Source organism: Parvularculales bacterium (assembly GCA_036881865.1).
Lineage (GTDB): Bacteria > Pseudomonadota > Alphaproteobacteria > JAPOUT01 > JBAJNM01 > JBAJNM01.
The window spans coordinates 1-54,741 of record JBAJNM010000004.1 but is presented as its reverse complement, the minus strand read 5'-3'; the positions used below and the strand labels follow the sequence as shown (position 1 = coordinate 54,741).

The window sequence follows — 54,741 nt, the reverse complement described above, 5'->3', positions numbered from 1 at the left end:
TTTTGCCATGCGCAAAGTGTGGACTGACGCTCACTAATCTGGCGTAATCGTCATTGAAGGTAGCGGCGAGTTTAATGTGGGCCATGGATGGAAGTATAGACATGGTCACCGGAAATATAGGTATCATGATTTTTCAGCTATTTTATAGTTGAGATTGTTGTTTTCCCCTGTATCTCCTTAACACTTACAACATGCTGCGCAATATCAGGAACTGAATAGTCAACGGTCAATTCTACCACCCATGGTTTTCCTGCTTGGTCTTTCTTCTTCATCTCCCCATATGGGTAACAACAGATTCTTGAAAAAGTATTATGGTCTCTTCTGTTGTGAAATTTTGCAAATCCGCTATTTATAGGACAAAGCCATATTTTACTTCGGTGTGCTTCGATTAGAGAGTGTGTGCATATTTCGAGGACATCATGTTTTCTATTTCTGTAGGCTCTTGCTGAAGTCAGTCTAAATAATCTTTCTTCTGTTAACCAAAAGAAAACCTTTCTATTTAGCGTCCTATACCAGTCGGCAGGTGTAATGTCCTTAGGCAAGCATTGCTGAAGATCTTCCTCGCTCATGGGGCCTTGGTCTCTTATCACCACACCTCTTGGTAAAGAGGGATTGTTAATATCAACACATTCTTGGCGATGCTGTTCTTCTATGGGTTTTGATTTTGATCGCCATCTCTCTTCTATGGCTTATCGCTCTTCCCCTGTATAACCATACAGGTCAAGGAGTGCACTTGTGCTGAATAAACCTTGTTTTTCTATTGAAGACCAAGAGCCTCTTTCGGCCATATGATAAAGTTTAGGACAGTTCTCGATAAGTTCTTCAAGTTCTTCTTCGGTCATCACGCCCTCCTATTAATAACATTCCGCTATGACTGTTGTGGCCAGATATGGACGTCTCTAATTACCTGTGCGAAACAAAACAACGTCACCATCTTGCATGACATACTCCTTGCCTTCCAATCGAAGTTTGCCTGACTCCCGTGCGGCGTTATAGCCGCCAAGAGAAACATAATCATCATAAGGAATAATCTCGGCGCGGATAAAACTTTTTTCAAAATCGCTGTGAATAATGCCTGCCGCTTGAGGCGCTAAACTTGTTGAGGGCGATGTCCAGGCGCGAGCCTCTTTGGGTCCTGCGGTAAACCACGTAATCAGACCCAAAAGAGCATATCCTGCACGAATAAGACGCATTAAACCCGGTTCCTCAAGGTTAAGGGCTGCAAGATATTCTATCTGTTCTTCGTCATCAAGAAGAGCCAGTTCTTCTTCTGTGCGCACGGCAATCACAAGAGCACCTGCGCCTTCGGATTGCGCTAGTTCTGTGACTGCCTGCGTGTGGTTATTGCCGGTTGCGGCGTGTTCTTCAGCCACATTGCAGATATACAAAACAGGCTGTGTGGTCAAAAGTTGTAACCGCTGCCACAAGGCTTGTTTTTCGGGGGTGATGACAGCATCCCGCGCCGGCTTGCCTTCTCGCAGCAGGGCCAGCGCGTCATCTACAAGAACTAACGTTTCTTTGGCCTCTGCATCTTGTCCACGTACTTTTTTCTCTAACACTACCCGGCGTTTTTCCAGACTTTCCATATCCGCCAACATGAGTTCCGTAGTGACAATTTGAGCGTCCGCTACCGGGTCAACCCGTCCTTCCACATGGGTAATATCATCATCTTCAAAACAACGCAGAACGTGAATGATGGCATCTACCTCACGTATGTTGGCCAAAAACTGATTGCCCAATCCCTCGCCCTTGGCGGCCCCTTGCACCAGACCGGCAATGTCAACAAACATCAAACGCGTTGGCACAATGCGCGCCGATTTTGCCAGTGTGCCCAAAGCCTCAAGGCGATCATCTGGCACGGCCACATCCCCGACATTGGGTTCAATGGTGCAAAAGGGATAATTAGCCGCCTGAGCGGAGGCCGTTTTGGTAAGAGCGTTAAAAAGAGTAGATTTACCTACATTGGGCAAGCCAACAATGCCGCATTTGAAACCCATGGGATTTATTCTCTTGTCTGTTGCCGGGGAGTATTGCCGTGGTTAGGTGATAGTATAGAGTGTATGCGGCTGGCAAAGGCATCATCTCGTCCCTCTTCAGCCAGCAGAGGAGCGGCTTCCGACATGGCATCCAGAAGCGGGGTTAGCCATTCGGTTTCCACTTTATTAAAGTTACTTAAAACGTGGGCATTGACCTGCTCTCGTGTACCCGGATGCCCCACGCCAATTCGTACTCTGCGAAAATCGGCGCCTATGTGGGCTATAACAGATTTAATACCGTTATGACCGGCAGCTCCTCCGCCTTTTTTTATACGTATCCGGCTTGGTGCAAGTGCTATCTCGTCATGAAATACCACAATGTTCCCTGGTTCTATACGATAAAATCTCGCTGCCGCCGCTACCGATTGACCCGAAAGGTTCATCCAAGTGGTAGGTTTAAGAACTAGTGCTTTATGGCTGCCTAATCTGCCTTCGCTTACAAGACCCTGAAATCGGTCACGCTCGTTACCAAATATATGGTGCTGGCGAATGGTATCCACAGCCATGAAGCCTACATTGTGACGATGGGTAGCATGAACTGCACCGGGATTACCAAGACCCACAAGCAAAATCATGGGAGCGTCCTCCCTATCCCCAAAATTGTTGCAAGGTTATGTTAAGCCTAGTCGCTATTTTCTGATGAAGCCTCTTCGCTTGCCTCATCTTCTGTGGCCTCTGTGTCCTCTGCTGTTTCCTCTTCTTCGCCACGCAAAGCAGCAGGAGCAGCCACGGTGGCGATGGTGAAATCTCGGTCGGTAATGGTAGGGGTTACGCCATCGGGCAGAGCAACGTGAGATATATGAAAAGAATCGCCAACATCACCCCCTCCCACGTCAACGACGATGTATTCGGGAATTTTATCTGCCGGACAGAGCAACTCCACTTCATGACGGACAATATTCAACACGCCGCCACGCTTAAGACCAGGACTTGCCTCTTCATTGATAAACTGCACGGGCACTTCAACGGTAAGAGAGGTATCTTTATTGAGTAGCATGAAATCTACGTGCATGACGGAATCACGTATAGGGTCTCTTTGCATGGCGCGGGGGATAACCCGTATTTCTTTACCTTCCAGAGTGAGCGTGAGGGGTGTACTCATAAAGCTTCCAGTCTGGATAAGGCGGTTGAGGGTTTTAGGCTCTAGACTAATAGATTCAGAGGCCACCGTGCGACCATACACAACGCCCGGTACACGACCTGACCGCCGTAATGCACGTGCGGCACCTTTGCCTTGAGTTTGTCTTGGTTCCACCGCCAAGGCTGGGGTGTCTGCCATAGAGGTCTCCTGTGAGTTTTTCAGATTTCGAGCGTTTTGGTTAAGGGATGGTTATAGCGCTCATGGCCAAAAAATTCAAATGCTTAGACTTTAACGGCCTGCATTTTTTCTATAATGGCCTCGGCCTCGGTGATGGTACGGTTAATAATATCTCTACATGGCAGGACATCATGGATCGCCCCTGCTCCCTGGCCCATGGCAAAGCAACTTTTTTCCTTGTCCAACCCTTCTATTTGACCGCCAATGCCGCCCATCACATTGGCTTTATGAGAGATAATGGCTTGTTCGGGGAAGGGTTTTATCTCTTGAGGGCGATTCTCCCAATTATCTACGTAGGGGTTTCGATGCACACGCATGGGCTTGCCGGAATAACACCGCGTGATGATGGTGTCTCTGTCGTCCGCGTCCAGAACAACCTGCTTGTACATATCGGCGGCGTGGGCTTCTTCCGAGGCAATAAAACGTGTACCCATCCACACGCCCTGACAGCCAAAGGCTAGGGCTGCGACGAGGCCGCGTCCGTCTACAATAGAGCCTGCCGCAATGACGGGAATATCCACTGCGTCAGTAATTTGGGGGATGAGTGCCATACCGGCAACACGGCCTGTATGTCCACCGGCTTCTGTGCCTTGGGCGATGACGGCGTCCACACCGGCAGCAGCACCGGAAACTGCATGACTCACCGCTCCACATACATTCATGACCAAGATGTCGGCACTATGAAGGCGCTCCAGAATATTGACCGGTACACCAAGACCAGAAACAAAAGCGGTGATGCCTTCTTCAATCATGATGTCTGCGGTGCGTTCCAGAGATTCAGGCACGGCGGCTAGCAAATCTAACCCGAAGGGGCGGTTTGTAAGTTCTTTGACCTTGCGTACTTGTGTTTGGATTTCATCGACAGAAAGCCCTGCCATACCGAGGCAGCCAAAACCACCGGCTTCTGATACGGCAGCGCATACTTCTGCGTAAGAGACACCACCCATACCTGCTAGCATGATGGGATGTTCAATGCCGAGCATATCGCAAAGAGGTGTTTTCAGGCTCATAGTAGTTTTCCCTAAATTTAGAAGATAGCGTAGCCACCATCTATAATAAACACATCACCGGAGTGATATGATGATGCATCGCTGGTGAAATAAACCGCCGCACCGCCGAAATCTTCCGGCGTACCCCATCTGCGTGCTGGAACGCGGGGGATAACTTTTTCGGCAAAGGCGGTTGAGTTTTGGGCACCTTCTGTCATGTCGGTTGCAATCCACCCGGGCAGAATGGCATTGGCCCGTATGCCATAGCGGGCGTGTTCTACAGCGATGGATTTAATCATGGAGATAACCGCACCTTTGGTGGCAGCATAATGCTGATTACGGGCAGCTCCTTCAATGGCGGCGAGGCTGGAGATAGACACCAGCGAGCCTCCTGTGTCACCTCCTTTGGCGCGCTCTACCATGTGTTTTGCGGCCTCTCTTAGAGTGAAGAAGACGCCATCCAGATTAACACTTAACACTTTCCGGTATTGTTCGGTAGGCATGTCTGTAAACGGGCCGCTAAGGGCCCCGATTCCGGCATTGGCAAAGACGGCGTCCACGCGTCCCATCTCGGCGATGGTAGCCGCCATGCCATCGGCCACTTCTTTTTCTTCTGCAACATTGATGCGTCGCGATACTACACGTCCACCATGGACGGCGAGTGCTTCTTTTGCCTTGACATTGCGCTCTTCGCTGGTACCCCAAATGGCAACATCTGCGCCTGCCTGAGCCAGCGCTTCCGCCATACCAAGGCCAATACCGCGATTGCCACCGGTGATAAGGGTTACTTTCCCCTTAAGGTCAAACGGTTTATACATAAATACCCTCTTAGAGTTTTCTGATAGTGGCCCATTATAGAGGGCGGGGGGGTAAAGTGCTAGCCGGGCGCTCACTGGTGCGGATATGGAGGAGAATTTAAGTCATGTGTGGACGTTATGCCTTGATCCAATCCTCGGAAGATCTTGCGGCGCTATTTGAGTGCAAGGGTGTGGCAACTCATAATATCCCTCAATATAACATAGCCCCTACTCAAAGTGCACCGGTTGTCTGCCAAACGGCTGGAGAGCGCCGTATGGTGATGATGCGTTGGGGGTTGTCAAATGTGGGGAATATTGAAAGGGCGCCGCTTATTAATGCGCGGGCGGAGACAGTGGCGGACAAGCCTTCTTTTAGGCAAGCGTTTCGTAGGGGGCGGTGTTTGGTTCCGGCGGATGCTTTTTATGAATGGCGCAAACAATCAGGTGCGGAAGGAGAGCCTTTTGCTGTTGCGCGTCAGGATAGGTGTCCTTTTGCCATGGCTGCTGTTCGGGACAGGGTTTCTTTTACCATTGTTACTACTGAGGCTAACAAGACTTTACGGCCGTATCATCATCGAATGCCGGTCATTATTGATGAGGCTGGTTGGGCGTCATGGCTAGAGACGCCGGAGAGTGAAGTGCTTTCTCTGCGGGAGTTTTTGGTGTCTGCGCCGGATGATTTTATGGAGGCGTGGCCTATATCTAAGCGGATCAATCGGGTTGCAGAAGATGATCCAGCTTTGCTGGAGCGCGTTGTGCCACAACCGGTCTTGCGGCAGACATCTTTGTTTTAGGTTTCCTCTTGGGAGGGTACGATTTTGCCCGGGTTTAATATGCCATCAGGGTCAAGAGCGCGTTTAAGACGCACCATGAGATCTAGTTCTACGTCACTTTTGCGGGCAATATTTTCGTCACGCTTCATAAGACCGATCCCATGCTCGGCGCTGATGGAGCCTCCCATAGCATGAACTCTATCATGAACGAGAGTCTGAAAAGCAGGGGCCATGGCAAGGAAGTCTGCCGCTTGCATATTCTCTGGCTGGCTTAGGTTAAAGTGAATGTTACCATCTCCCATGTGACCAAACGGAACAGGCCGCACACCAGTCAAATAATCAACAACGGCTTTGGTGGTGGTGTCAATGAAATCAGGCACATAGGATAGAGGGACAGAAATATCATGCTTGAGGCTTGCCCCCTCCCGCTTTTGGGCCTCTGACATGTTCTCCCGCAAGCGCCAGAATGCCTCGCTTTGGGCAAGGGAGTCGGCCACGGCAGCATCGACAATAATACCACGTTCAAGAGCGTTCTCTAAAAGAGAGACCATGACGGAGCGTAAAGCGGCAGACTCCATGCCACTTGATAACTCAACAAGTGTATACCACGGTGTATGAGTTGAGCAGGGCGCACGACTTTCAGGATGGTGCCGCAAAGTCAGTTCAAGCCCGATGCGGGGGATGAGTTCGAAGGCGCTCACAAGACCACCGCTTTTTTCTAATCCCAGAGTAAAAAAATCTAAAGCGGCACTGACAGAAGGTAAGGCTGCAAAGGCCGTCACCATGGCACGGGGTTGGGGGTAAAGCCTCAAGACCGCTGCCGTGATAATGCCCAGCGTGCCTTCAGCTCCCAGAAAGAGTTGTTTGAGGTCGTAGCCTGTGTTGTCTTTGTATAGATGGGTCAGGCCGTTCCATATATGTCCATCCGCCAGCACCACCTCAAGGCCCAGAACAAGGGCGCGCATGGAGCCATAACGCAAGACGGCTGTCCCTCCTGCATTGGTGGATAGCAACCCCCCTATCTGAGCCGTGCCTTCAGAAGAGAGAGAGAGAGGAAACAAACGCCCTCCTTGAGTGGCGGCCTCTTGAACATTGTGCAACACACACCCTGCTTCAACGGTGATGGTGTTGTTGGCCGCATCAAGGTTGAGAATGTTGTTCATCCGGGTAAGAGAGACAATAATCTCTCGTTCCTCGTCAAAAGCAATCTGCCCTCCCACCAGACCCGTATTGCCCCCTTGGGGTATAATTTTGATTGAATTAGCGACTGCACATGCTACAACATCAGCCACCTGTTGGGTGGAGGCTGGACGCACCACCGCCAGTGCTGCTCCATGCCAGACGCCACGCCACTCCTCGAGATAGGGAGTCATGGCTTTCTGACCTGTCAGCACATGAGATTCCCCCACAATAGATTGAAATTCAGAAAGCACCGCTTGCTTGTTGGGGGTATCGGGTGTTTTAAGTTGGCGCTGGGTCATGGCATCTTTATGATGGGGGGCGTTGGAGGCTCCTATGATTAGCACGCTTGACCATATTATCGTAGCCGTTCATGACCTTGAGGCGGCAACTCTCTCTTGGGAGAGGCTGTTGGGGTATAGGGCCTCATGGCGGGGAGGCCATGAGGCGTACGGTACGGTAAACAGCCTGTTTCGGTTGGGGAATACGTATTTGGAACTGCTGGCCCCTGTGGGAGAAGACAGCGTTTTGTTACACCGTGGTGAGTGGACGCCTGGGCTTACAGGATTGGCGTTCGGGACGGAGAATATTGAGAGTGCTGTCAGAGATTTGCGGGAACGGGGCATTGTGATAGCAGACCCCCAAGAGGGTGAAGGCCGTGATGAGGCAACTGGAGCGGTTCGGCGTTGGCGCAATGCCATGATTGACAGTGAGAGTGCCAACGGGATTTTTATGTTTTTAATTCAGCACGATACCCCTGATGGTTTGCCAGATGCACCGGATGCGTTGATGGGTGCGGCGGGTTCGCCCGTTCATGCTCTTGACCATGTTGTTGTGCAGACGGGGTTTTCAGAGAGGGCTCGAGAATTTTTTGGGCCCGAGGGGTTGGGGTTGCGGTTAGCTCTTGCACGGGATGAACCTAAGTGGGGTGGCATGATGTTATTTTTTCTGGTTGGGGGCACAACGGTGGAAGTTATTGGTAAGCGGGATGACAACAAGGTGCATGATACATTGTGGGGCTTGGCGTGGCAGGTTAGGGATTGTGCCGCCGCACAGGCGCGGTTGAGTACGGCGGGGTTTGATATGTCTCCTGTGCGCGCTGGACGCAAGTCTGGCACTCAGGTCTGTACGGTGCGTGATGCCCCTGAAGGGATTCCCACGTTAATTATTAGTCCTGATAAGGGGTAGCCGCTCGCATAAGTCGATCGTTGATGGCTTCGCCTAACCCGTGGTGAGGAATAGGCATAACGACAATGACAGGAGAGGCTGCGGATTTATCCTGTTCGATTTTGGCCTCTCCCCTTCTATCTCCAACTCTCCTATCTTTTACGATGACATCTAATGTATGTAGATAGTCGAATAGATGCATAGCGGCCTCCCGCACGTCTCCTGATGGGCTGAGGTTAAGATAAGGTACGTCCTCAGATAAAGGATGAGGGCCAAACGCCAGCAAGACATCGTCCTTGCCAAGAGCATCGGCATTCAGACGCAAGGGGGTGTCCGGTGCGTAGTGACGCACCAGTCGTCCGGGTGCTTGTCGGGCAGCTTTGTCTGGCTCGTTAGGGGGAATGACAAGAGAACGCCCGAGGATGGTTTCTATTTGTTGTTGCTCTATAGCACCGGAACGCAGCAAATAAGGCGTATCATCGGGTGCAAAACCGATAATGGTGGACTCAATGCCAAAGGATGAGGGGCCACCTTCTAGAATACCGGCGATAGTTGTAGCGTTAGCAAGGTTGGTTGCGACGTGGACGGCGCGGGTGGGGCTAATTTTGCCAGATATGTTGGCGCTAGGTGCGGCTAGGGGTCGTCCCGTAGCTTTGATAAGGTTAGTAGCAATAGGGTGAGAGGGAACTCGCAGAGCGATGCTATCGAGTCCGGCGCACGCGAGGGGAGGTATAGGACATGATGACAAGCGGGGTACCACTAGCGTAAGAGGGCCGGGCCACACGGCTTCTGCAATCTCTAGGGACGCTCCCTCAATCCAGCCTATCTGTGCGGCCTCCTCAAGGCTGGCGGCATGAATAATGAGAGGATTAAAACGTGGGCGATTTTTGGTTTCATAAATACGGGTAATAGCCTCAGCATTGGTGGCATCCGCTCCCAATCCGTAGACGGTTTCCGTAGGAAATACCACCAACTGCCCTGCAAGGAGCTCTTGGGCACATAGCTCAAGGTTTGTGGCATCAGGGGGCAGAATAGAGGGAGAAGTCATGAAAATGAACTATGGTTGCGCTTGCCCGTAAGTCAGGTGTGTGCCAGTTTATCCTGACTGAGCTACTACGTCATCCTGCAACGGTGCTGGACTAAAGGATATTGATATGCCCCGCAAGACTCCCCCCCTTCCCGATGATATTCGCGCCTTGAGTTTTGAAGATGCTCTCAAAGCGCTGGAGGATATTGTAGATAGCATGGAACGCGGAGAAGTGGCGCTAGAGGAGTCTATTACCTCTTATGAGCGGGGCGTATTGCTAAAGACCCATTGCGAGACATTGTTGGCGAACGCCCGCAGTCGCGTCGAAAAAATAACGATCTCTTCATCTGGTGCTCCATCGGTAGAGGCACTGGATGAGGTTGACGATGATGGGTGATGTCCTTGAAAGATGATGAGACGTTTGTTCGTCAACGATATGAAGATGTAGCGGCGGTTGAGCAAACCCTTGGAAGCCTGTTGCCTCATCCTGCTGATATGCCGGATGCTCTCAATACATTGTTTGAGGCTATGCGCTATGGGGTGCTTGGAGGGGGCAAGCGGTTTAGACCCCATTTGACTTTGAGTGTGGCGCGTTTGTTTAGGGCGCCGCCCATGCGGGCTCTTCGGGTAGCTGCTGCCGTTGAATGTGTCCACGCTTACTCTCTTATCCATGACGATTTGCCTTGTATGGATAATGATGATGTCCGTCATGGGCAACCCACGGTGCACCGCCAATACGGAAAAGCGGCAGCATTGTTAGCAGGTAATGGATTGCTTACGTTGGCATTTGAGGTTTTAGGTGAGGAGGCAACCCATGATGATGCCTCTGTTCGGTGCGCTTTGGTATCTGGTCTAGCGGTAGCCTGTGGAGGTTACGGCATGATGGGTGGACAGATGCTGGATATAACAAGTGGTGGTGCGGAGAGGGTCAATGATTCTCGTATAGGGTCTTTGAAAACCGGTGCTCTTATGGGATTTGCCTGTGAGGCGGGAGCGATTGTGGGGGGAGCGGATGAGATAAACCGCATCAGAATGAGAGATTTTGGCCTTTGTGTTGGTCGGGCGTTTCAGATTGCCGATGATAGGCTGGATGCTGACGGCACAACGCCCTTTGAGCGGGCGGTTGAGTTGGTGAGCGAGGCTGTAACGCATCTTGAATGTTTTGGTGCGCGGGCGGATATTTTGCAGGCCGCCGCCCGTTTCGCTATAATGCGTGAGCAATAAACCAAGTCTCTTCATCTATGTATACTCAAAAACCTCTTCTGGATAAAATTGCCTCGCCTGCTGACTTGCGTGAGGTGTCAGCAGGTGATTTGCCGCAATTAGCCGATGAACTACGTCAGGAACTGATAGACGTTGTTTCTCAAACCGGCGGTCATCTAGGGGCTGGTTTAGGGGTTGTGGAACTGACGATCGCACTTCATTATGTGTTTGACACACCAACAGATAGACTTGTGTGGGATGTCGGACATCAGGCTTACCCTCATAAAATTTTGACCGGACGGCGCGAAGCCATGACCAGTTTGCGTCAGGGTGGGGGACTTTCAGGGTTTACCAAACGTGCGGAGAGTATCTACGATCCTTTCGGGGCGGCGCATTCTTCTACGTCCATATCGGCAGGCCTTGGTATGGCGGTGGCGCGAGACTTAAACCATGAGGAAAATAATATTATCTGTGTGATAGGTGACGGAGCCATGAGTGCTGGCATGGCGTACGAGGCCATGAACAACGCTGGTGCGATGGACTCACGCTTGGTCGTTGTGTTGAACGACAATGATATGTCTATAGCACCGCCTGTGGGAGCTATGAGCGCTCATTTAGCGCGGTTGTTGTCGGGTCGTCCTTATATGGGGTTTAGAAGTTTTGCTAGACGCTGGGTGGACAAATTGCCTTATCGCTTGCGCGAGACTATGCGCCGTCTGGAGGAATATGCCAGAGGTCTCGCTACAGGCGGCACATTGTTCGGCGAGTTGGGCTTCTATTATGTAGGGCCGGTGGATGGTCATAACCTAGATCATCTATTGCCGGTTTTGCGCAATGCCAAACTCTCTAAAGAAGGCCCTATCTTGGTTCATGTTGTCACTAAAAAAGGTAAGGGTTACCCTCCTGCCGAGGCCGCAGATGATAAATATCATGGCGTTACACGTTTTGATGTTGTTACCGGCGCACAACACAAAGCAGCTGCAAAAGCGCCAAACTATACGCAGGTGTTTGCGGATAGTTTGATTGAGGAGGCTCGCCGTGATGACAAAATTGTAGCCATTACGGCAGCTATGCCATCGGGCACGGGGCTTGATCGTTTTGCAGATGTTTTTCCTGAACGTTGCTTTGATGTTGGTATTGCCGAGCAGCATGGTGTTACCTTTGCAGCCGGTCTGGCAACAGAAGGGCTGAAACCTTTTACGGCGATTTATTCAACGTTTTTGCAACGAGCCTATGACCAAATCGTACATGATGTAGCCATACAAAAATTATCGGTACGGTTTGCAATTGACCGGGCTGGTCTTGTGGGGGCTGACGGTCCAACCCATGCGGGGTCTTTTGATGTGGCTTTTTTGTCCACTTTGCCCAACTTTGTGTTAATGGCTGCCGCCGATGAGGCAGAATTATGCCACATGGTTGCTACCGCCAGCTTATTTGATGAGGGTCCGTGCGCTTTTCGATTTCCCCGTGGGGTGGGCACAGGTGTGGCGTTGCCAGAGAGAGGAAAGCCGCTTGAGATCGGCAAGGGCCGCATTTTGCGAGAGGGTATGTCAGTGGCCATTGTTAGCTATGGGGCACGATGCGCAGAAGCGCTTATGGCAGCTGATATGTTGGCAGCCCATGGGGTGAGTGCTACGGTGGCGGATGCCCGTTTTGCCAAACCTTTGGATGAAGAATTACTGATGCGTTTGGCGCTTCATCATGAAGCGCTGATTACCATTGAAGAGTCAGCGTCGGGGGGCTTTGGAGCTCATGTATTGCAGTTTTTTGCAGCCCAAGGGATTTTGGATGGTGGTGCGGCCAAAGTGCGGACGTTATATTTGCCAGATAGGTTTATTGACCATGATACCCCGGCACGTATGTATGAGGAGGCAGGTTTGACAGCATCCGATGTTGTTCAGTGTGCCTTAGATGTGCTGGGTCGCAACACAGATACACTCCCTTCCATTGCCTAGGGTGCCTATTACTTAAAGCGCGTCAGACCCCATTTGTCCGCGATGGCGCAACAAATGATCGGCAAGAACACAGGCTACCATAGCCTCTGCTACTGGTACTGCACGAATACCAACACACGGGTCATGGCGGCCACGAGTGGTGATGGTGGTTTCCTCGCCATTACGGGTAATGGTACGCCGTGGTGTTAGAATAGAAGACGTGGGTTTAACTACAAGACGGGCTACAATATCCTGACCTGTTGAAATACCCCCCAAAATGCCTCCGGCGTGGTTGGACAAAAAGACCGGCTTGCCATCGTCACTCATGCGCATCTCATCGGCATTTTGTGTGCCGGTAAGGTTCGCTACGGCAAAGCCATCGCCAATTTCAACACCTTTCACCGCATTGATGCTCATCAGGGCCGCGGCAATGTCCGTATCCAGTTTGCCGTAAAGGGGAGCGCCTAATCCTACTGGTGCACCGGAAGCTACAACTTCTATTAAGGCCCCACACGACGAACCGGCTTTTCGGGTTTCATCTAGAAAAGTTTCCCAATCCGGTACAGCGATAGCATCCGGACACCAAAATGGGTTGCGCTCGATCTCGGTCCAGTCCCAATTATCGCGATTGATTCTGTGGGGCCCGATACCAACCAGTGCAGCGCGAACAACAACCTCAGGGATAATTTTGCGCGCAATGGCGCCCGCCGCTACCCGTGCGGCTGTCTCTCGCGCCGAGGCACGTCCGCCACCGCGATAATCACGGATGCCATATTTTTTCAACCATGTGTAATCGCCATGCCCGGGACGAAACTTATCGGCAATCTCGCTGTAATCTTTTGAGCGTGGGTCTTCATTGCGAATAATAAGAGAGATGGGCGCGCCGGTTGTGAGAGTTTCACCGGTTTTATCGTCGGCAAACACCCCTGATAGGATTTCTACCTTGTCAGATTCTTGGCGTTGGCTGGTATGGCGAGATTGCCCTGGGCGACGGCGCTCAAGCCAGAATTGAATATCATCCTCGCTAATAGGCAGACGGGGAGGTACGCCATCCACCACACACCCGAGCGCGATCCCGTGGGATTCACCCCATGTGGTAACTCGAAAAAGATGCCCAAAACTGTTATGCGACATGATGAATAGGGAGTGTGAGGTTAGTTGGAGCAACGTACCTTAACATACCTTAACACAAGGAAGTATGGGGCAACCACTGGCCAGAATCGTTGTTTTTTACACGGTGGAGATATCAGGTGCGTCTTCGGCTTTCATACCGACAACATGATAGCCGGAGTCCACATGGTGAATTTCCCCTGTGACCGAACGGCTTAAATCGCTTAACAGATAAACACCAGCATTGCCTACGTCTTCTATGGTGACTGTGCGTTTTAGGGGAGAGTTATATTCGTTCCATTTCAGGATGTAGCGAAAATCGCGAACACCGGACGCCGCTAGTGTTTTAATTGGGCCCGCAGAAATACCATTAACGCGGATGCCCTGAGGCCCTAAGTCGGTAGCCAGATACCGTATGCTGGCCTCTAGGGCTGCCTTGGCCACGCCCATGACGTTGTAGTGGGGGATAACTTTCTCGGCACCATAGTAAGATAAAGTGAGTAGGGAACCTCCCTCAGACATCAACGATTGCGCACGTTGGCACACAGCCGTGAATGAATAACAAGAGATATGCAGGCTGGTAAGAAAACTATTCAGGGTTGTGTCCACATAGCGGCCCTCAAGTTCATCTTTACCCGCATAAGCTATGGCATGGACAATGAAGTCAATCTCGCCCCATTCCTTTTTGAGCGTTTCAAAGGTTGCATCCAACGCATCATCCTCGGTGACATCACACGGTAACACGAGGCTCGTACCCATGCTTTCTGCAAGAGGTCGCACCCTCTTACCTAGTGGTTCACCTTGATAGGTAAAGGCTAGTTCGGCACCTTCTTGAGCGCAAGCGTTAGCAATGCCCCAAGCGATAGAGCGATTATTAGCAACGCCCATCACTAGTCCACGTTTTCCGGTCATTAAGCCGTTTTGTCGGCTCATAGGATACTTCCTTCTGTATTAACTTATGATTTTCCACTCTCCACCCAGCTGATGGCAAGTGGTGCCATAGGCGCTTTGTGTTTCTCCGGTAGTGGTGGTCTGGGTATATAGAGTCTGTCTTCTTTATCCAGAGATTTACCGTTTTTGCTGCTTGTCACATATCTGACCATAGGTACATAATAATATTATCGTCCACTCCTTGCTTGTATGGGTGAAGATGGACGCATTATATAGGAACAGAGCGGCCGCATCAATCATGAGAAGCAGAAATGAGTGAGCAAAAAACGTCTATATCGTCGCCACCGGACGAGAAGGTAGAGGCGGATAATCCCTTTACCTTGTTTCGGTCTTGGCTGTCGGAGGCGGAGGCTTCTGAGCTCAATGACTCTGGAGCCATGACCCTTGCAACGGTGGATGAAGCAGGCATGCCTGATGCTCGCATGGTGCTTTTGAAAGAGGTAGGTGAGGGAGGGTTTGTTTTTTATACCAATCTAGAGAGCGCTAAGGGGGTTCAGTTGGGGCATATACCACGGGCGGCGTTGTGTTTTCACTGGAAGAGTTTGCGCCGACAGGTGCGGGTGCGAGGTCATACGGTGTCGGTGAGTGATGGAGAGGCAGATGCGTATTTTGCTACTCGTCCCCGTGGTAGCCGAATAGGGGCGTGGGCTTCTCCTCAATCCCGTCCTATTGCCAAGCCGCTGGAGTTAGAAAAGCAGGTTGCTCTTTACACTGCCCGCTTTGCGGTGGGTAATATTGCGCGTCCCTCATACTGGTCCGGTTTTAGGCTTGTACCCACCTCTATTGAGTTTTGGGTCGGCAAGCGGCATCGTCTTCATGATCGGCTACTGTTCACCCGCGACACTGCTGAGCAGCCGTGGTACAAAACACGGCTTTATCCATAATATCCTCATGACGTCTTATCCTGCCAGCCCTGCCAATTCTGTTAGTTCGGAAAAAGCTGCCATCTTGATGCGCCGCGCAACGGTGTTAGCGATCTTGGTGGCTTGTTGTTTGATTACATTTAAGGCGCTGGCGTGGTGGTTTTCAGATTCTGTCGCTATTTTGGCCTCTCTGCTGGATTCGGGGTTGGATATGGCAGCCTCTGTAGTCAATTTGGTAGCGGTGCGTCATGCCTTAACACCGGCTGATGAGGAGCATCGTTTTGGTCATGGCAAGGCAGAGGCCATGGCGGGGTTGGGTCAGTCTTTGCTGGTAGCTCTGTCAGCCATCTGGATTATCGGTGAGGCAACAGAGCGTCTTCTTAACCCTCACCCTGTTGTCTATCCCGGGTTGGCCCTTGGGGTTATGGGGGTGTCAACTTTAGCCACTTTGGGGCTGGTGTTGTATCAGCGCCATGTCATCCGTTTGACCCGCTCGTTGGCCATCGGTGCTGATCATCTGCACTATATGAGCGACTTTATGGTTAATATTGCGGTGATTGTTTCTATCGTCTTGTCCGTCTGGTTCGGTCTGACGCTGGTAGACCCGTTTTTTGGTCTTGTGATTGCGTTTATTATCATCTGGGGGGCGTGGCGCATTATAAGTCAATCGTGGGATGAACTCATGGACCGCGAACTGCCTGATGATGATCGAGCGCAGATTAAATCTCTTGTGCTGGGCCATGGCGATGTAAAAGGCTTGCATGATTTGCGCACTCGGAGTGCGGGTCAACGGCAATTTATTCAGTTTCATATAGAGTTGGTGCCGGATCTTTCTATTTTGGAGGCGCACCAGATATCGGACGAAGTTGAAGAGAGGGTGATGGCAGCGTATCCCAAAGCGGAGGTGTTGATACACCAAGACCCTCTGGGGGTGGAGCATATTTCTGGTCTAGAGAAAGTATAGGTACAACAGATAACGGGTTATCCATTATACAATGTGTGGACCCTGACCGATGCCTTTGTGCGGTATCGCATCAACCTCATCAGCCTTGCGGCAAACTTCCTCAGGACAGTGACAATAACAGCTTCTAGGGCGTCTTTTTTCTCTTCGAGGCGGGCCAGCCATGCCCTAGCAGTTTGCGAGATATCGTCTGTTCCGTCGCAAACGGCCCGCGCTAGCGTCGCTTCGCTCCAATAATACCACTCTACCCCATAAGTTGTCCTCCGTTCTTTCTGCAATCTAAGGCCCATTGTGGGAATATTTGCGGGAGATTGTAAATGGCGATACACTATTGGGAGGGTTGCCCTTTTCAGGTGAGATACCCAAAAGCGGGTAACCACGGGAGAAGAAGAGCAGGAGAGAGATCATGAAAAGCTTAATGCAGGATTGGCCATTACGGGTGCATACTATTCTGGATCATGCACATCTTCATCATGGCACAGGAGAAATTGTAACTCGTTCTCTGGAGGGGCCGATACATCGTTGCTCATACGCCGACATGCATCTGCGTGCTCGGAAGGTATCGCAGGCCTTGGTCAGGCTTGGTATCAATAAAGGGGATGCTCTCGGCACCATGGCTTGGAATACCTGGCGTCACATGGAAGTCTGGTATGGCATTATGGGAGCGGGGGCTGTCTGTCATACGCTGAACCCGCGGTTGTTTGCTGATCAGCTGGTGTACATTATCAATCATGCTGAGGACAAAGTTATTTTTCTGGATGCCAATCTGACGGCTATTTTTGAGGGATTTCAAGACAGGCTGACGGCTGTCAAACATTATATCATCATGACAGATAAAGAACACATGCCGGAGACAACGCTCCCCAATGTGCTGTGTTATGAAGATCTGTTGGCGGCGGAAGACGGCAATTTTGACTGGGTGACGGGGGATGAAAACGATGCCTGTGGCATTTGCTATACATCGGGAACAACAGGTAACCCCAAGGGGGTTGTGTATTCTCATCGCTCTAATGTCATTCATACTCTGGCGGCCAATGCAGCAGATGCTATAGGTCTGCGCAGCGTGGATTCTGTGATGCCTGTGGTGCCTATGTTTCATGCTAATGCTTGGAGTATTGCGTTTGCGGCTCCTGCTGGGGGCTCCAAACTGGTAATGCCAGGAGCCAATATGGATGGTGCCAGCATTTATGAACTCTTGGATACAGAACAAGTCACCATGACCGCTGCTGTGCCAACGGTATGGATGATGTTGATGCAGCATCTGGAGGCCAATAATCTCAAATTGCCCCATCTTGGTCGGGTAGCGATTGGGGGATCAGCCATACCCCGCTCTATGTTGGAGGCTTTTGAGCGTAACTATGAAGTGGAAGTGCGTCATTTGTGGGGCATGACGGAAATGTCTCCCATTGGTACTATGGCGGGCTTCAAGCGGGGCATGGAAAACCTATCTTTTGATGAGTGTATGGATGTCAAATTAAAGCAGGGCCGCGCTATGTATACGGTGGAGATGAAAATCACCGATGATGATGGTAAGGAACTGCCTTGGGATGGCAAGGCTTTTGGGCATCTTATGGTGCGTGGGCCGGCTATTTCTGGAAGCTACCTAAAAGGTGAGGGTGGTCAGATTCTAGATGAAGATGGCTGGTTTGATACTGGCGATGTGGCAACCATTGATGAACTTGGCTTTATGCAGATTACGGACCGCTCTAAGGATGTAATTAAGTCTGGTGGTGAGTGGATTTCCTCCATTGAGTTGGAGAACCTCGCCGTGGGGCATCCTGATGTGGTTGAGGCGGCGGTTATTGGCATCTTACATCCTAAATGGGATGAGCGGCCTTTGCTGATTGTTGTCCGCAAGGAGGGCTCTAACGTCTCGTCGGACGATATTCTCGGCTACATGGAGGGTAAAATCGCCAAATGGTGGATACCAGATGACGTAGTTTTTGTAAATGAAATCCCTCATACGGCGACAGGCAAGATACAAAAGACGGCCTTGCGTGAGCAATTTAAGGACCATCAACTTCCCTCCGCTAAGGCGGCAGAATAAGCTGAGATGAGGGGTGCATAATATATGAGAGATACAAGCAAGATGAACTTCAGCGCGCAATGGTCTTTGAGGAGTGCTATTATGGCACTTCTGTTAGGGGTGCTGGTGGTAGTGCTAATGCGCACGGGGGGAGTAGGCCTCGGAACGGTGCTAGGGTTGGCAGCAGGTGTTTTTGTGTTAGCACTTGTGGGTCTGGTTTTGGGCCTATGGGGATTGGTGCATGACTCAGCGAACCGTCGTCGGGCAGTGCTTGCTATTATTTTAGCGATGGTGGTTGGGTTCGTGCCCGCTCGCGCTGTGGTGCGGGGGCTTGATGTGCCCCCCATACATGATATTTCTACAGATCTTGCAGAGCCGCCCGAATTTGTTACTGCCCGCACCATGCGGGGGCCAGCAGACCATGAGGTCGTCAATACTATAACGCCAGAGGATGCCGCTTTGCAGATGGAGGGTTATCCTGATTTATCTCCGCTTTTTATTTCTCGGCACCCGGGCATAGTCTTTGATGCTGCATTGGAGACCCTTGCAGATATGGAGTTGAAAATCATTGCGACGGAGCCGTCGCGGGGCAGCATTGAGGCGGTAGCTATCACGCCGATTATGGGGTTTAAGGATGATGTTGTGGTGCGGGTGCGAGAAGGAGACAATGGCGAAGCCATTGTTGACATCCGTTCTGCCTCCCGTCAGGGGGAAAGTGATTTAGGAACTAATGCGAGGCGTATTCGGGACATCTTTGCGGCTCTCACCATGCGTTTAGGGACGTAGGACAATAGAAACCGGTTATCCAATCTCATAGATTAAAGCTCCAATAGAAAGGAAACGTCTCCGATGAAGTCCAGTCACTATCAGCAATCATTTCAGAATGCTGTTGACGATCTGCATAATGAACGCCGCTATCGTACCTTTGCCCATATTGAACGTATAGCGGGAGATTTCCCTCGTGCCCGTAATCATGGGGCCGGTCCGGACAAAGTCGTAGTCTGGTGCTCCAACGATTATCTGGGACAGGGACAAAATCCAATCATCATGGACGCCGCCTGTACAGCAGTGCAGTGCATGGGGGTAGGCTCCGGTGGCACCCGCAACATTTCCGGTACTCATCATATGATTGTAGAATTGGAGCAAGAATTAGCGTCTTTACATGACAAAGCAGCGGCGTTGGTTTTTACGTCGGGCTATGTTTCGAATGTGGCTAGCTTGTCTGTGATAGCCAAACTGTTGCCGGATTGTGTTGTCTTTTCTGATGAATTGAATCACGCTTCTATGATTGATGGCATTCGTCGTTCAGGTGTGGAAAAACACATCTATCCCCATCGTGATATGGGGGCGTTGGAGCATCTTTTGATGCGAGTACCGCCGGAGCGGGCAAAGTTGATTGTCTGCGAGTCGGTTTATTCTATGGATGGGGATATATCGCCCTTGCCGCATATTTGTGACTTGGCTGACAGATATGGAGCCATGACATACTTAGACGAAGTTCATGCGGTTGGCCTTTATGGAGAGCGTGGTGGCGGGGTTTCAGAGCGGGATGGGGTGGCGCACCGTTTTGATGTTATTGAAGGCACGTTAGCCAAGGCGTTTGGCTGCATGGGGGGATATATTACCGCATCAGAGGTTTTGGTAGATGCTATACGCGGCTATGCGCCGGAGTTTATTTTCACAACATCTCTGCCACCTTCGGTTGCCGGTGCGGCTCTGGCCAGTGTGCGCTATGTGCGTGAGAACCATGGGTTACGTCTTCAGAATCAGGAGCGGGCAGAGCGCTTAAAAGAGATGCTCCACGAGGAGGGAATACCCTTTATGAGGGGGGATACTCATATCGTGCCGGTTATTGTGGGTTGTCCTGAACGTACCCGACTTATCTGCGATAGGTTGATGATGAACCATGGCATTTATGTGCAGCCTATCAATTATCCAACAGTGCCAAGGGGCACAGAACGTATTCGTTTAACGCCCTCGCCTCTCCATAATGATGGACTGATGGAACATCTGGTAAATGCTCTGGCATCACTATGGCACGAGATGGGGTTGTGGGAGGTTAGCGAAGAAAGCAGTGCGGTGTGTGTGCCCCTTAAGGCAACCGGTAGTGGCTTTTAAGGCCGAGGCGCGTGTCTTCACATAACACTTGTTGCTTGGCTACCAAATGTTCCATGTGGGCTAGAACCGAATAGGCGGCAGCGCCATGGAGGCGTTTGTCTACGTGCTGATAGAGGGCAGCTACAATATCGGTGATGAGATTATCGCCTGCCTCAAGGCGCGCCATGATTTGAGCTTCACGCTCTTCACGATGAGCAATAAATGCTTGCACAAAGTTTTTTGGGTCGGTGATGGGCGGGCCGTGAGTGGGCCAGAAAATAACATCATCACGTAACAGCAAGCGCTGAAGCGAGGCCATATAGTGCTGCATATTGCCATCTGGCGGGCCAATGACGCTTGTTGACCAGCCCATAACATGATCTCCTGAAAACAGAGCCTTTTCTTCACGCAGGGCAAAGCACAAATGATTGGATGTATGACCTGGTGTGTGGACAGCTTCTAACGTCCAACCCGCACCACTTATGCTATCGCCATCCTGCATAATCACGTCAGGTGTAAACTCCCCATCAATCCCTTCTTCGTGAGTGCTCACAGTTTCATCGCTGCTACGCTTTTGACCATGGGCACCGAATCCACAGGTCAAAGCACTGGTGCGCTCTTTAAGGGGCGCTGCCGCCGGAGAGTGGTCGCTATGGGTATGAGTGATAGGAATATGCGTGATGCGCTCGTTAGGGCCGAGGGCAGCCATAATAGCGTCAATGTGTTCATCAAGAAGCGGGCCCGGGTCAATGACGGCAACCTCTCCCTCGCCAATAATATAAGTGCCGGTTCCTGTATAGGTAAACGGGCCGGGATTGTTGGCAATCACTCGTCGAATGAGAGGTGATAGCCTATCGCATCGGCCATATTCAAAGTTAATGTCACGCACGAAAGGAATGGAGGCGACCATGGTGTATATACTCCTCTATTTGCCTGTGAGTATGGCATGGATAGGCCACGTAAACACCTATCTCTGGGGTGTAAGGTGAGAGGTATCCAAAGGAGTCTTGAAGTGAGAAGGTTTTCGCTGTATAAACAGTTTGAAAGTGGGAAATAGTATAATTAACACTAATAATGTGTAATAATGTTTGTAGAGGATCATGAGCATGGATGCAAAAAAACCTACAACGACAGATGTTATTATCCTTGGCGCTGGACCTGTGGGGATTTTTGCTGTCTTTGAACTGGGGCTTTTGGATATGAAAGCCCATGTAATTGATGTTCTGGACAGACCTGGCGGACAGTGTGCGGAACTTTATCCGGAAAAACCTATTTATGACATTCCGGGCTTGCCGGTGGTAACGGGTCAGGAGTTAACAGATCGGTTGTTGGAGCAGTCCGCGCCGTTTAATCCGGTCTATCATTACCATCGCATGTTGACAGAGCTTACGGAAAAACCCGATGGCGGATGGCGGGTTGTGACCGATGAGGGAGAGGTCTTTGAAGCACCGGTGGTGGTTATTGCGGCGGGTGGAGGTAGTTTTCAGCCTAAGAAGCCACCTATTGTGGGCATTGAAGAGTATGAAGGGCAGTCGGTTTTTTATGCGGTGCGCCAAATTGAAGCCTTTCGGGGGAAGCGTATTTTAATTTCCGGTGGTGGTGATTCAGCACTGGACTGGCTCCTGACCCTGACACCGGTGTCTGAAGAGATAACACTGTTGCACCGGCGGGATGAGTTTCGGGCTGCGCCTGATTCCATCAATAAGATGAGGGCGCTGGTTGAGGCCGGAAAAGTTGCTTTGCACATCGGTCAGATTAAAACTCTGAATGGAGAAGGGGGCGCGCTTACAGGGGTGACGATTGCCACAAAAGATAGCGGAGACGTGACCCTTGAGTGCGATACTCTGTTGCCATTTTATGGTTTGACCATGAAGTTGGGGCCAATTGCTGACTGGGGTATCAACCTTCATGAAAACCTTATCCCTGTAGATACGGCAGCCTTTGAAACCAACCGCTCCGGCTTGTTTGCTATAGGTGACATCAATACGTATGAGGGCAAACTCAAACTCATTTTAAGCGGTTTTCATGAGGCTGCCCTTATGGCGCAGAAGGCATTTTCTTATGTTTATCCTGATAAGCGTCTTACTTTTCAGTACACAACATCGTCTACCAGCCTCAAGAAAAAATTAGGGGTGGCTTAGAGTGTCTCTATTGTTTAGCCTTCCGGACTTGTACGTGTTCTAAAGAGTGCACTGAAAGACAGAAAAGGAGACGGGACGATGGGGATTTATCAACGCTGGATATTACCGCATGTTCTTGATTTGGCTTGTGGTAGCAAGCCGGTGCGCTATCAACGTCAGAAAGTTGTACCTCTGGCAGAGGGGCTAGTGCTGGAGGTTGGTATTGGGTCGGGGCTTAATTTGCCGTTTTATGATGCGGCACGGATTAATCGGGTTATAGGTCTTGACCCGTCTGGTGAGTTAAGAGCGATGGCCAAAAAACGTGCAGAGGAGCTTTCTTTTGACGTGGAGTTTATAGGTCTTCCGGGAGAAGAAATTCCTCTGGAAAACGACAGCGTTGACACCGTAATGCTAACCTACACCTTGTGCACTATTCCGGAACCTGAAAAAGCCCTTGATCAAATGCGTAGAGTGTTAAAGCCGGGCGGTCGTCTGGTTTTTTGCGAACATGGCCGTGCACCGGATGAAAATGTGCGTCGTTGGCAGTCTCGCATAACGCCTTTATGGCGTCGTATTGCGGGCGGATGTCATCTTAATCGAAATATTCCTAATCTTATAGAGGGCAATGGCTTCAAAGCAGAGTCCATGGAGACTATGTACCTGCCCTCAACACCCCGCTTTGCCGGATTTAATTATTGGGGAGTGGCTATGGCTCGTTAATGTAGTAAATATTTTAGTGATGGTTGGCATACGCTAAGAAGCATGTATGACACTATAATTAAAATCTAAACTGGATCAAACCATAGGGACAGATTATTGAGCGGTAGGCATATTCCTACAAAATTCTAAAACTCTTTGATTTCGTCCATTTAAAAGTTTTATAACTCTATTTCTATACTCACGATACTCTGATGCATTTTGGGGCAGTGGAGAATCTTGAAAACCAGTAAAAGGATGCCAAAACTTGATTGAGGCATAATCTTGATCAACTAAATCTTGTAAAAGAAAAAAATCCACATACCCTTTAAAATTATCAAAGAGTAAAAAGAAAGAGGAATAACGCTGAAATACGTCACTTAATGGACTGCTTTTTTTCATATAAAAAAGTCTGATACATTCTAAGGTAAGATCAAATCTATCTTGTATTTTACGATCCCATCCTCTAGCGCCATTAATTGTCATTTTGTTATCAATTTTTTTTGATGGAAAAATCATATGTCCTGCAATTGTGGCACGAATAGAAGAAAAACTATTGATTTCATCATGCGTGAGTTGATTGATTATATGTGACATCTTTTTTACGTCACTATAAGTATTTGTGATCTGATCACTTGATAAATAAAATTCCCCTAAATCTGATTTGTGGTGAAGTAATTTTGGGGTATCAAGATCTAATTTAAAATTCTTACCGTTAGGTAATTTTTTATTCCATAGAATTTGATGATACTTTCTAAGTGTAGGACTATGAGAATCCGGATCTTTTCCCTCAGGCGTATCAGAAAAAACATTAAAATTAATATCTATCATATGAAAGTACTTCTTCAGATTTATCCTAAAGTGTTATGGCGGCGTAGTTCTCGCATGGCTTCATCCAGACCACCAAGGGTGAGAGGAAACATGCGATCTCCGATCAGTTGCTGGATTAGCTGAATGGACGGCGTATGATCCCAGTGTTTTGTCGCCACCGGATTAAGCCATACAACGCTTTCGTAAGTCTGGGCAACGCGGTCAATCCATAGGCCGCCCGGTTCTTCATTCCAGTGCTCTACAGAGCCTCCTGCGTATGTGATTTCATAGGGGCTCATACTGGCGTCGCCTACGAAGATTACTTTGTAGTCGGACGGATATTTGTGGAGCACATCCCATGTTGGTATTTTTTCCGAATATCGCCGTCGATTATCCTTCCAGACGTCTTCATAGAGGCAGTTGTGGAAGTAGAAATACTCCATGTTTTTGAATTCCATCCGCGCAGCAGAAAAGAGTTCCTCACATAGTTTGATGTGGCCATCCATGGAGCCGCCGATATCAAAAAACAGCAAAACTTTAATAGCATTGCGCCGTTCCGGTATAAGTTTGATATCCAGATAGCCCGAGTTGGCAGTTGAGCGGATGGTATCATCCAAATCCAGCACTTCCGGTGCGCCTGCCCGTGCAAATCGACGCAAATGACGCAGAGCCATTTTGATGTTGCGGGTTCCGAGTTCCACTGTGTCGTCAAGGTTGCGGTATTCCCGCTTGTCCCAAACTTTAATGGCCTTGCCGTGACGGCCTTTCTCCTGACCGATGCGCACACCTTCCGGGTTATAGCCCTGAGCGCCAAAGGGAGAGGTGCCGCCGGTTCCTATCCATTTATTGCCGCCTTCGTGACGTTTTTCTTGCTCTTCAAGACGCTTGCGCAGAGTCTCCATGATTTTTTCCCAGCCACCGAGAGATTCAATTTCTGCTTTTTCTTCTTCGGTAAGAAATTTTTCCGTGAGGGCTTTGAGCCATTCTTCAGGGATTTCGGCAACTTCATCATTATCCGGGGAGTCCAGCCCTCGGAAGACATGGGAAAACACTCTGTCAAAGCGGTCTAGGTTGCGTTCGTCTTTTACCAGTGCCGAACGGGAGAGATAGTAGAAGTCCTCTACGTTGCGGTGAATGATATCGGCGTCTACCGCCTCCAGCAGGGTTAGGTATTCCCGCAGGGAGACCGGCACACTGGCACGACGCAATTCATGGAAAAAGTCAACAAACATAGGATACCCCTACGCCATAATCCAAGCTATATACGAACCATCCACAATAATGATGATTTCTCTGGTTCTGTGTCAAGTTCGCTCTTCCATGAATGGTGCGTTGCTTTAAAACTTCAACAGTTTTCTAATTTCTCTCCCTTCGGGCGAGAAAGGCAAGGCGTTCAAACAGGTGAACGTCTTGTTCGTTTTTGAGCAGAGCACCGTGAAGAGGTGGTATCAACTTCGTGGGGTCCCGCTCGCGCAAAATCTCCGGAGAAATATCTTCGCTGAGTAGCAGTTTAAGCCAGTCTAGTAGTTCTGAGGTGGAGGGCTTTTTCTTAAGGCCGGGCGCTTCACGGATTTCATAAAACACCTTGAGGGCTTCGGCTACAAGCCTGGATTTGAGTCCCGGAAAGTGGACATCAACAATCTGCTGCATGGTTTCTGTATCGGGAAATCTTATGTAATGGAAGAAGCACCGCCGCAGGAAGGCATCCGGTAGTTCTTTTTCGTTATTGGAGGTGATGATGACAATGGGACGTTGACGGGCGTGGATAGTCTCGCCTGTCTCATGGACGAAAAACTCCATGCGGTCCAGTTCTTGTAGCAAGTCGTTGGGAAACTCAATGTCTGCTTTATCAATTTCGTCAATCAGTAAAACGAGGCGTGAGGAGGCATCAAAGGCATCCCAAAGGCGGCCACGATGGATATAGTTCTTCACGTCCTTGACGCGTTCGTCGCCTAGTTGCGAGTCCCGCAGACGCGTGATGGCATCATACTCGTAAAGACCATGCTGAGCCTTGGTAGTGGATTTAATATGCCAGGTGAGGAGGTCAAGACCCAGCGATTTGGCGACCTCTTCTGCCAGTACGGTTTTACCCGTTCCCGGTTCACCCTTGATGAGCAAGGGCCGCTCAAGGGTGATAGAGGCGTTTACTGCAACGCGCAGGTCTTCTGTAGCAATGTAATTTTTTGTACCTTCAAACTTCATTGAGATTTCCTGTTAATGGTCATTTTAATGGTCATTTAGCCGTATGATTATTATCAGGCGGCACTTTATCCTAGCCTGCTCCCTCCGCCAAGGAGAAATCGTGTGTGTGGGTTGTGTGGGTGCTACTATCCGGTGCGGGAGGAGAGATTACAGAATCCGAACGTATATATTATATACAATCAGCACATGGGTGTTGGAGTCTTAAATGTTTGGGAGAGTTTTCCAATTTTTTCGGACGATGATGAGTGGGGGGTGTCTTTGTTATCTAAACCGTTCAGTCTCCGATGTTCAAAGTGAACGTGGGGTATGCCGGAAAGTGAGGGGTTGGGAATCAGATAATTGGCCAGGGGCGTAAAATCTCCGTCCGGATGCAGCATAACAAGAACATATCTGGAACATTTTTAATTACTTATTTTTTTTCAATAGGTTAGGCGTGTTGACAATGGAGAACAAAAAGTGTACAAAAAGCTCATGCGGAGATAGTTTTACGCATCGTCCCAGCTATGTAATAAGAGGAGAGACCCCATGTCCCGTTCTAGCACTCGTACAGATTTACACCTTGTTGATGATACAAACATGAATGACAAAAAGAAGGCTCTGGATGCCGCTTTAAGCCAGATTGAACGTGCTTTTGGCAAAGGCTCTTTGATGAAACTTGGACAGAGTGGTTCTCAGATAGAGATTGAAACCATACCAACCGGCTCGCTGGGGCTTGATATAGCCTTAGGTATTGGAGGTGTGCCACGAGGGCGTGTAGTTGAGATTTACGGGCCGGAGTCATCCGGCAAAACAACACTGGCTCTGCATATCGTAGCAGAAGCGCAAAAGACTGGCGGCGTGTGCGCCTTTGTAGATGCCGAACACGCGCTGGATCCGGCTTATGCCCGCAAACTTGGCATTGATTTGGATGAATTACTGATTTCACAACCAGATCACGGCGAGCAGGCACTGGAAATCACCGACACGCTGGTACGCTCAGGTGCGGTGGACGTTGTCGTTGTAGATTCTGTTGCCGCCCTCACACCACGGGCTGAACTAGATGGCGAAATGGGCGATAGCCTCCCTGGTTCGCAAGCGCGGTTGATGAGTCAGGCCTTACGGAAACTAACTGCCTCTATTTCAAAATCCAGATGCACCGTTATTTTCATCAACCAGATTCGCATGAAAATTGGTGTCATGTTTGGGAGCCCGGAGACCACCACAGGAGGGAACGCTCTTAAGTTTTACTCTTCTATGCGGCTGGATATTCGCCGCATAGGTGCCATCAAAGAGCGCGATGAAATCGTCGGCAATCAAACCCGCGTGAAGGTTGTGAAAAATAAATTGGCCCCTCCCTTTAGAACTGTTGAGTTCGATATTATGTACGGTGTAGGCATCTCCTTTGTCGGTGAACTGATTGACTTGGGCGTTAAGGCCGGCGTGGTTGAGAAATCCGGCTCTTGGTATTCTTATGATAGTCAGCGCATTGGTCAGGGGCGTGAGAATGCTAAGACTTTCTTGACGGAAAATCCGGAGATGGCGGAGCGGTTGACTGTGGCTATTCGCCAGAATGCGGGTCTTTTAGATGAGACAATCCTGGAGGCTCCTGCTACGGAGGAAGAGACTGGCGAAGGCGAAGAAGAGAAAACCTCCATCGCCTAGCAAGGTTCCTGGTTCTTGGAAAACCTGACTTAGACCAGTAAATGGTTTAACGTAGGCTCTGCGCCTATTGAATGGTGCGGGTAGGCTTCCTGATGGGGTCTGTCTGGTATCCTTATGCGTAAAGCATAAACTTAATTTTCGGGTCAAGAACCATGACAAGCGTTAAGGACATTCGCACGGCTTTTTTGAATTATTTTGCCGGACGCGGGCATGAGATAATCCCCTCATCTCCTTTGGTACCTCGTGACGACCCCAGTCTTTTATTTGTCAATGCGGGTATGGTGCCATTCAAGACAATTTTTACCGGTGGCACAGAACCTCCCTCTCCACGAGCTGTATCTTCTCAAAAATGCGTACGCGCCGGAGGTAAGCACAATGATTTAGATAATGTGGGGTATACGGCGCGACATCACACGTTTTTTGAAATGTTGGGTAATTTTTCCTTCGGGGATTATTTCAAAGAAAATGCCATTGATTTGGCGTGGACACTGATAACCGGAGAGTTTGGCCTGCCGGAAGAGAAGCTGTTGGTGACGGTCTACTCTGACGATGATGAGGCGTTTAACTTATGGAAAAAGCGGGCGGGTCTACCTGATGACAGATTGTTGCGCATTGCCACGCAAGATAATTTTTGGTCTATGGGCAAGACGGGTCCGTGTGGGCCGTGCTCGGAGATTTTTTATGATCACGGGGCGGATATCCCCGGGGGGCCACCAGGCAGCCCCGATGGAGAGGGTGACCGTTTTGTTGAAATATGGAATCTGGTCTTCATGCAGTATGAGCAAAAGAGCGAAACGGAGCGTATTACCTTGCCTCGACCTTCCATTGATACGGGCATGGGGCTTGAGCGGATAGCAGCGGTCTTGCAGGGTGTCCACGATAATTACGATATAGATTTAATGCAGGCGTTGATTGGCGCTTCGTCTGATTTATCCGGTATTACCTCTAAGGGAAAGCATACGGTCAGTCATCGCGTTATCGCGGACCATTTAAGGGCTGTCGGATTTCTGATTGCAGATGGTGTATCGCCCGGCAATGAAGGCAGGGGTTATGTTTTGCGTCGCATTATGCGCCGTGCCATGCGCCATGCTCATATTTTGATGCCTGAGGATATTTTCATGTGGCGGTTAACACCGTCACTTGTATCACAGATGGGGGAGACCTATCCGGAGTTGGTGCGTGCTGAGCCTGTCATACGTGATACGTTGGAACAGGAGGAAACGCGGTTTAGGGAGACATTGGCCCGTGGACTTCGGCTTTTGGATGCTGCGGTGGATGATTTGGCATCCGGTGCGGCTTTACCGGGAGAGGTTGCGTTTACTCTTTATGATACGTATGGGTTTCCTCTTGATTTGACGCAGGATGTATTGCGGGAGCGTGATATTGCGGTAGATATAGTGGGCTTTGATAAGGCCATGGAGTGTCAACGTGAGGCAGGTCGTTCGCATTGGGTTGGGTCGGGTGATAGTGCAGGTGCACCCGTTTGGCTTGAGTTGGCGCAGGAGCATGGCGCAACAGAGTTTCTCGGCTATGGGACAGAACGTGCAACAGGCGTCGTTCAGGCCATTGTGCAAGAGGGTGAGAGCATCACTCAGGTTGATAGCGGTGCGGAGGTGCTGGTAGTTATGGAACGCACACCTTTTTATGCTGAATCTGGTGGTCAGATTGGTGATAGGGGCGTGATAAGTGGGCCTGCGGGCGAGGGGTCGCTGATTTTTGAGGTTTGCGATACCCAAAAGATGGTGGGGACTGTTATTGCCCATGGGGGTATTGTGAGGCAGGGGACATTGCGGGTTGGTGATGAACTCGCCATGGAAGTTAGTAATGACTGGCGGCGTCCGACACGGGCTAATCATTCCGCCACCCATTTGTTGAATGCAGCATTGCGTAGGGTTTTGGGTGTTCATGTTGCACAGAAGGGATCTTTTGTGGGACCGGATCGGTTACGGTTTGATTTCAGTCATGGCAAGCCGGTAACGGCTATGGAAATAAAGGAAATAGAAGAACAGATTAATAAACAGATTCGTCAAAACGGTATGGTAGGAACACGCGTTATGCCGTTGGAAAAAGCGGTTGAAGCCGGTGCCGTATCGCTTCTTGGTGAAAAATATGACAATGATGTTCGGGTATTGAGCATGGGAGAGGAGCAGACGGGAGAAGAGTCACAAATCTATTCTATGGAATTATGCGGTGGCACTCATGTTAAGCGTTTGGGTGATATTGGTTTGTTTTGCATTGTGGGGGAGAGTTCTGTTTCAGCGGGAGTCCGCCGCATTGAGGCTCTTACAGGAGAGGCCGCCCGTCTTCATCTTACCCGCTACAAGGATGCGCAGCAGGAGGTAGCACAGCTTCTTAAAATCACGCCCGAAGGGACGTTTGACCGGGTGCGTTCCTTGCTGGAGGAGCGTCGTCAGTTGGAGCGAGAGTTAGCAGAGGCTCGCCGTACTCTGGTTACCGGGGGGGGCGAGGGTGAAGCGCTGGCTGTACGTGATGTTGAAGGTGTTTCGGTGATTGCCCGTCAGTTTCAGGGTATTAACCCCAAAGAGTTGCGCGGCATGATGGATGATATGCGGCAAAAACTAGGCTCTGGAGTTGTAGCGTTAGTGAGTGTTCACAAGGGTAAGGCGGCTCTGGTGGTGGGGGTAACAGAAGATAAGATAGGGAGTTTGAGCGCCGTGGATTTGGTAAAAGCCGGTGCAGAAGCTCTGGGGGGTAAGGGTGGAGGAGGTCGACCGGATATGGCACAAGCGGGCGGTCCTGATGGAACACGGTCGGAAGAAGCACTGGAATCTATTATAGGCATTATTCGGTCACGGGAAGACGCAAAATAAATGTACAGGCAGTGCTGGGAGGTGTTAGCTATCTGAAAAAGGAAAAACCGGATGGCGAGGACCCTACGGCGCAAATATCCGGATATTACCTTTATGCTTAAGATGATAAAGCCGCTTCAAGGTTTTCGGCAATTTTGTCCAGAAAACCCGTGGTAGACAGCCAAGTTTGCTTGTCGCCTACCAAAAGGGCCAGATCTTTAGTCATAAAGCCGCTTTCTACTGTGGTCATGCAAACTTTCTCAAGTGTTGTAGCAAATCGGGACAGGGCTTCATTACCATCCAGACGGGCGCGATGGCTCAAGCCTCTGCTCCATGCAAAAATAGAAGCAATGGAATTGGTAGACGTCTCATCACCGCGCTGATGTGCTCGGTAATGGCGGGTGACAGTGCCGTGGGCGGCTTCGGCTTCCATGATCTTACCGTCCGGCGTCAAAAGTGCGCTGGTCATAAGACCAAGTGATCCAAAACCTTGTGCTACCGTATCTGACTGCACATCACCATCATAATTCTTGCAAGCCCAGATGTAACCCCCACTCCATTTAAGAGAGGCTGCTACCATGTCGTCAATGAGTCGGTGCTCATAATGAATACAGGCTTTCTCAAAATCTTTTTTAAACTCGGCATCGTAGATTTCCTGAAATAAATCTTTAAAACGCCCGTCATAGGCTTTGAGAATAGTGTTCTTGGTTGAGAGATAAACGGGCCATTTACGCTCAAGGCCAAAGTTCATGCAGGCGCGGGCAAAATCGCGTATGGAATCATCCAGATTGTACATCGCCAGTGATATACCGGATCCCGGAAAATCAAAAACTTCATGTTCACGGACATCAGAGCCGTCTTCCGATTCCCATTTGATAGTTAGTTTGCCTTTACCCGGCACGAGAAAATCGGTCGCCCGGTATTGATCACCAAAGGCATGGCGGCCAATGACAATAGAACTCGTCCAACCTGGTACCAGACGGGGAATGTTCCGGCAAATAATTGGCTCGCGAAACACTGTACCTCCCAAAATGTTGCGGATAGTGCCGTTAGGAGAGCGCCACATTTGTTTAAGGTCAAACTCCTCCATTCGCGCTTCGTCCGGGGTTATGGTGGCACATTTAATGCCCACGCCATGTTTTTTGATGGCGTTGGCGGCATCGATGGTGATTTGGTCATCGGTCTTATCGCGGCTTTCCATGCCCAGATCATAATAATCCACGTCTAGCACTAGCCACGGTGTGATGAGTTTATCCTTGATCATTTTCCAGATGATGCGTGTCATCTCGTCGCCATCCAATTCAACAACCGGATTATCCACTTTGATCTTGGACACTCTATACCTCCTGTTTGGCTTTACTTTATGCTTGGCTTTCCCGCTTGTTTGGGAAACGGTAAGACGAATGGCTGGTGATGACTGGCTGAAGAACCATAAATGTAACTATGGCTTTGATATAACATTTGAGCCTCTATGGTTAAAGGCGGAAAAGTAAAATAAAAAGGAATAAGGTGCTAAAAGTAACAAACAAAAAGGATAGAGGGTAGTGGCGATGAACGGGGCATATTCTGGTGATACGGCTCCTGAGATACCTGAGGGGCCGGAAAACGTAGCGCCGGTCATTATACTAACGCGTCCCCAGTTGGGTGAGAATATCGGCACAGCGGCCCGTGCCATGCTGAACTTTGGGTTGGAGGAATTGCGGTTGGTTAATCCCCGTGAGGGGTGGCATAAGGATAAAGCCTATCAGGCGGCCTCCGGTGCGGGCAGTGTTATTGATAACGCCCAAGTGTTTGCGTCTTTGGAAGAGGCGGTTGCTGACCTCCAGTTTGTGCTGGCAGCGACAGCCCGGCGGCGGGATATGGCCAAGCCGGTGTTCACACCGGAGGAATCTGTACGTCGGTTACGAAGTGAGACCACCCATGGAATGCAGTGCGGTGTTGTGTTTGGTCCTGAGCGTACGGGTCTTACCAATGACGAAGTGGTCTGCGCTGATGGCATTATGCGTGTTCCGGTTAATCCTTCTTTTTCGTCTCTTAATTTGGCCCAGAGTGTTGTGCTTGTGGCTTATGAATGGCGCAAGGCGTATGACTCTACGATACCTGCGATATGGGTTATTCCTCCGGAAACCCGCCCGGCCAACCGGGATGAACTGATAGGATTTTATATACATCTGGAAAGTGCGTTGGATGAGGCAGGATTTTTGCGCCCGCCGGAAAAACGCCCCTCTATGGTGCGTAATATTCGCAATTTTTTCCAGCGTGGACGGCCAACCGAGCAGGAAATCCGAACCTTAAGGGGTATTATTTCGGCACTTACCCACCAATAGGGTTTTTGGAGACAAATTTTGGTGACAAAATGGAGGTTTTAGCAGGCTAGTTTGACATAAGAGGCCTTATGGGTATAGTTTGCTTGTTTCCGGCGATATTGTGCCGGTATTTTTTTTATATGTCGTTTTTGTACACAATGGGAGTTCCGCCGTATGTCAAAGCGGATTCAGGCGAAACATAAAATTGATCGTCGCATGGGTGAAAACATTTGGGGTCGCCCTAAAAGTCCTGTAAATCGGCGTGAATATGGTCCGGGCGAACACGGTCAACGGCGCCGCTCCAGACCGAGCGACTTCGGCATTCAGTTAAGTGCCAAGCAGAAGCTAAAAGGTTATTACGGCAACATCACCGAGAAGCAGTTTCGGGGGACTTATACCAGAGCTGTTCGGATGCGCGGCGACACCAGCGAAAATCTGGTGGGGCTGCTGGAGCAGCGTCTGGATGCCGTTGTTTACCGGGCTAAGTTTGTGCCCACGGTGTTTGCGGCGCGGCAGTTAGTGAGTCATAACCATATAAGTGTCAATGGCAAGCGGGTGACCATTCCGAGTTATCGTTTAAAGGTGGGCGATGTGATTGCGGTGCGGGAGAGATCGCGCCAGATGGCTCTAATTCTGGAAGCACGGGAAAGCCCTGAGCGTGAAGTGCCTGATTATCTGGAAGTGGATGATAACAAATTAACCGCAAGCCTTGCGCGTATCCCCTCTCTCGCGGAAATTCCTTATCCGGTGCGCATGGAGCCTAATCTGGTGGTGGAGTTTTACTCCCGAAATTAGCTTTTAGGCGTTGTGGGTGGCAATATTTTTTTCTACCAGTAAGGTCTGTAATTCACCGGTTTCATACAAATCGCGGACAATATCGCACCCACCGATAAACTCACCCTTTATGTAAAGTTGTGGAATAGTAGGCCAGTCGCTATAGGCTTTGATGCCTTGCCGTATATCTTCATCTTCCAGCACATTGACGCTGTTGAAGGGAACGCCCAAAAACGTCAGCAGTTGGGATATCTGGCTGGAGAATCCGCATTGGGGAAAGTCTGGTGTGCCTTTCATGAATAACACTACGTCCTCGCGATCCACTTCTTGCTGGATGCGTTGATGAGCGGGCGATGTTTGGGTCTCCGGTGTTTGAGTCATGGTGGATTTCCTATATTGTTATTTTTCTTTTGGATCATCATCAGGGATGGCCGTTTGTAAGGCAAGAGCATGAAGAGCATCGCCCATAGCGCCCTGAAGGGCTTTGTAGATGAGTTGATGTTGTTGCACACGGGTTTTACCCTCAAAGGCGGTTGATACAACACGGGCTGCATAATGATCTCCATCACCTCTGAGGTCGGTAATCTCAACGTGAGCATCAGGCAGGGCAGCCCGAATACGCTGTTCAATTTCGCTTGCACTCATGGGCATGAAATAAATCTCCTTGATTAAGAGCGTCCCATATAGGCTGGCAACCAGCCTCTGTGAGTTTGAGCCAGTTCCCTCCATGATATGGGGGGATAATCCGCTATTGTCAATTCATCCCCACCGGTCCTTCCTAAAAGAACCGCCGGAACGCATTGGGAAACGGCGTTTTTTAGGACTTCCTCAGCCTGTGCCATAGGGCAGGTGAGGAGATAGCGGCTCTGGTCTTCACCAAATAAAAAGGCGGCGGTAGGCAGATCTGTTGCGGGGAGTGTCAGGCGTGCGCCCATAGCACCCGCCATAGCCATTCTGGCGATGCCTACCAGTATCCCGCCGGCGGTTAAGGCATGAACTGCCGTTGCAATATTGTTGTTAATCTCGGTGCGTACAAAATTGCCGTTGCGGCGTTCACTCTCCAGATAAACTGGAGGTGGTGCGCCATCTTTGCAGTTGTGAATGAGGGCATGGTAAAGTGAACAACCTAAATGCCCGCGACTTTCTCCGACGAGAATAATGGCCTCTCCGGCATCCTTAAAAGCCAGACTCGTCATAGAGACAAGTGTGTTAATCAACCCAACACCGCCAACCGTCGGTGTGGGCAACACGGAAACACCACTGGTTTCATTGTAAAAAGAAACATTGCCTGACACCACGGGAAATGACAGAACCTCACATGCTTGTCCGATGCCTTGAACGGCTCCGGCAAATTGTGCCATGACGTTCGGGTCTTCCGGATTACCAAAGTTGAGGCAGTCGGTAATGGCTAGAGGTTGTGCGCCGACGGCTGTGAGAACACGCCAGGCTTCTGCTACGGCTTGCCGTCCACCCATTATTGGGTCGGCTTTCACATAACGCGGCGTTACATTGACCGTAAGCGCTAATCCTTTATTCGAGCCATGCACACGCACTACCGCAGCATCACCTCCCGGACCTTGTACTGTATCTCCCATCACGCTGTGGTCGTATTGTTCCCAAATCCATTGGCGGCTGCACAGGGCTGCCTCTCCCAACATGGTCTTCAGTGTGGCCATCGGATCATCACATGCCTCTGTTGTTGCCGATGCTATCGGTGTCGGATTCGGTAAGGGTGCGCAAGGGCGCTCATACATAGGTGCTTCACCGGCAAGGGCTTGCAAGGGAATGTCAGCAACCACTGTTCCTTCCTGCCGTAGCACAAGATGATGACTATCAGTTAGATGTCCAATGACGGAGAAATCCAACCCCCATTTTTCAAAAATCTGTCGTGCTATCTCTTCGCGCTTCGGTTTGAGCACCATAAGCATGCGCTCCTGACTTTCAGAGAGCATAATCTCGTAAGCATTCATGGCCGCCTCCCTGCGTGGTACGGCGTCTAAATTCATATCAATGCCGACGCCACCCTTGTCGGCCATCTCCACTGCCGATGAAGTAAGTCCTGCCGCGCCCATATCCTGAATGGCAATAATAGCGTCTTGCCCCATGAGCTCCAGACAGGCTTCCATCAGTAGTTTTTCCATAAAAGGATCTCCCACCTGTATGGCGGGTCTTTTTTCATGGGCAGCATCGTCAAATCCTGCAGATGACATAGTTGCACCGTGAATACCGTCACGGCCGGTTTTGGAGCCTACATAAACTACCGGATTATCAATGCCGCTGGCGGAGGCATAGAAAATCCGGTCATGTTCTACTAAACCAACACACATGGCATTGACCAGAATGTTATCGTTATAGCTGGCATCAAAGGCAGTTTTGCCACCGACAGTAGGCACACCAATGCAATTTCCGTAACCGCCAATACCGGCAACCACGCCGGATACAAAATGACGGGTTTTTTCATGGATCGTGCTACCAAAGTGTAAAGCATTGAGGTTGGCAATCGGACGCGCACCCATGGTGAAAACATCGCGCATAATACCGCCTACACCGGTTGCTGCACCCTGATAAGGCTCAATGTATGAAGGGTGGTTATGGCTTTCCATTTTAAAGACAATGGCTTGATTATCGCCAATATCCACTACTCCGGCATTTTCTCCCGGGCCACAAATCACAACCTCTCCTGTTGTGGGCAGGGTTTTAAGCCATTTTCTTGAGGATTTATAAGAACAATGCTCACTCCACATGGCACTGAAAATACCTAATTCGGTCGGATTGGGATGACGGTTTAGCAGAGCGACAATGCGCCGGTACTCATTTTCGGTTAAGCCGTGGGCGGTGAGGGCCTCTGTGGTTACCGGTATCGCGGTCATGATAGGGTCTCCATCAAACTGGCAAACAGGGGATGCCCGCCAACGTCACCCAAGACCGGGTCGTACCCCCGTTCCGGATGGGGCATGAGGCCTACAATCGTACCAGTTTCATTAGTAATGCCTGCAATATTACGTGCTGATCCATTGGGATTCCCTGCCGGTGTTGGTGCACCGACCTCATCACAATAACGAAAAAGGATACGTTGTTCTCCTTCCAACCGGTCAAGGGTCACCTCATCGGCATAATAGTTGCCATCATGGTGGGCTACAGGCATGGCGACAATATCTCCCGGGTTGTAACCCTGTGTGAACGGGTCGCGGGTAGCTTCTACCCGTAAGAACACACTACGGCAAACAAACTTAAGATGAGCATTGCGCATCAGCAGCCCGGGCAAAAGGCCCGTTTCGGTTAAAACCTGAAAGCCATTGCAAATGCCCAAAACCGGCATACCCTTGCGGGCGTGGTGAGTAACGTCTTTCATGATGGGGCTGTGAGCTGCTATAGCACCGGCGCGTAGATAATCACCGTAAGAAAAACCACCCGGCAAAACAATTACATCACACTCAGGCAGGGTTGCCTCTCTATGCCACACCATAGCAGGCGCCTGACCAGTGGTTTCAGCAAGACAAACGGCCACATCGCGGTCACAATTAGAGCCGGGAAAAACAATCACGGCTGCCTTCATGATGCAGCGTCACCCAGTTCTATTGCATATTCTTCAATGACGGGATTAGCCAGCAATGTAGAGCACATAGCATTAAGAGTAGCATGCGCTTGGGTTGTATCTGTCTCGCCAAGGTCAACATCAATACATTTGCCCTGACGCACTTGGGTTACGCCGTTGAACCCTAAATCTTCAAGAGTCTGTTCAATCGCTTTACCTTGAGGGTCCAGAACCCCCGGTTTCAGCGTTATGATAATGCGTGCTTTCATATCTTTTGCAGATTATCTGACCAATGTGGGAGTTCGGGAGGCCGGGCGTCCCGTCTCTGCTAGAATACCTAACCGCCGTGCAACCTCGCTATAGGCATCCATAAGACCACCCATGTCACGGCGAAAAAGGTCCTTGTCCATAATTTTTTGTGTTTCTACGTCCCACAACCGGCAAGTGTCAGGTGTGATTTCATCTGCCAGCACAATTTGTGGTATGTCGTCTTCATACAGACGTCCGAACTCTAGTTTAAAATCTACTAACTTTATGTTTGCCGCCATAAAAAGACCGCTCAGAAAATCGTTAATCCGCAAGGCGAGCGCTACCATATCATCCAACTCTTGGGGAGTGGCCCAGCCAAAAGCCGAAATGTGCTCTTCAGCAACCATGGGGTCATCAAGAGCATCGTCTTTGTAATAATATTCAACAATCGCGCGAGGCAGTGCAGCACCCTCATCAAGACCCAGACGTTTGGCGATAGATCCCGCTGCTACATTGCGTACTACCAGTTCAATCGGAATAATCTCTACCGACCGCACCAATTGTTCGCGCATGTTCAGGGCTTTGATAAAGTGCGTTGGAATACCAATCTGGTTTAACCGTACAAACAAAAATTCTGAAATGCGATTATTCAGTACGCCCTTGCCCTCCATCATTTCGTGTTTGGCTTTGTTGAAGGCGGTTACATCATCTTTGAAATACTGAATCAGGGTGCCCGGCTCCGGACCTTCATACAGCACTTTGGCCTTGCCTTCATAAATCTGTTTGCGGTGTTTCATAGGAGAATATCCTTTCTGGGGCGCCCTCCTTTTAACCTCCGGGAACCACGTCCAACCTAACCCATGGGTGTGTGGGAGGCAATTATTTCGTTAGAACTTGCCTGACCTCTTGCTTTGGGCGGTAGCTCGTCTATATGATGGAGCATGTGTGTTTCGCCCATCCAATTTAAGGAACATCATTTATGACTTCTTTTGATGACCGTCAAAATACATTTGAGAAGAAATTTGCCCACGATCAGGAATTAGCCTTCAAAATCACGGCACGGCGGGCTCATTTGCTGGGAGAATGGGTAACGGAAAAACTGGGACTATCTGGTACGGAAGGGGAGGCTTATATTCAGGAACTCGTCAAACTGGATTGCACCCATGCTGGAGATGAAGAGGTGTTTGGTAAAATACGGAGCGATTTTGATGCCAACGGCGTAGATCAGTCAGACCATCAAATACGCCGCACTATGGACGATATGATGGAAACTGCCAGCCAGCAGATCGCTACCCAAAAAGGCTGATTAGCATTTTATCCTGTTGTTGTATCGCCCAGAATTCGGGCAAACACTCTGTCAACGTGTTGCGTGTGATAGGAGAGGTCAAACAGGGCCTCTATGTCTTTGTCTGATAGCACCGCACGGATGTCTTTGTCTTCCAGAAGTAGTGTCTTGAAATCTCCTTCGCCCCGCCAGACTGCCATGGCGTGAGCTTGCACCATGCTGTAGGCTGTCTCACGATTGATATCGTGCTGGGTTAAAGCCAGTAACACCCGTTGAGAGTGAACAAGACCGCCCAGATTATCCAGATTGGCGCGCATTTTTTCCGGATATACCACCAACTGATCCATAACAGAGGCCAGTCGTGTCAGAGCAAAATCAAGAGCGGTGGTGGCATCCGGCCCAATCACCCGTTCCACGCTGGAATGAGAAATATCGCGCTCATGCCACAAGGCGACATTTTCCAGTGCGGGTGTCACCATACCCCGAATAAGTCGCGCTAACCCTGTGAGATTTTCAGAGAGCACTGGATTACGCTTATGGGGCATGGCAGAAGATCCTTTTTGACCGGTGGTAAAAAATTCTTCGGCTTCTAGGACTTCTGTTCGTTGTAGGTGGCGGATCTCTATTGAGAGGCGCTCTATGGAACTGGCAATGACGCCAAGGGTGGCAAAATAGGCTGCATGGCGATCGCGGGGGATAATCTGAGTAGAAATAGGCTCCGGTTTTAGATTAAGAGCTTCAGCGACACGGACTTCTACTCGGGGGTCAATGTTGGCATATGTGCCAACCGCCCCTGACAAAGCACAGGTGGCAACCTCACGATGTGCCGTTTCAAGTCGTTGTCGTTGCCGCTCAAACTCTGCATAGGCCTGAAGCATCTTAAGGCCAAAGGTGGTGGGTTCTGCATGAATACCATGACTGCGCCCTATGCAAATATAATCTTTGGTCTCTAGTGCGCGGCGCTTGAGGATGGCAAGTAGGGCATCCATATCGGCTAGCAAAATATCGGCAGCCTGAGTGAGTTGTATGTTAAGGCATGTATCCAACACATCAGAAGATGTCATGCCCTGATGTACAAAGCGGGCCTCCTTTCCAACATGCTCTGCCAAAGAGGTTAAGAAAGCAATAACATCATGTTTTACTTCACGTTCAATCTCTTGGATGCGGTCAATATCAAAACCGCCCCGCTCTCGCAGTGCCTTTGCGGCTGAGGCAGGGGCTTGTCCTAACTCCACCATAGCTTCCAGAGCGTGGGTTTCAATATCCAGCCATATTTTGAAAGTGTTTTTAGGCTCCCAGATGGAAGCCATCTGGTCTCGCGTATAACGGGGAATCATAACAGTACGTCTTTCAGGCTTTTAGCGGTCTGTGGGGGTAGGCTTAGTGTGAGATGATTTTATATATCATAGAGAGTCTAAATCAATCCCCGCTCTTTGAAACTGGTATGTTTGCCCTTACCGATAATGAGATGATCGTGAAGAGAGATACCCAAGGGTAGAGCTGATTCGGCAATTTTTCTGGTCATTTCAATATCAGCACGAGAGGGAGTAGGATCGCCGCTGGGGTGATTGTGAACCAAAATCATACCTGATGCCCCGAGATTTAAGGCGCGCTTGACGATTTCACGAGGATAAGCAGGGGTGTGATTAACAGTGCCTTGTTGATGAACCTCGTCAGCGATGAGAGTGTTTTTGGTGTCTAGGAACAATATGCGGAATTGTTCTATGTCGTTATGGGCCATGGTGATGCTGCAATATTCAATCAGCGCATCCCAGGACGATAAAACAGTTCGGTTGATGACTTTTTCTCTGGCGAGGCGTGTGGCCGCCATGCGGATGAGAGCAAACTCTGTTATCAAACGCTGTGCACTCTTAGCCCCCAGCCCAGGGATATCTTTAATTTGGGATTCCGTAGCCGCCAGTGCACCTGTAAATCCTTTGAACTTGTCTATCGTCAGGGTTTTAGCCAACTCTTTAACATCACGGCGCTGAACAACATTGAAGAGTATTAACTCCATAATCTCGTAATCAGGCATGCCCTCACCATTGGTTTCCCGAAAGCGCTTGCGCAACCGGTCCCGATGGCCATGGTGATGGGGCGTTGCTTTTTTAGTGGGGGGTTCTTTTTGTGGGTCAGGGGGCATCTTGGTAAGAAAACCAATTAATAGGGAGGGCAATGCTGGTTTGCCGGAGATAGTGTAAAGATATCAGCACCATCTTGGGTGACACCGAGAGAATGTTCAAACTGCGCAGACAAAGAGCGGTCACGGGTAACGGCTGTCCAGCCATCCTTTAACAGTTTAACTCCCGGTTTGCCAAGGTTAATCATAGGCTCGATGGTAAAAAACATACCCTCCTGAAGGGTAAGACCTTGACCCCGGACGCCATAATGCAAAATGTTGGGCGCATCATGAAAAACAAGCCCTAATCCGTGACCGCAAAAATCGCGCACAACAGAACAACGTTCTCCTTCAGCATAATCCTGAATGGCAGCCCCAATGTCGCCTAAGGTTGCCCCGGGCTTTACTTCAGCGATGCCGCGCATCATGGCCTTGTAGGTTATCTCCACAAGGCGCCGGGCGCGACGGGGCACATCGCCCACGTAATACATGCGACTAGTGTCACCGTGCCAACCATCCTTGATGAGGGTTACGTCTATGTTGATAATATCTCCCTCCCGCAAAATGCGATCACTGGGAATCCCATGGCAAACCACATGATTGATGGACGTGCAAATAGATTTTGTATAACCCCTGTAATTAAGAGGCGCAGGGATACACTCATGTGCCAGAGCGTAATCGTATACAAGGCGGTCAAGATAATCCGTCGTGACACCTGGCTTAACTTCATCCTTCAGCACATCCAGTGCTGCGGCTGCTAACTGCCCTACAGCGTGCATACCCGCAAAACACTCCGGGCCATACAGTTTTACCTGTCCGGTGTTGTATGCAGAAGTATCTTCGTCAACAGCCGTATACGTCATACTCGTTCCTCATATGATCAAGGGTATCGCATTATGGAGAGTGATGTCATCAGGCGTTATGTAGCAATCATAACAAAGCATTTCAACGCCTGCTTGCGTAGCCTCTTGCGCTGCTTTGGCATAAGTGGGGTCAATATCATTCGCAAGGCACATTTTGGTGCAATCATTCCTCTGAATAACATAAAGCATGACGGCGCGCTTTCCCTCTCGTGCCAGACGACCCAACTCGCTTAAATGTTTTTTTCCACGGCTGGTTACCGCATCGGGGAACTCCGCAACACCTGCTTGACGCGATAGAGTAACGCTCTTGACCTCAACCCAGGCATTGTCGTCTGTTTTGCTGTTTTCCAATAACAAATCAATGCGGCTGTTCTCGCCATAGCGTTGCTCCCGGTGGAGGGTGTCATAGCGGTTGAGCTCTGTTATGTGGCCTGCCTCAATAGCCTCCTTTGCCAGATCATTGGCGCGACTGGTATGAATGCCCACCAGAACAGACGGTGTGTCGTCAGAGAGCACACTCGTCGCTACCAACTCCCAACTCCAACCTAGTTTGCGTTTGGGGTTTGTACTTTTTGACACCCATACTTCAACGCCGGGTTCGGCTAGCCCCATCATAGAGCCGGGATTGGGGCAATGGGCTGTAGAGGTAGTACCATCGTCAAACTTGATATCGGCCAAAAACCGCTTGTAGCGGCGTATTAGTCGGGCAGACTGAAGGGGAGGGTCAAAGCGCATAAGGTCAAAGAAACATCTTGGAAATCTGGGATAAGACCATAAGAATAATGAGGCTTGGCGGCAAGAGGGGAAATTACGTAGAGTTATAGGAAGGAGTAGGGTTACGAAGAGAAAGAACGGGGTGGCGCATGATGACAGAGACGGCAGACGTAAGGGCAGGTATTCTGCTGATTGGCGATGAATTATTATCGGGACGTACGCAGGATGCTAATTTGTCGTGGATGTCTACTTATTTGAATCGTCTTGGTGTTCGGGTAACAGAGGCTCATGTAATTGGCGATGAGATAGATGTTATCGCCACCACTCTTAATGATATGCGCGCGCGGCTTGATTATGTTTTCACCACCGGCGGGATTGGCCCGACCCATGACGATATAACGGCTGACGCCGTAGCGCGGGCTTTTGGAGTTGGTATTAGTCACCATGAAGAGGCGGTGCGTCGTCTTGAGTCTCATTATAAGAAAATAGATCATCGTATCAATGAAGCCCGGTTGCGGATGGCCCGTATTCCTGATGGGGGGCAGTTGATTGATAATGCTATAAGCACTGCTCCCGGGTTTCAGTTGGAGAATGTTTTTGTGTTGGCCGGCGTGCCTATGGTCATGCAGGTAATGATGGATGCGTTAGCGCCTCGCCTTAAAGGCGGTGCTGTGATGTTAAGCCGCACCATTGTTGTGTCAGCGGCGGAAGGTGAACTGGCGCAAGCCTTAGGGGCGGTGCAGGCGCAGCATCCGGGGGTCAGTATGGGGAGTTATCCGTTTTATCATGGGGGTAGTTTTGGAGTTCGGCTGGTGTTGCGGGGGCCTGATGCTGATTCTCTTAAACAAGCTGGTGAGGCTCTTTTAGTTGTTTTGGATGATTTGGGTGTTGAAATAGTTGCAGAGGGGGCTTCAGAAGTCGGGGAATGAGGCCGTTTGTGAGGGTAATTGTATACTTTAGTGGATGGAATTTACAAATATCCGCAGTATTTCGCCGGTTTTCGCCTGTAGAAAATTTTGAAACGATCACTTCGTTTTAATGGCGGAAAACTGCGCTAAAATGACAGTTCTTGGCTACTAAAGTATATAATTACCATTATGAGGGGGATGGTGCAAAAATGCAACACAGACCCCTATCCGGAGGTATAGAGTGCTTCCATCCTAGAAAAAGCGTTGGCAGAGCGGAAATAGGGCGCTAAAGTAGGGCTCGTGATTAATGTTGCCCCTAGTCAATGTTGCTATGAGTCAATATTGGATGTCAGGGTGTGTGTTGTCTCCGGTGGAGGAGATTGTGTACAGGGAGACTATGTAATGAAAAAACTATCGATTTTTGCAGGGCTGGTTAGTGGCATCATGATGATGGCGGGTGTGGCCTATGGCTTGAACTCCAATGTTGATGCTATGTCCGAGAGTGGTAACCATCAATTTTATGTGTGGTGCACGGGTGCCGATGATTATGTCCAGGTATCTCAGGGCTCTGATGCCAAGGACGCTCAGGAGAAACTAGCGGCTCGTGCTGGCAATAACTGCTGGCCTGTGTGGCAGGGTCTTGAGGGCTAATATTACGCTCATAGCATTTGTTTTTTTGAAAGCGGGGCTCTTCGGAGCCCCGCTTTTTTTGGTTGCCTCATTTTTTGTTGAGTGTTTTTCTTGCGCAGTAGGGTAGTGCTTGCGATAAAAGGGAGAAATGTTGTGACGAGCGTTACGGTCCAGGTATTGTGACGTAAGTGCTACTTCTTTATGGAATAAGACATTGTTGCGGGCGTGGCGAAATTGGTAAACGCAGCGGACTTAAAATCCGTAACCCATTAGGGTTTAGGGGTTCAAGTCCCCTCGCCCGCACCATCATCAAAAATTCTCCCAAGGCTTAGCCAAAAAAGGGTTTGAGGAGTGTTATAAATTACGCCTAATAAAATATATGGATGGCAATAAAGGCAAAGAAGAAACCGACGCTCCATACGGCGACTGAACTCCAATATATCCAACCATTGATCTTGCGCAACCGTGTACAAGCCTCGGCTTGCTTAGGATCAATCGGGCATGGAATATTGCGTGCGCTCCAATGCATAAGCCCTGCTAGCAGAATCATTGCGCCGGAGATACCAAACGTCCATCCTTTATACTGTGATAAGGCTATCAGCCACGGAGCTGAGCTTACCAAACCGGCAAGGGCTACACCGGCCCCCAGTGTTACAAATAATGCTGGAAGAGCGCAACATACTAACGTGCCAACAGAGGTGAAAAGACTAAGCGTAGGTATGAGCGTATGCTTTATGCCGTAGTTTTCTGTTTCATTTGTCATACTAGCACTGATTCTCGATTGAGGTGACATTGTAACCAGAATCAGTGATAAGTTGAGTGAGCGTATCATCATCAATGGTTTTGCCTGACCGCATCACTACGTGTACAAAGCCATTATCCAGATCAACATTGATACTAGCTACCTCGTCGCGCTTAGAAAAAACTTTTTCTATAGCACGGGCACAAAAATCGCAAACAAGGCCGTTAACTTTGATGTTGGTAATATCCTTACAAGAAGCACCTTCTGTTCCGGTAACAGGTTTCTCTGCCGATACGTTATTGTGACCATGTTCGGCATGATCGTGGCTATGTTCAGTATGACCAGCCCATACCGGCGCGATTGCAAATATGGTTATAAATGCAAATTTTATGATTAAAGTTTTCATGATTTTCTCCTTATAATCTGACTGTCCAGATAAATAGAACGTCGCCATCATCGCTAATTCCAGCCTCGACAAGATATTCACCTTTGAACATCCGTACGAGCGGCGTGACGGTGATTTTATTGTCTTTGCCGGGGGTATGATCAACCTGTAGCATCAGCCATGTATGAATGTCGCCGTAATCTCCGATATAGGGAGTAATGCCCACCCGTGCTTTCTGCACGAAGAATTTGTCTATATCTCTGGCATAGTAGGCACGGGTTTCATAGCTGCTGAAATAACGCCGATCTTCCCAATCAAAGGTGATGCCCACAAATCCGGTAGGCTCTGTTTCACCATCAAATGAACCAAAATTACTATAGGCAACACCTGCACCTGTTTTTAGGTATAGGTTGGCTTGGGATGTTGGTGCATTCCAGCGTTTGGCTAGATAGTTCAATTGTGCGCTATGAGAGTGCCACTTTTCATCGCGCCAATATTCCGCCTTGTAACCAATGGAATATTTGGCGGTAGGCGAGTAATGAACATAGAGGCCATGTGCGCCTGTGTTATTGTTTTGCATCACTGTCCATCCACCCGGATAAGATACCGGGCGTGCGATCGCTACGGATGAACCCCATAGCATGGCGATGCAGACAATATTTAGAAAAAATCTCATCAATATCTCCTAATGTTAGTGATTGTTAGGCAGTGCTAGGCACTACCGATAACACACGCCTGTGGCGTGAACAGTTAGGAAATATGTTTAGGTGGTTGGAGTATGCCTTCAGGATGGCATGAGTAAATGCTTTGTGTGGCGTAGGGCTTCGCTCTGGACGCAACAATATCTTGAACCGATTGGTATGGTGGTAATGCGTTAATAGTCACGCAATGTTGGCAACCGCATTGATCGCAGTTAGAAGAATTTTGCTCTTCATTATTTGCCATTTCATGGCAGGGCATATCCATATCGCTGTGGTTGATCTGTATTTCAGTCGTTGTCTGGTTTATATCTGCCATATGGCAAGCAGTAGCTGCGTTCGTCACATTGCTAACAAGCAGGGCGAAGCAAATACTCAGCAACGATATGGTCCTCATAACAGCCATATTCGGATTATAACATTGAAACCGTTGTGTTCAATCTGTATTTTGTTCTAATTCGCTTACGGCATCTTAAAGTGGTTGTTATGAGAAATCTATGATGGAACGCTTGATGTTATTTGTTTTGGGCATTGCTGTGCCGGATGCCTATATTAGCAATGCTATAGAAAGAGAAGCCTTGGCTATGGCAGGGCTTGTGGCTACTATCAGCTCTGCAGATATAAGCGCTCGAGAAGGGCGGCTTGTTCTCAGTGATTTTTATATGGGAGATCCGGCAGGTTTTGCGGGTGGTGGTCTTATCATTGCGGACAGCCTTACTGTTGTTTTAAATATTGATGAGGAAAGAAAAAAGACGGCTGATGGCCGGTCTGTTAAACATCTAAAGCAGATTAAAATAGAAGCTCCGCGTCTTTTATTGGAGATAACGGAAGAGGGTAGTAATTTTCAAGCCGTCATTCAGAACATAGATCAGTGGGATGCGCAGGGTTCATCATTATACGTCATTGACAAGTTTCTCATGAAGGATGCTTCTTTGTCGATTATCTCATCTGAGGAAACAAATAGTGACATTGTTGTGGATATGCCACCTCTTGAGCTAAACAATGTAGGTGATTTTATTAAGCCTTTAACCCGCAAACAACTGGGGCAGACCCTTATGCGGTCTATAGCGCAGGCGGTGGGGGAGGCTACAAGAACCGCTGACCCAAACCGTCTTGATAATCTGGTGGGCGGCGCTTCTGAGATGATACATCGGGCACTTGATATTCCGGCTTTGCCGCCGGTTATTTCCGGAGGTAACTAGCCAGGATCTTGTTAGATATGAATAGCGTCTGAAGGGTAGGCGGCATCCGGAGCAAGGGATAAATCTTGACGGTAAAGAGTTGAGCAATAAGGACAGATAATGCGTCCGTTGTCCCCCATGGTCAAAAACACATGGGGATGATCATGAGGTGGACTTGCTCCGATGCACTGAAACGTCCGCGCACCGGTACGGATTTCTTGGTGTCCGGCATCATTCTTGAGACGGGGTATTGGAGAGTGTACCATGGCATCCCTTTGTGAAACGGAATATGCATGATAGCGGGTTGGTGCGCAAAAATAAAGGCGCGATTGAGAAACTACGCCTCTTGTGTCTGGCTCTGGGGGGTGGCATAAGCGATTTTATGGCGTATCGGGTTGATATAGACAGTATCAAAGGGTTTTTGGATCCGGAAGAGGGTCAAGCCCTCCAGGAGGCAGCCCTTGAGGCGGCGGTGTGGGGTCCGTGTCTGGAAATCGGCAGCTATTGTGGCAAGTCTACTATCTATTATGGCACTGCCTGTCAGATGAAAGGGACAGTCTTGTTTGCCTTAGATCATCATTGCGGGTCGGAGGAAAACCAACCCGGCGAGGCGTATCATGATCCCGACTTGTATAACGCCCAAACAGGGCGCATGGATACTCTGCCCACATTCCGCGATACTTTGCGCCGTGCCGAATTGGAAGACAGTGTTATTCCTCTCGTTGCCTCCTCTGCACTGGCGGCTCGTCAATGGGCAACGCCTTTGGCTATGGTGTTCATTGATGGGGGGCACTCAATGGCTACCGCATGGGATGATTACAGGCTTTGGACACCTCACCTCATGACGGATGGAATATTAGCTATTCATGATGTGTTTCCTAACCCCGCCGATGGCGGACGCCCTCCCTATGAAGTCTGTCAGATAGCCCTTATGTCCGGTGCTTTTACAACTCTGCAGGTGGTTAAATCTCTGTGGGTGTTACGACGCAATGGGGGGGCCATCGCCTATGAAAAAATCCCCCGCTGGGGATAAACCCACAATGGCATCTGTGGCAAGAATAACGGCTGCTGCCGTCCAGGCCGGCTTTTCTACAGGCCAAAATACTTTATCTTCATATTGATAGCCCATCCAATAGGCTCCTGTTTCATCGCGCCACTGATGTTGCCAGGCCAACATGGATTCCGCTTCCTTGCGCTGTCCGACCACCAGAAGGGCTATGGCTAACTCTGCGGCTTCTGCTACCGTAACCCACGGCTCTTTTATTACACACCGACAACCATAATCCGGTACAACAAACGTATTCCACCGTCCCTCAAGACGCTGATGCGCTTCTTGATCTCTCAGCACACCGGAGAGAACCGGATAATACCAGTCCATGGAAAATTTGGCCTTGGAGGCCCAGGTCCGGTCAAAGCGCTCAGGCCGTTGACGCAAACACTCGCCGAGCTGTTCTCTTGCCTTCCACCAATGCTCATAAGGCTGTTTTAAGGTATGGGCAATCCAGCATGCACATGCAAGACTTTTGTAGATAGATGAACACCCCGCCACCAGCGCATCATCCTGCGGTGTCTGTGGGTCTGCTGCAGCCCAGCGAATGTCACCGTAGGCCGTTTGGTGAGACAAAACGAACGTCATAGCGCCTTCTACATGAGGCCATAGAGTTTTCAAAAAAACATCATCATGCGTAAGCCGATAATAATGCCAGACACCGCTTGCAATATAAGCCGAAAAGTTGGTGTCCCTTATAGGAGCGTCCGCGTGCTCTTCTCCGCCGGTATAATTTTGAGTATCATTATCTATAGGCACGGCACTACCAAGTTCTCCCCACCACGACCCATCAACGAGCTGAGTTTCGGCTAACCATCTAAAAGCGCGCCGCGCCGCTTCCCTCTCTCCTACCACCGCAAGGCCCATTGCTGCCTCCGTGTGGTTCCATGGATCTACCACCCCTCCATCAAACCAGCGAATAGAGCCATCTTGTTGTTGCAACTCCATAATACGTGCTGTAGCGCCTTTAAAAAAGCCATCAGGCAGTTTGTCTCCATACGTCATATGAAGAGGGAGGGCAGGACTGGGAGGCGTCATGATCTGGCAGTAGGCATAGGGTATTTCTTGCCACGCACAAAATAAAGTACCAGACTTTTGCCCATCAACGGGTCAGCAAGCCAGGATAGAACACAGGTAAGCCAGGGTCGTTTCATCATATCCCACACTAGGAAGCGGTGGTACGTTCGTATCAACCATGTTTGCGTGTTATCAAGACCAAGGGCGCATCGTATCCACCAATAAGGGGAATGGAGACCGTGTGCCCAGTGCCGGTGAAAATAAACAAGACCTTGTTCTTCTACCGCTTGGCGCAGCACTTTAGTTTTGAATATGCGCACATGACCACCAGGCTCATTGCTGTAGTCTCTACTGAGTGCCCAGCACAGCCATTCAGGCCAATAGCGCGGCACGCTGATAGCCAGTGCTCCGCCCGGTTTGAGTACCCGCCCTATCTCATAGAGGGCAAGGCGATAGTTGGGGATATGCTCAAGGACTTCAGAACAGATGATGCGATCAAAGCAAGCATCTGGAAAGGGCAAGGTCAACGCATTGCCTGCCAGCAGACTGTAATTGTTGGTAGTATCGCTAAAGCCTGCACGCGTGGTATGGAGATTGTTTTCACCATAATCAAGGCCAATGGCGTGACAGGTGGCGTGATGGCAAGCGGCATGGAGATGTCGTCCTGCACCGCAGCCGATATCCAACAGACGGTGCCTGTCTTCAAGACGCAGAGTGCGCAGATTGATGGTTTGCATAGATAGCTTCCCGGTAAACGGCAACGGTTAATTTGGCGGCATGCTCCCAGTTGAAATGATCCAGAACGCGTTGTCGTCCGGCTTTGGCGAACTGTGCACGTTTTTCGGGGTCATCAAGCAGGGTAGCAATAGCCTCAGCCAGAGCTTGCGGATTAGAATGAGGTGCTATAAGGGCTGCATCTCCAACAACCTCTGGTAAAGAGCCACCATCCGTTGCCACAAGAGGCACACCGCACGCCATAGCTTCGCCTGCAGGAAATCCAAAACCCTCATAAACCGATGGAGAAACTGCAAGGGTAGCCTCAGCATAAAGACGTGTCATCTCTTCGTCATCAAGATCGGAGACAAAACGAACACGGTGTTCTATGCCAAGAGCGCGTAGTTCTCGCGCCGTTTGTCCTTCCCGAAGATGTCCCACCACGACTAGTTCCAAATCCGGATAGCGTGTAAGCAGGCTCCTATAAGCGCGTACCAGATAAATCAGACCTTTAAGTGGAACATCGGCGCTAGCGACGGCAATCAATTTGCGGGGATGACGGGAGGTCTCCGGCAGGGGGCGAAAAGTTTCATGATCAATACCATGGGGAGTTATGCGAATGCGGTCTGGGGAAATGCCAAAATCCCGTGCTGCATCATGGCATGCACTCTGGGAGCCGGTAACGATATAATCTAACTGCCGGATGACTTGAGTCTGCATTGTCAAAAAAGAATACCACCGCCACTTTAGAAATTTCATAAAAGGATTACGCTGATGGTGAAGGTCAATGCGGCGGTCCACCGTAATTGGATGGTGCATGGTTCCTACAATCGGTAACCCCATTCGATTGACCTTGAGCATGCCATAGCTGAGAGTTTGATTGTCGTGTAGGACGTCATATAAGTGAATGCGCTTGCGCATGTAGTCTGCCATACGTTCCCCAAACGTATAAGGCTCTGGAAAACGGCCCACGTTGTGGTGCCACCATTCATAAAGAGCGATACGGTCTTTCAACATGGGCAAGCGCAGAGCAAATAGAGGGCTTGACTGGGCATATAGATCTAGGGAGGGTAGTTTAATTAGCCCTACTCGTTCATCCAATGCTGGATAGGGTGGTCCGGATATGACATCAACTTTATGGCCTAAATTCACCAACGCCTTGGTGAGATAGCGTATATAAACACCCTGACCACCTGTTCTGGGGTGGCTGCGATAGCTAGAGAGCAAAATGCGCAACGGCCCATCGTCTTCATCGTGGAGAGAAGAGTAGGGCGAGGCTTCCGTTTCGGGAGAGGCGGGGGGGAGTACGTTTGGACTATGCCGCATAATCCCCGGCAATGTATCGAATTAAATCAACATAATCAAACGTCAGAGAAACCAGATTGCTGATAAACAGAACACGGATATAAAACCCTGAGAGGGTTTTCCATAGTATCTGAGAGCGCTGACGCCACAGATAAACCAGAAGAGGTGTCCAGAAAATAATATGTACTATGCCAAGTAATCGCACATAACCCACTTCGTCAAATAGCACGGGCATAAACACAAGCACCGCAAGCCATGCTGTGAGTATCCAGTGAGCTTCTTTGCGGTGAAACGCAAACAGAACAGCTGCCGTATTGATGAAGGCAAGCCACGTAACCCAGAACTGAATCCATTGAGGCCCCTGACTGATATGATCGCTAAGTTCCATGGTGACCTCCAAAGCGGCGATTTAACCAGTCAATAATAAGCGCGTTGAGATCATCAGGTTTTTCTTGCTGGGTCCAGTGACCACAATCGGGAATGATATGTTTTTCTAGGTCAGAGATGTAATTCTCCATGCCTTCCGTCATTTCCGGTTGCAACACAATATCATCGGCGGCTGAAATCATCAGGCAGGGGACGTTGATTTTTTCTTTAAGGCCTGCACTCATCTCCCAGTTGCGGGTGAAATTGCGATACCAGTTTATCCCGCCCGTATAACCGGTCTTTTCAAAGGCTGTCACATAATATGCCATTTCCTCATCGGTGAGCAGAGGCTCGCCGCCCCATTCGGATTCCGGTTGTTTGAACGCCTCAAGCAAAGCTAATCGTTTGTTTTCTTCCGGCAGAGTGTCATAGATCTTCCGCGTGATGGTGTTCTTGCGATACCAAAACCGCATGCTTTTGGGAATGTCCTCCTCTAACAGCGCTTCCGCATCGCCATATTTCTGAAAATAGACGATGTACATGTCATCCCCCATGCGCTCACGCATAATCGCTATAGGGTCAGCCGGTGCCCGAGGGGTAAAGGGTGTGTTAACGCCAATGACCCCTGCTACCCGGTCCGGATGAAGCAAAGGCATTTGCCAGACAATAAAACCACCCCAGTCATGGCCACAGAAAATTGCCTTGTCTAACGCTAGGGCATCCATCAACCCCACCATATCGTCTGTTAGATGGACAATGTCATAGTCAGGAACAGCGGCCTCCTCCCGAGGGCCGCCGGTGGCGCCATAACCACGTTGGTCCGGCGCAATAGCGCGATAGCCTGCATTGCTAAGAGCAGGCAGTTGATGCCGCCACGAATACGCCAGTTCGGGAAATCCATGGCAAAAAATAACAGGAAGGCCATTCCCCTGTTCATACACCGCCATACGCAAGCCGTTGCTTTCAACAAAACGGGATTCTGGAAATGCCATGATTGTTCTCCCTCAGTCGTTGATCTTTAGTTTCCGGTTTCTTGTTCAAGATAAGCGATAACATTAGCACGATCAGCATTTTTACGCAGACCGGCAAATGACATGGTGGTGCCTTTGATATAAGTGTAAGGCTTCTTTAAGTAGGCATCCAATGTTTCATCGTTCCACTTTAAACCATCGGTAGCGTGTTGCTTCAAGGCTTGTGAATATTTAAACCCCTCTAGTGAAGCAGGCGGGCGCATAAGAAATCCATGCAAATTGGGTCCGATAGTATGACCACCGTCTTTCTTTAAAGTGTGACAGGCTTTACATTTTTTGAAAACCCGTGCGCCTTTTTCGGGATCTCCCTTTGTTGCTGTTTCATCTTTTGAAACTTCTTGTGCTTTGGCTTCTGTAGTAACAGGTAGTACGTCCAGTCCGGCTAGCATGAGGGTTACAAAAACACCTGTAGAAAATAGGATAAAATAAAGAGAGTTTGTTTTCATGGGAGTTTTTATAAAACATGCAGGCAAGGGGCACAAGGTGAAAAGGTGTGATATATTGTCGCAGAGGGAGTTGTTTGGATATTAAGATTGATAAGGTATGAGGAGAGAATAAACAGCGATGGCAAAAATCACTTACGTTGAACATGATGGAACAAGCCACACCGTAGAGGTAGATAATGATATGACGGTTATGGAGGGAGCACTTAAGAATGATATCCCCGGCATTGATGCTGATTGCGGCGGTTCTTGTGCGTGTGCTACTTGTCATGTGTATGTGGATGGAGCATGGAAGGACACTGTAGGCGGTCCGGGGGATATGGAAGAGGATATGCTGGACTTCGCCTTTGAAGTAAAAGACGTCTCACGCTTGAGTTGTCAGATTACCGTCTCCGATGCTCTGGATGGTTTAATTGTACATCTGCCCAAACAGCAATTCTGATAAAAGATCGTTTTTTTCTTATCAAAGTAGGGTCAAAATTAAATGAGGATGAGATTATGAGTACATCATATGAAGATATTCTGTTTGAGATCAAAAATAGGGTCGCCACCATCACCCTAAACCGTCCAGACCGGCTTAATGCATGGACAAGCGCCATGGACAGCAGTATTAAGCGGGCCGTTATTCACGCCACTCAGGATGATGATGTAAGGGTTATCGTGGTGACCGGTTCGGGGCGGGGATTTTGCGCCGGGGCCGATATGGAGCAGTTGAAAGAGATTGAAGACAGTCAAGGCGGTAGTCATCCACCCTCGTATGGCGTGAGCCGGCGGGATCGCCTGTCTTTTGAGGGGCCGGATGTAACGGAACATTATAAAGGTCGTTTTGGTTATATCCAACAATGCCCCAAGCCCATTATTGCAGCTCTCAATGGTCCGGCAGCCGGGGTTGGTTTGGTGATGGCGCTTTATTGCGATATGCGCTTTGCTGCCTCTAATGCGTTTATCACAACGGCGTTTTCACGGCGTGGGCTGATAGCCGAACATGGCACAAGCTGGCTTTTGCCGCATCTTGTAGGACTGGCACAATCTCTTGATCTTTTATTTTCCGCCCGCAAAGTGGGGGCCGAAGAGGCATATGACATGGGTCTCGTGAATAAGGTCTTCGCGCAAGAAAGTTTTATGGATGAGGTTATGGGGTATGCCCGAATGCTGGCCGATATGGCTTCGCCTCGTTCCATTGCAGTCATTAAATCGCAAGTGTATGCGGCGTTGTTTCAGTCTCTTAATGAGGCCATTGCTATTGGCGATGAAGAAATGGGTAAGAGTTTCACCAGCGAGGATTTTCGCGAGGGTATTGCCCACTTTGTAGAAAAACGCGCCGCCAGTTTTACCGGACGTTAATAACGTCGTGATGAATTACGATTCATAAAATGGTCGGAGTGGCAGGATTTGAACCTGCGACCCCCTCGTCCCGAACGAGGTGCGCTACCAGACTGCGCCACACTCCGACATACTGAACAGCTCAGCACAATGAAAGAGAACTTATAACCCACACACTGGCAATGCGCCAAGACCTGATAGGAATACGATCAAACAAGGCCATCTTTTACGATTGTGCCAGTTGCGCAGTAGAGCCGGAACAGTCTATCTTGAGCAGAATTGTTGGGGCGTAGCCAAGCGGTAAGGCATCGGGTTTTGATCCCGTGATCGCAGGTTCGAATCCTGCCGCCCCAGCCAATAGGCCGCTCGCACGTTACGCAGCCGGTAATATTTAG

At 49.6% G+C, this 54,741-nt stretch carries 60 protein-coding genes and 3 tRNA genes (1 of these 63 only partly in view); 26 read left to right on the top strand and 37 right to left on the bottom strand.

Annotation, left to right across the window (positions count from 1 at the left end; genetic code table 11):
• Nucleotides 1-37, top strand: partial view of a cytochrome c1 gene (locus V6Z81_02115; protein ID MEG9861291.1) — the 3' end only. It extends 755 nt beyond the left edge of the window; 37 of the gene's 792 nt are visible here — the last part of the coding sequence; its start codon lies beyond the left edge, outside the window; it ends in the stop codon at nucleotides 35-37.
• 100 nt (nucleotides 38-137) lie between these two features.
• Here V6Z81_02115 and V6Z81_02110 read toward each other — a convergent pair whose 3' ends face one another.
• The 7 genes from V6Z81_02110 to V6Z81_02080 form a co-directional block, all read right to left on the bottom strand.
• Nucleotides 138-569, bottom strand: coding sequence for a hypothetical protein (locus V6Z81_02110; GenBank protein MEG9861290.1), 432 nt, complete (start codon nucleotides 567-569; stop codon nucleotides 138-140).
• Nucleotides 570-689: 120 nt separating this feature from the next.
• Entirely contained in the window at nucleotides 690-842 is a 153-nt protein-coding gene (locus V6Z81_02105) for a hypothetical protein (protein MEG9861289.1), read from the bottom strand.
• A gap of 57 nt (nucleotides 843-899) precedes the next feature.
• Nucleotides 900-1,997, bottom strand: coding sequence for a redox-regulated ATPase YchF (gene ychF / locus V6Z81_02100; protein ID MEG9861288.1), 1,098 nt, complete (start codon nucleotides 1,995-1,997; stop codon nucleotides 900-902).
• Between the two features lie 5 nt (nucleotides 1,998-2,002).
• Nucleotides 2,003-2,611, bottom strand: coding sequence for an aminoacyl-tRNA hydrolase (gene pth / locus V6Z81_02095; protein ID MEG9861287.1), 609 nt, complete (start codon nucleotides 2,609-2,611; stop codon nucleotides 2,003-2,005).
• Nucleotides 2,612-2,658: 47 nt separating this feature from the next.
• Nucleotides 2,659-3,315 carry a 50S ribosomal protein L25/general stress protein Ctc gene (locus tag V6Z81_02090; protein ID MEG9861286.1) on the bottom strand — a complete coding sequence of 219 codons (657 nt, stop codon included), beginning with the start codon at nucleotides 3,313-3,315 and terminating at the stop codon, nucleotides 2,659-2,661.
• Nucleotides 3,316-3,398: 83 nt separating this feature from the next.
• Nucleotides 3,399-4,364 (bottom strand): nitronate monooxygenase, encoded by a 966-nt coding sequence (locus V6Z81_02085; GenBank protein ID MEG9861285.1) that lies wholly within the window; start codon nucleotides 4,362-4,364, stop codon nucleotides 3,399-3,401.
• Between the two features lie 17 nt (nucleotides 4,365-4,381).
• Nucleotides 4,382-5,161: an SDR family oxidoreductase gene (locus V6Z81_02080; protein ID MEG9861284.1), complete on the bottom strand. Its 780-nt coding sequence runs from the start codon at nucleotides 5,159-5,161 to the stop codon at nucleotides 4,382-4,384.
• Nucleotides 5,162-5,265: 104 nt separating this feature from the next.
• Here V6Z81_02080 and V6Z81_02075 point away from each other — a divergent pair, with 104 nt between their 5' ends.
• Nucleotides 5,266-5,934 (top strand): SOS response-associated peptidase, encoded by a 669-nt coding sequence (locus V6Z81_02075; GenBank protein MEG9861283.1) that lies wholly within the window; start codon nucleotides 5,266-5,268, stop codon nucleotides 5,932-5,934.
• Here the strand turns inward: V6Z81_02075 and V6Z81_02070 are convergent.
• Nucleotides 5,931-7,394 (bottom strand): FAD-binding oxidoreductase, encoded by a 1,464-nt coding sequence (locus V6Z81_02070; GenBank protein ID MEG9861282.1) that lies wholly within the window; start codon nucleotides 7,392-7,394, stop codon nucleotides 5,931-5,933. The genes V6Z81_02075 and V6Z81_02070 overlap by 4 nt on opposite strands.
• Nucleotides 7,395-7,428: 34 nt before the next feature.
• Here V6Z81_02070 and V6Z81_02065 point away from each other — a divergent pair, with 34 nt between their 5' ends.
• Nucleotides 7,429-8,280: a VOC family protein gene (locus V6Z81_02065; GenBank protein ID MEG9861281.1), complete on the top strand. Its 852-nt coding sequence runs from the start codon at nucleotides 7,429-7,431 to the stop codon at nucleotides 8,278-8,280.
• On the opposite strand, the gene V6Z81_02060 is transcribed toward V6Z81_02065, so the two are convergent.
• The gene (locus V6Z81_02060; GenBank protein MEG9861280.1) at nucleotides 8,261-9,307 is read right to left on the bottom strand and encodes an L-threonylcarbamoyladenylate synthase; all 1,047 of its coding nucleotides are present in this window, start codon (nucleotides 9,305-9,307) and stop codon (nucleotides 8,261-8,263) included. The two genes, V6Z81_02065 and V6Z81_02060, sit on opposite strands and share 20 nt — an antisense overlap.
• A 106-nt stretch (nucleotides 9,308-9,413) precedes the next feature.
• On the opposite strand from V6Z81_02060, the gene V6Z81_02055 reads away from it, so the two are divergent.
• The 3 genes from V6Z81_02055 to dxs are packed head-to-tail and all read left to right on the top strand — an operon-like array spanning nucleotide 9,414 to nucleotide 12,444.
• The gene (locus tag V6Z81_02055) at nucleotides 9,414-9,683 is read left to right on the top strand and encodes an exodeoxyribonuclease VII small subunit (protein ID MEG9861279.1); all 270 of its coding nucleotides are present in this window, start codon (nucleotides 9,414-9,416) and stop codon (nucleotides 9,681-9,683) included.
• On the top strand, nucleotides 9,683-10,510 hold the full coding sequence (locus tag V6Z81_02050; GenBank protein MEG9861278.1) for a polyprenyl synthetase family protein: 828 nt from the start codon (nucleotides 9,683-9,685) through the stop codon (nucleotides 10,508-10,510). The genes V6Z81_02055 and V6Z81_02050 overlap by 1 nt, the downstream gene beginning before the upstream one ends.
• Nucleotides 10,511-10,527: 17 nt before the next feature.
• Entirely contained in the window at nucleotides 10,528-12,444 is a 1,917-nt protein-coding gene (dxs, locus tag V6Z81_02045) for a 1-deoxy-D-xylulose-5-phosphate synthase (protein MEG9861277.1), read from the top strand.
• A 12-nt stretch (nucleotides 12,445-12,456) separates the two neighbouring features.
• Here the strand turns inward: dxs and aroC are convergent, their stop codons facing one another.
• Together aroC and fabI are read right to left on the bottom strand one after the other, a co-directional pair.
• On the bottom strand, nucleotides 12,457-13,557 hold the full coding sequence (gene aroC, locus V6Z81_02040; GenBank protein MEG9861276.1) for a chorismate synthase: 1,101 nt from the start codon (nucleotides 13,555-13,557) through the stop codon (nucleotides 12,457-12,459).
• Between the two features lie 96 nt (nucleotides 13,558-13,653).
• Complete coding sequence (gene fabI / locus V6Z81_02035) at nucleotides 13,654-14,466, bottom strand: enoyl-ACP reductase FabI (GenBank protein MEG9861275.1); 813 nt, start codon at nucleotides 14,464-14,466, stop codon at nucleotides 13,654-13,656.
• A 269-nt stretch (nucleotides 14,467-14,735) separates the two neighbouring features.
• On the opposite strand from fabI, the gene pdxH reads away from it, so the two are divergent.
• From pdxH to hemA, 5 genes are all read left to right on the top strand, one after another.
• Nucleotides 14,736-15,368 carry a pyridoxamine 5'-phosphate oxidase gene (pdxH, locus tag V6Z81_02030; GenBank protein ID MEG9861274.1) on the top strand — a complete coding sequence of 211 codons (633 nt, stop codon included), beginning with the start codon at nucleotides 14,736-14,738 and terminating at the stop codon, nucleotides 15,366-15,368.
• Nucleotides 15,369-15,375: 7 nt separating this feature from the next.
• Nucleotides 15,376-16,311 (top strand): cation diffusion facilitator family transporter, encoded by a 936-nt coding sequence (locus V6Z81_02025; GenBank protein MEG9861273.1) that lies wholly within the window; start codon nucleotides 15,376-15,378, stop codon nucleotides 16,309-16,311.
• A 403-nt stretch (nucleotides 16,312-16,714) separates the two neighbouring features.
• A complete protein-coding gene (locus V6Z81_02020) occupies nucleotides 16,715-18,355 on the top strand; it encodes a long-chain-fatty-acid--CoA ligase (protein ID MEG9861272.1) in 1,641 nt (546 codons plus the stop codon).
• Nucleotides 18,356-18,436: 81 nt separating this feature from the next.
• Entirely contained in the window at nucleotides 18,437-19,120 is a 684-nt protein-coding gene (locus V6Z81_02015; protein MEG9861271.1) for a DUF1499 domain-containing protein, read from the top strand.
• A gap of 63 nt (nucleotides 19,121-19,183) precedes the next feature.
• Nucleotides 19,184-20,452, top strand: coding sequence for a 5-aminolevulinate synthase (gene hemA / locus V6Z81_02010; protein MEG9861270.1), 1,269 nt, complete (start codon nucleotides 19,184-19,186; stop codon nucleotides 20,450-20,452).
• Here hemA and V6Z81_02005 read toward each other — a convergent pair.
• A complete protein-coding gene (locus V6Z81_02005; protein MEG9861269.1) occupies nucleotides 20,427-21,341 on the bottom strand; it encodes an MBL fold metallo-hydrolase in 915 nt (304 codons plus the stop codon). The two genes, hemA and V6Z81_02005, sit on opposite strands and share 26 nt — an antisense overlap.
• 196 nt (nucleotides 21,342-21,537) lie before the next feature.
• On the opposite strand from V6Z81_02005, the gene V6Z81_02000 reads away from it, so the two are divergent.
• Entirely contained in the window at nucleotides 21,538-22,572 is a 1,035-nt protein-coding gene (locus V6Z81_02000) for an NAD(P)/FAD-dependent oxidoreductase (protein ID MEG9861268.1), read from the top strand.
• Nucleotides 22,573-22,650: 78 nt separating this feature from the next.
• Nucleotides 22,651-23,271 (top strand): class I SAM-dependent methyltransferase, encoded by a 621-nt coding sequence (locus V6Z81_01995; protein MEG9861267.1) that lies wholly within the window; start codon nucleotides 22,651-22,653, stop codon nucleotides 23,269-23,271.
• Between the two features lie 93 nt (nucleotides 23,272-23,364).
• On the opposite strand, the gene V6Z81_01990 is transcribed toward V6Z81_01995, so the two are convergent.
• From V6Z81_01990 to V6Z81_01980, 3 genes are all read right to left on the bottom strand, one after another.
• Nucleotides 23,365-24,078: a hypothetical protein gene (locus V6Z81_01990; protein ID MEG9861266.1), complete on the bottom strand. Its 714-nt coding sequence runs from the start codon at nucleotides 24,076-24,078 to the stop codon at nucleotides 23,365-23,367.
• Nucleotides 24,079-24,098: 20 nt separating this feature from the next.
• A complete protein-coding gene (locus V6Z81_01985) occupies nucleotides 24,099-25,289 on the bottom strand; it encodes a VWA domain-containing protein (protein MEG9861265.1) in 1,191 nt (396 codons plus the stop codon).
• A gap of 124 nt (nucleotides 25,290-25,413) precedes the next feature.
• Nucleotides 25,414-26,259 (bottom strand): MoxR family ATPase, encoded by an 846-nt coding sequence (locus tag V6Z81_01980; GenBank protein MEG9861264.1) that lies wholly within the window; start codon nucleotides 26,257-26,259, stop codon nucleotides 25,414-25,416.
• 525 nt (nucleotides 26,260-26,784) lie between these two features.
• On the opposite strand from V6Z81_01980, the gene recA reads away from it, so the two are divergent.
• On the top strand, nucleotides 26,785-27,900 hold the full coding sequence (gene recA, locus V6Z81_01975; protein ID MEG9861263.1) for a recombinase RecA: 1,116 nt from the start codon (nucleotides 26,785-26,787) through the stop codon (nucleotides 27,898-27,900).
• A gap of 152 nt (nucleotides 27,901-28,052) precedes the next feature.
• Nucleotides 28,053-30,731: an alanine--tRNA ligase gene (alaS, locus tag V6Z81_01970; GenBank protein MEG9861262.1), complete on the top strand. Its 2,679-nt coding sequence runs from the start codon at nucleotides 28,053-28,055 to the stop codon at nucleotides 30,729-30,731.
• A 97-nt stretch (nucleotides 30,732-30,828) separates the two neighbouring features.
• Here alaS and V6Z81_01965 read toward each other — a convergent pair whose 3' ends face one another.
• Nucleotides 30,829-32,046, bottom strand: coding sequence for an NADP-dependent isocitrate dehydrogenase (locus tag V6Z81_01965; GenBank protein ID MEG9861261.1), 1,218 nt, complete (start codon nucleotides 32,044-32,046; stop codon nucleotides 30,829-30,831).
• Nucleotides 32,047-32,260: 214 nt separating this feature from the next.
• Between V6Z81_01965 and V6Z81_01960 the strand changes: the two genes are divergently transcribed.
• Together V6Z81_01960 and rpsD are read left to right on the top strand one after the other, a co-directional pair.
• On the top strand, nucleotides 32,261-33,037 hold the full coding sequence (locus tag V6Z81_01960; protein ID MEG9861260.1) for an RNA methyltransferase: 777 nt from the start codon (nucleotides 32,261-32,263) through the stop codon (nucleotides 33,035-33,037).
• A 153-nt stretch (nucleotides 33,038-33,190) separates the two neighbouring features.
• Nucleotides 33,191-33,811 (top strand): 30S ribosomal protein S4, encoded by a 621-nt coding sequence (rpsD, locus tag V6Z81_01955; GenBank protein ID MEG9861259.1) that lies wholly within the window; start codon nucleotides 33,191-33,193, stop codon nucleotides 33,809-33,811.
• 3 nt (nucleotides 33,812-33,814) lie between these two features.
• Here the strand turns inward: rpsD and grxD are convergent, their stop codons facing one another.
• From grxD to purC, 6 genes are read right to left on the bottom strand one after another with little or no spacing between them, the layout of a single operon-like run.
• Nucleotides 33,815-34,171 carry a Grx4 family monothiol glutaredoxin gene (gene grxD, locus V6Z81_01950; protein ID MEG9861258.1) on the bottom strand — a complete coding sequence of 119 codons (357 nt, stop codon included), beginning with the start codon at nucleotides 34,169-34,171 and terminating at the stop codon, nucleotides 33,815-33,817.
• Nucleotides 34,172-34,189: 18 nt separating this feature from the next.
• Nucleotides 34,190-34,441, bottom strand: coding sequence for a BolA family transcriptional regulator (locus V6Z81_01945; protein MEG9861257.1), 252 nt, complete (start codon nucleotides 34,439-34,441; stop codon nucleotides 34,190-34,192).
• Between the two features lie 17 nt (nucleotides 34,442-34,458).
• Nucleotides 34,459-36,660 carry a phosphoribosylformylglycinamidine synthase subunit PurL gene (gene purL, locus V6Z81_01940; GenBank protein ID MEG9861256.1) on the bottom strand — a complete coding sequence of 734 codons (2,202 nt, stop codon included), beginning with the start codon at nucleotides 36,658-36,660 and terminating at the stop codon, nucleotides 34,459-34,461.
• Nucleotides 36,657-37,346: a phosphoribosylformylglycinamidine synthase subunit PurQ gene (gene purQ, locus V6Z81_01935; protein ID MEG9861255.1), complete on the bottom strand. Its 690-nt coding sequence runs from the start codon at nucleotides 37,344-37,346 to the stop codon at nucleotides 36,657-36,659. The genes purL and purQ overlap by 4 nt, the downstream gene beginning before the upstream one ends.
• Entirely contained in the window at nucleotides 37,343-37,594 is a 252-nt protein-coding gene (gene purS, locus V6Z81_01930) for a phosphoribosylformylglycinamidine synthase subunit PurS (GenBank protein ID MEG9861254.1), read from the bottom strand. Before purS ends, purQ begins: the two co-directional genes overlap by 4 nt.
• Before the next feature lie 12 nt (nucleotides 37,595-37,606).
• Entirely contained in the window at nucleotides 37,607-38,371 is a 765-nt protein-coding gene (gene purC, locus V6Z81_01925) for a phosphoribosylaminoimidazolesuccinocarboxamide synthase (protein ID MEG9861253.1), read from the bottom strand.
• Nucleotides 38,372-38,553: 182 nt separating this feature from the next.
• Here purC and V6Z81_01920 point away from each other — a divergent pair, with 182 nt between their 5' ends.
• Complete coding sequence (locus V6Z81_01920; GenBank protein MEG9861252.1) at nucleotides 38,554-38,880, top strand: DUF1476 domain-containing protein; 327 nt, start codon at nucleotides 38,554-38,556, stop codon at nucleotides 38,878-38,880.
• An 8-nt stretch (nucleotides 38,881-38,888) separates the two neighbouring features.
• Here V6Z81_01920 and purB read toward each other — a convergent pair whose 3' ends face one another.
• From purB to sfsA, 4 genes are all read right to left on the bottom strand, one after another.
• Entirely contained in the window at nucleotides 38,889-40,196 is a 1,308-nt protein-coding gene (gene purB, locus V6Z81_01915) for an adenylosuccinate lyase (protein ID MEG9861251.1), read from the bottom strand.
• Between the two features lie 77 nt (nucleotides 40,197-40,273).
• Nucleotides 40,274-41,002 carry a DNA repair protein RadC gene (gene radC, locus V6Z81_01910; protein ID MEG9861250.1) on the bottom strand — a complete coding sequence of 243 codons (729 nt, stop codon included), beginning with the start codon at nucleotides 41,000-41,002 and terminating at the stop codon, nucleotides 40,274-40,276.
• A 17-nt stretch (nucleotides 41,003-41,019) separates the two neighbouring features.
• Nucleotides 41,020-41,841, bottom strand: a complete 822-nt coding sequence (map, locus tag V6Z81_01905) for a type I methionyl aminopeptidase (GenBank protein ID MEG9861249.1) — start codon at nucleotides 41,839-41,841, stop codon at nucleotides 41,020-41,022.
• 9 nt (nucleotides 41,842-41,850) lie between these two features.
• The gene (gene sfsA / locus V6Z81_01900) at nucleotides 41,851-42,576 is read right to left on the bottom strand and encodes a DNA/RNA nuclease SfsA (protein MEG9861248.1); all 726 of its coding nucleotides are present in this window, start codon (nucleotides 42,574-42,576) and stop codon (nucleotides 41,851-41,853) included.
• Between the two features lie 128 nt (nucleotides 42,577-42,704).
• Between sfsA and V6Z81_01895 the strand changes: the two genes are divergently transcribed.
• The 3 genes from V6Z81_01895 (at nucleotide 42,705) to V6Z81_01885 (ending at nucleotide 44,399) form a co-directional block, all read left to right on the top strand.
• A complete protein-coding gene (locus tag V6Z81_01895; protein MEG9861247.1) occupies nucleotides 42,705-43,484 on the top strand; it encodes a molybdopterin-binding protein in 780 nt (259 codons plus the stop codon).
• Nucleotides 43,485-43,865: 381 nt separating this feature from the next.
• Complete coding sequence (locus tag V6Z81_01890) at nucleotides 43,866-44,114, top strand: hypothetical protein (GenBank protein ID MEG9861246.1); 249 nt, start codon at nucleotides 43,866-43,868, stop codon at nucleotides 44,112-44,114.
• A gap of 198 nt (nucleotides 44,115-44,312) precedes the next feature.
• A tRNA-Leu gene (locus tag V6Z81_01885) sits at nucleotides 44,313-44,399 on the top strand.
• A 61-nt stretch (nucleotides 44,400-44,460) separates the two neighbouring features.
• Here V6Z81_01885 and V6Z81_01880 read toward each other — a convergent pair.
• The 3 genes from V6Z81_01880 to V6Z81_01870 are packed head-to-tail and all read right to left on the bottom strand — an operon-like array spanning nucleotide 44,461 to nucleotide 45,896.
• Complete coding sequence (locus V6Z81_01880) at nucleotides 44,461-44,856, bottom strand: hypothetical protein (GenBank protein MEG9861245.1); 396 nt, start codon at nucleotides 44,854-44,856, stop codon at nucleotides 44,461-44,463.
• A 1-nt stretch (nucleotide 44,857) separates the two neighbouring features.
• Nucleotides 44,858-45,241, bottom strand: coding sequence for a heavy metal-associated domain-containing protein (locus V6Z81_01875; protein MEG9861244.1), 384 nt, complete (start codon nucleotides 45,239-45,241; stop codon nucleotides 44,858-44,860).
• A gap of 10 nt (nucleotides 45,242-45,251) precedes the next feature.
• Complete coding sequence (locus V6Z81_01870; GenBank protein MEG9861243.1) at nucleotides 45,252-45,896, bottom strand: hypothetical protein; 645 nt, start codon at nucleotides 45,894-45,896, stop codon at nucleotides 45,252-45,254.
• A gap of 519 nt (nucleotides 45,897-46,415) precedes the next feature.
• Here V6Z81_01870 and V6Z81_01865 point away from each other — a divergent pair.
• Nucleotides 46,416-47,120: a hypothetical protein gene (locus V6Z81_01865; GenBank protein MEG9861242.1), complete on the top strand. Its 705-nt coding sequence runs from the start codon at nucleotides 46,416-46,418 to the stop codon at nucleotides 47,118-47,120.
• A gap of 11 nt (nucleotides 47,121-47,131) precedes the next feature.
• On the opposite strand, the gene V6Z81_01860 is transcribed toward V6Z81_01865, so the two are convergent.
• Entirely contained in the window at nucleotides 47,132-47,365 is a 234-nt protein-coding gene (locus tag V6Z81_01860; protein ID MEG9861241.1) for a zinc-finger domain-containing protein, read from the bottom strand.
• Nucleotides 47,366-47,388: 23 nt separating this feature from the next.
• Between V6Z81_01860 and V6Z81_01855 the strand changes: the two genes are divergently transcribed.
• Nucleotides 47,389-48,132 (top strand): class I SAM-dependent methyltransferase, encoded by a 744-nt coding sequence (locus V6Z81_01855; GenBank protein ID MEG9861240.1) that lies wholly within the window; start codon nucleotides 47,389-47,391, stop codon nucleotides 48,130-48,132.
• On the opposite strand, the gene V6Z81_01850 is transcribed toward V6Z81_01855, so the two are convergent.
• Genes V6Z81_01850 through V6Z81_01825 form a run of 6 tightly spaced genes read right to left on the bottom strand, consistent with a single transcriptional unit; the run spans nucleotide 48,079 to nucleotide 53,026 of the window.
• Complete coding sequence (locus tag V6Z81_01850; protein MEG9861239.1) at nucleotides 48,079-49,185, bottom strand: hypothetical protein; 1,107 nt, start codon at nucleotides 49,183-49,185, stop codon at nucleotides 48,079-48,081. The genes V6Z81_01855 and V6Z81_01850 overlap by 54 nt on opposite strands.
• Entirely contained in the window at nucleotides 49,182-49,901 is a 720-nt protein-coding gene (locus V6Z81_01845; GenBank protein MEG9861238.1) for a class I SAM-dependent methyltransferase, read from the bottom strand. The genes V6Z81_01850 and V6Z81_01845 overlap by 4 nt, the downstream gene beginning before the upstream one ends.
• The gene (locus tag V6Z81_01840; protein MEG9861237.1) at nucleotides 49,867-51,204 is read right to left on the bottom strand and encodes a glycosyltransferase family 4 protein; all 1,338 of its coding nucleotides are present in this window, start codon (nucleotides 51,202-51,204) and stop codon (nucleotides 49,867-49,869) included. Before V6Z81_01840 ends, V6Z81_01845 begins: the two co-directional genes overlap by 35 nt.
• Nucleotides 51,194-51,571, bottom strand: coding sequence for a hypothetical protein (locus V6Z81_01835; protein MEG9861236.1), 378 nt, complete (start codon nucleotides 51,569-51,571; stop codon nucleotides 51,194-51,196). The genes V6Z81_01840 and V6Z81_01835 overlap by 11 nt, the downstream gene beginning before the upstream one ends.
• Nucleotides 51,561-52,541, bottom strand: coding sequence for an alpha/beta hydrolase (locus V6Z81_01830; protein MEG9861235.1), 981 nt, complete (start codon nucleotides 52,539-52,541; stop codon nucleotides 51,561-51,563). The genes V6Z81_01835 and V6Z81_01830 overlap by 11 nt, the downstream gene beginning before the upstream one ends.
• A 26-nt stretch (nucleotides 52,542-52,567) precedes the next feature.
• On the bottom strand, nucleotides 52,568-53,026 hold the full coding sequence (locus tag V6Z81_01825; GenBank protein ID MEG9861234.1) for a cytochrome c family protein: 459 nt from the start codon (nucleotides 53,024-53,026) through the stop codon (nucleotides 52,568-52,570).
• 118 nt (nucleotides 53,027-53,144) lie between these two features.
• On the opposite strand from V6Z81_01825, the gene V6Z81_01820 reads away from it, so the two are divergent.
• Entirely contained in the window at nucleotides 53,145-53,465 is a 321-nt protein-coding gene (locus V6Z81_01820) for a 2Fe-2S iron-sulfur cluster-binding protein (GenBank protein ID MEG9861233.1), read from the top strand.
• 56 nt (nucleotides 53,466-53,521) lie between these two features.
• Entirely contained in the window at nucleotides 53,522-54,367 is an 846-nt protein-coding gene (locus V6Z81_01815) for an enoyl-CoA hydratase (GenBank protein MEG9861232.1), read from the top strand.
• A 30-nt stretch (nucleotides 54,368-54,397) separates the two neighbouring features.
• On the opposite strand, the gene V6Z81_01810 is transcribed toward V6Z81_01815, so the two are convergent.
• A tRNA-Pro gene (locus tag V6Z81_01810) sits at nucleotides 54,398-54,474 on the bottom strand.
• Between the two features lie 155 nt (nucleotides 54,475-54,629).
• Between V6Z81_01810 and V6Z81_01805 the strand changes: the two genes are divergently transcribed.
• Nucleotides 54,630-54,703: transfer RNA gene (locus V6Z81_01805), tRNA-Gln, on the top strand.
• Nucleotides 54,704-54,741: the final 38 nt, after the last annotated feature.

Excerpts from the sequence above, each read along its gene's own strand:
- V6Z81_02110 (MEG9861290.1), bottom strand. The coding sequence starts at position 569 with ATGAGCGAGGAAGATCTTCAGCAATGCTTGCCTAAGGACATTACACCT.
- V6Z81_02105 (MEG9861289.1), bottom strand. The coding sequence starts at position 842 with ATGACCGAAGAAGAACTTGAAGAACTTATCGAGAACTGTCCTAAACTT.
- ychF (MEG9861288.1), bottom strand. The coding sequence starts at position 1,997 with ATGGGTTTCAAATGCGGCATTGTTGGCTTGCCCAATGTAGGTAAATCT.
- pth (MEG9861287.1), bottom strand. The coding sequence starts at position 2,611 with ATGATTTTGCTTGTGGGTCTTGGTAATCCCGGTGCAGTTCATGCTACC.
- V6Z81_02090 (MEG9861286.1), bottom strand. The coding sequence starts at position 3,315 with ATGGCAGACACCCCAGCCTTGGCGGTGGAACCAAGACAAACTCAAGGC.
- V6Z81_02085 (MEG9861285.1), bottom strand. The coding sequence starts at position 4,364 with ATGAGCCTGAAAACACCTCTTTGCGATATGCTCGGCATTGAACATCCC.
- V6Z81_02080 (MEG9861284.1), bottom strand. The coding sequence starts at position 5,161 with ATGTATAAACCGTTTGACCTTAAGGGGAAAGTAACCCTTATCACCGGT.
- V6Z81_02075 (MEG9861283.1), top strand. The coding sequence starts at position 5,266 with ATGTGTGGACGTTATGCCTTGATCCAATCCTCGGAAGATCTTGCGGCG.
- V6Z81_02070 (MEG9861282.1), bottom strand. The coding sequence starts at position 7,394 with ATGACCCAGCGCCAACTTAAAACACCCGATACCCCCAACAAGCAAGCG.
- V6Z81_02065 (MEG9861281.1), top strand. The coding sequence starts at position 7,429 with ATGATTAGCACGCTTGACCATATTATCGTAGCCGTTCATGACCTTGAG.
- V6Z81_02060 (MEG9861280.1), bottom strand. The coding sequence starts at position 9,307 with ATGACTTCTCCCTCTATTCTGCCCCCTGATGCCACAAACCTTGAGCTA.
- V6Z81_02055 (MEG9861279.1), top strand. The coding sequence starts at position 9,414 with ATGCCCCGCAAGACTCCCCCCCTTCCCGATGATATTCGCGCCTTGAGT.
- V6Z81_02050 (MEG9861278.1), top strand. The coding sequence starts at position 9,683 with ATGTCCTTGAAAGATGATGAGACGTTTGTTCGTCAACGATATGAAGAT.
- dxs (MEG9861277.1), top strand. The coding sequence starts at position 10,528 with ATGTATACTCAAAAACCTCTTCTGGATAAAATTGCCTCGCCTGCTGAC.
- aroC (MEG9861276.1), bottom strand. The coding sequence starts at position 13,557 with ATGTCGCATAACAGTTTTGGGCATCTTTTTCGAGTTACCACATGGGGT.
- fabI (MEG9861275.1), bottom strand. The coding sequence starts at position 14,466 with ATGAGCCGACAAAACGGCTTAATGACCGGAAAACGTGGACTAGTGATG.
- pdxH (MEG9861274.1), top strand. The coding sequence starts at position 14,736 with ATGAGTGAGCAAAAAACGTCTATATCGTCGCCACCGGACGAGAAGGTA.
- V6Z81_02025 (MEG9861273.1), top strand. The coding sequence starts at position 15,376 with ATGACGTCTTATCCTGCCAGCCCTGCCAATTCTGTTAGTTCGGAAAAA.
- V6Z81_02020 (MEG9861272.1), top strand. The coding sequence starts at position 16,715 with ATGAAAAGCTTAATGCAGGATTGGCCATTACGGGTGCATACTATTCTG.
- V6Z81_02015 (MEG9861271.1), top strand. The coding sequence starts at position 18,437 with ATGGCACTTCTGTTAGGGGTGCTGGTGGTAGTGCTAATGCGCACGGGG.
- hemA (MEG9861270.1), top strand. The coding sequence starts at position 19,184 with ATGAAGTCCAGTCACTATCAGCAATCATTTCAGAATGCTGTTGACGAT.
- V6Z81_02005 (MEG9861269.1), bottom strand. The coding sequence starts at position 21,341 with ATGGTCGCCTCCATTCCTTTCGTGCGTGACATTAACTTTGAATATGGC.
- V6Z81_02000 (MEG9861268.1), top strand. The coding sequence starts at position 21,538 with ATGGATGCAAAAAAACCTACAACGACAGATGTTATTATCCTTGGCGCT.
- V6Z81_01995 (MEG9861267.1), top strand. The coding sequence starts at position 22,651 with ATGGGGATTTATCAACGCTGGATATTACCGCATGTTCTTGATTTGGCT.
- V6Z81_01990 (MEG9861266.1), bottom strand. The coding sequence starts at position 24,078 with ATGATAGATATTAATTTTAATGTTTTTTCTGATACGCCTGAGGGAAAA.
- V6Z81_01985 (MEG9861265.1), bottom strand. The coding sequence starts at position 25,289 with ATGTTTGTTGACTTTTTCCATGAATTGCGTCGTGCCAGTGTGCCGGTC.
- V6Z81_01980 (MEG9861264.1), bottom strand. The coding sequence starts at position 26,259 with ATGAAGTTTGAAGGTACAAAAAATTACATTGCTACAGAAGACCTGCGC.
- recA (MEG9861263.1), top strand. The coding sequence starts at position 26,785 with ATGTCCCGTTCTAGCACTCGTACAGATTTACACCTTGTTGATGATACA.
- alaS (MEG9861262.1), top strand. The coding sequence starts at position 28,053 with ATGACAAGCGTTAAGGACATTCGCACGGCTTTTTTGAATTATTTTGCC.
- V6Z81_01960 (MEG9861260.1), top strand. The coding sequence starts at position 32,261 with ATGAACGGGGCATATTCTGGTGATACGGCTCCTGAGATACCTGAGGGG.
- rpsD (MEG9861259.1), top strand. The coding sequence starts at position 33,191 with ATGTCAAAGCGGATTCAGGCGAAACATAAAATTGATCGTCGCATGGGT.
- grxD (MEG9861258.1), bottom strand. The coding sequence starts at position 34,171 with ATGACTCAAACACCGGAGACCCAAACATCGCCCGCTCATCAACGCATC.
- V6Z81_01945 (MEG9861257.1), bottom strand. The coding sequence starts at position 34,441 with ATGCCCATGAGTGCAAGCGAAATTGAACAGCGTATTCGGGCTGCCCTG.
- purL (MEG9861256.1), bottom strand. The coding sequence starts at position 36,660 with ATGACCGCGATACCGGTAACCACAGAGGCCCTCACCGCCCACGGCTTA.
- purQ (MEG9861255.1), bottom strand. The coding sequence starts at position 37,346 with ATGAAGGCAGCCGTGATTGTTTTTCCCGGCTCTAATTGTGACCGCGAT.
- purS (MEG9861254.1), bottom strand. The coding sequence starts at position 37,594 with ATGAAAGCACGCATTATCATAACGCTGAAACCGGGGGTTCTGGACCCT.
- purC (MEG9861253.1), bottom strand. The coding sequence starts at position 38,371 with ATGAAACACCGCAAACAGATTTATGAAGGCAAGGCCAAAGTGCTGTAT.
- V6Z81_01920 (MEG9861252.1), top strand. The coding sequence starts at position 38,554 with ATGACTTCTTTTGATGACCGTCAAAATACATTTGAGAAGAAATTTGCC.
- purB (MEG9861251.1), bottom strand. The coding sequence starts at position 40,196 with ATGATTCCCCGTTATACGCGAGACCAGATGGCTTCCATCTGGGAGCCT.
- radC (MEG9861250.1), bottom strand. The coding sequence starts at position 41,002 with ATGCCCCCTGACCCACAAAAAGAACCCCCCACTAAAAAAGCAACGCCC.
- map (MEG9861249.1), bottom strand. The coding sequence starts at position 41,841 with ATGACGTATACGGCTGTTGACGAAGATACTTCTGCATACAACACCGGA.
- sfsA (MEG9861248.1), bottom strand. The coding sequence starts at position 42,576 with ATGCGCTTTGACCCTCCCCTTCAGTCTGCCCGACTAATACGCCGCTAC.
- V6Z81_01895 (MEG9861247.1), top strand. The coding sequence starts at position 42,705 with ATGATGACAGAGACGGCAGACGTAAGGGCAGGTATTCTGCTGATTGGC.
- V6Z81_01890 (MEG9861246.1), top strand. The coding sequence starts at position 43,866 with ATGAAAAAACTATCGATTTTTGCAGGGCTGGTTAGTGGCATCATGATG.
- V6Z81_01880 (MEG9861245.1), bottom strand. The coding sequence starts at position 44,856 with ATGACAAATGAAACAGAAAACTACGGCATAAAGCATACGCTCATACCT.
- V6Z81_01875 (MEG9861244.1), bottom strand. The coding sequence starts at position 45,241 with ATGAAAACTTTAATCATAAAATTTGCATTTATAACCATATTTGCAATC.
- V6Z81_01870 (MEG9861243.1), bottom strand. The coding sequence starts at position 45,896 with ATGAGATTTTTTCTAAATATTGTCTGCATCGCCATGCTATGGGGTTCA.
- V6Z81_01865 (MEG9861242.1), top strand. The coding sequence starts at position 46,416 with ATGATGGAACGCTTGATGTTATTTGTTTTGGGCATTGCTGTGCCGGAT.
- V6Z81_01860 (MEG9861241.1), bottom strand. The coding sequence starts at position 47,365 with ATGGTACACTCTCCAATACCCCGTCTCAAGAATGATGCCGGACACCAA.
- V6Z81_01855 (MEG9861240.1), top strand. The coding sequence starts at position 47,389 with ATGCATGATAGCGGGTTGGTGCGCAAAAATAAAGGCGCGATTGAGAAA.
- V6Z81_01850 (MEG9861239.1), bottom strand. The coding sequence starts at position 49,185 with ATGACGCCTCCCAGTCCTGCCCTCCCTCTTCATATGACGTATGGAGAC.
- V6Z81_01845 (MEG9861238.1), bottom strand. The coding sequence starts at position 49,901 with ATGCAAACCATCAATCTGCGCACTCTGCGTCTTGAAGACAGGCACCGT.
- V6Z81_01840 (MEG9861237.1), bottom strand. The coding sequence starts at position 51,204 with ATGCGGCATAGTCCAAACGTACTCCCCCCCGCCTCTCCCGAAACGGAA.
- V6Z81_01835 (MEG9861236.1), bottom strand. The coding sequence starts at position 51,571 with ATGGAACTTAGCGATCATATCAGTCAGGGGCCTCAATGGATTCAGTTC.
- V6Z81_01830 (MEG9861235.1), bottom strand. The coding sequence starts at position 52,541 with ATGGCATTTCCAGAATCCCGTTTTGTTGAAAGCAACGGCTTGCGTATG.
- V6Z81_01825 (MEG9861234.1), bottom strand. The coding sequence starts at position 53,026 with ATGAAAACAAACTCTCTTTATTTTATCCTATTTTCTACAGGTGTTTTT.
- V6Z81_01820 (MEG9861233.1), top strand. The coding sequence starts at position 53,145 with ATGGCAAAAATCACTTACGTTGAACATGATGGAACAAGCCACACCGTA.
- V6Z81_01815 (MEG9861232.1), top strand. The coding sequence starts at position 53,522 with ATGAGTACATCATATGAAGATATTCTGTTTGAGATCAAAAATAGGGTC.